This window comes from Bradyrhizobium sp. WSM3983, assembly GCF_000473045.1.
Taxonomy (GTDB): Bacteria; Pseudomonadota; Alphaproteobacteria; order Rhizobiales; family Xanthobacteraceae; genus Bradyrhizobium.
In genome coordinates this window covers 57,672-104,541 of record NZ_AXAY01000033.1, presented here as the reverse complement: position 1 = coordinate 104,541, position 46,870 = coordinate 57,672, and the positions used below count along the sequence as shown (strand labels likewise).

Annotated in this window: 42 protein-coding genes, 1 tRNA gene and 2 pseudogenes (1 of these 45 running past the window's edge); 25 read left to right on the top strand and 20 right to left on the bottom strand. The window is 62.5% G+C overall.

Going from position 1 to position 46,870, the window contains the following annotated elements; all coding sequences use genetic code 11:
• From YUA_RS0134215 to YUA_RS0134200, 3 genes are all read left to right on the top strand, one after another.
• Nucleotides 1–1,014: biotin/lipoyl-containing protein (locus YUA_RS0134215; protein WP_027534714.1), on the top strand; the 1,014-nt coding region annotated here is incomplete at its 5' end.
• A gap of 146 nt (nt 1,015–1,160) precedes the next feature.
• The gene (locus YUA_RS0134205; protein WP_027534713.1) at nt 1,161–2,027 is read left to right on the top strand and encodes an oxaloacetate decarboxylase; all 867 of its coding nucleotides are present in this window, start codon (nt 1,161–1,163) and stop codon (nt 2,025–2,027) included.
• Nucleotides 2,024–2,323 (top strand): acylphosphatase, encoded by a 300-nt coding sequence (locus YUA_RS0134200; protein WP_027534712.1) that lies wholly within the window; start codon nt 2,024–2,026, stop codon nt 2,321–2,323. Before YUA_RS0134205 ends, YUA_RS0134200 begins: the two co-directional genes overlap by 4 nt.
• 6 nt (nt 2,324–2,329) lie before the next feature.
• Here the strand turns inward: YUA_RS0134200 and YUA_RS0134195 are convergent, their stop codons facing one another.
• Complete coding sequence (locus YUA_RS0134195) at nt 2,330–3,850, bottom strand: PAS domain-containing sensor histidine kinase (RefSeq protein ID WP_027534711.1); 1,521 nt, start codon at nt 3,848–3,850, stop codon at nt 2,330–2,332.
• A 151-nt stretch (nt 3,851–4,001) separates the two neighbouring features.
• Here YUA_RS0134195 and YUA_RS0134190 point away from each other — a divergent pair, with 151 nt between their 5' ends.
• Genes YUA_RS0134190 through YUA_RS0134180 form a run of 3 tightly spaced genes read left to right on the top strand, consistent with a single transcriptional unit; the run spans nt 4,002 to nt 6,695 of the window.
• Nucleotides 4,002–4,562: a GbsR/MarR family transcriptional regulator gene (locus YUA_RS0134190; RefSeq protein ID WP_027534710.1), complete on the top strand. Its 561-nt coding sequence runs from the start codon at nt 4,002–4,004 to the stop codon at nt 4,560–4,562.
• Nucleotides 4,563–4,578: 16 nt separating this feature from the next.
• Nucleotides 4,579–5,262, top strand: coding sequence for a DUF4166 domain-containing protein (locus YUA_RS0134185; protein ID WP_027534709.1), 684 nt, complete (start codon nt 4,579–4,581; stop codon nt 5,260–5,262).
• A complete protein-coding gene (locus tag YUA_RS0134180) occupies nt 5,259–6,695 on the top strand; it encodes a TIGR01777 family oxidoreductase (RefSeq protein ID WP_027534708.1) in 1,437 nt (478 codons plus the stop codon). Before YUA_RS0134185 ends, YUA_RS0134180 begins: the two co-directional genes overlap by 4 nt.
• A 4-nt stretch (nt 6,696–6,699) precedes the next feature.
• Here the strand turns inward: YUA_RS0134180 and YUA_RS0134175 are convergent, their stop codons facing one another.
• The gene (locus YUA_RS0134175) at nt 6,700–7,554 is read right to left on the bottom strand and encodes a LysR family transcriptional regulator (RefSeq protein WP_027534707.1); all 855 of its coding nucleotides are present in this window, start codon (nt 7,552–7,554) and stop codon (nt 6,700–6,702) included.
• A 111-nt stretch (nt 7,555–7,665) separates the two neighbouring features.
• Here YUA_RS0134175 and YUA_RS0134170 point away from each other — a divergent pair, with 111 nt between their 5' ends.
• Nucleotides 7,666–8,088: a 4-oxalocrotonate tautomerase family protein gene (locus YUA_RS0134170; RefSeq protein ID WP_027534706.1), complete on the top strand. Its 423-nt coding sequence runs from the start codon at nt 7,666–7,668 to the stop codon at nt 8,086–8,088.
• Nucleotides 8,089–8,132: 44 nt separating this feature from the next.
• Here the strand turns inward: YUA_RS0134170 and YUA_RS0134165 are convergent, their stop codons facing one another.
• Together YUA_RS0134165 and lipB are read right to left on the bottom strand one after the other, a co-directional pair.
• Nucleotides 8,133–8,846, bottom strand: coding sequence for a DNA helicase (locus YUA_RS0134165; RefSeq protein ID WP_027534705.1), 714 nt, complete (start codon nt 8,844–8,846; stop codon nt 8,133–8,135).
• A gap of 198 nt (nt 8,847–9,044) precedes the next feature.
• On the bottom strand, nt 9,045–9,794 hold the full coding sequence (gene lipB, locus YUA_RS0134160) for a lipoyl(octanoyl) transferase LipB (protein WP_027534704.1): 750 nt from the start codon (nt 9,792–9,794) through the stop codon (nt 9,045–9,047).
• 83 nt (nt 9,795–9,877) lie between these two features.
• Here lipB and YUA_RS0134155 point away from each other — a divergent pair, with 83 nt between their 5' ends.
• The 5 genes from YUA_RS0134155 to YUA_RS45945 all read left to right on the top strand — a co-directional run bounded on the left by YUA_RS0134155 (nt 9,878) and on the right by YUA_RS45945 (nt 14,498).
• Nucleotides 9,878–10,120, top strand: a complete 243-nt coding sequence (locus tag YUA_RS0134155; protein WP_011088012.1) for a FliM/FliN family flagellar motor switch protein — start codon at nt 9,878–9,880, stop codon at nt 10,118–10,120.
• Between the two features lie 141 nt (nt 10,121–10,261).
• Nucleotides 10,262–10,346: transfer RNA gene (locus YUA_RS0134150), tRNA-Leu, on the top strand.
• 500 nt (nt 10,347–10,846) lie between these two features.
• Complete coding sequence (locus YUA_RS0134145; protein ID WP_198029559.1) at nt 10,847–11,827, top strand: helix-turn-helix domain-containing protein; 981 nt, start codon at nt 10,847–10,849, stop codon at nt 11,825–11,827.
• A 346-nt stretch (nt 11,828–12,173) separates the two neighbouring features.
• Nucleotides 12,174–13,637, top strand: a complete 1,464-nt coding sequence (locus tag YUA_RS0134140; RefSeq protein ID WP_027534702.1) for a catalase — start codon at nt 12,174–12,176, stop codon at nt 13,635–13,637.
• A gap of 120 nt (nt 13,638–13,757) precedes the next feature.
• Nucleotides 13,758–14,498: an MIP/aquaporin family protein gene (locus YUA_RS45945; RefSeq protein WP_051383528.1), complete on the top strand. Its 741-nt coding sequence runs from the start codon at nt 13,758–13,760 to the stop codon at nt 14,496–14,498.
• Between the two features lie 430 nt (nt 14,499–14,928).
• Here the strand turns inward: YUA_RS45945 and YUA_RS52075 are convergent, their stop codons facing one another.
• Genes YUA_RS52075 through YUA_RS0134115 form a run of 4 tightly spaced genes read right to left on the bottom strand, consistent with a single transcriptional unit; the run spans nt 14,929 to nt 20,525 of the window.
• The gene (locus tag YUA_RS52075) at nt 14,929–15,603 is read right to left on the bottom strand and encodes a hypothetical protein (RefSeq protein WP_245285330.1); all 675 of its coding nucleotides are present in this window, start codon (nt 15,601–15,603) and stop codon (nt 14,929–14,931) included.
• Nucleotides 15,600–18,719 (bottom strand): efflux RND transporter permease subunit, encoded by a 3,120-nt coding sequence (locus YUA_RS0134125; protein ID WP_027534700.1) that lies wholly within the window; start codon nt 18,717–18,719, stop codon nt 15,600–15,602. The genes YUA_RS52075 and YUA_RS0134125 overlap by 4 nt, the downstream gene beginning before the upstream one ends.
• Nucleotides 18,716–19,918 (bottom strand): efflux RND transporter periplasmic adaptor subunit, encoded by a 1,203-nt coding sequence (locus YUA_RS45940; RefSeq protein WP_245285329.1) that lies wholly within the window; start codon nt 19,916–19,918, stop codon nt 18,716–18,718. Before YUA_RS45940 ends, YUA_RS0134125 begins: the two co-directional genes overlap by 4 nt.
• Nucleotides 19,919–19,922: 4 nt before the next feature.
• Nucleotides 19,923–20,525: a hypothetical protein gene (locus YUA_RS0134115; RefSeq protein WP_245285328.1), complete on the bottom strand. Its 603-nt coding sequence runs from the start codon at nt 20,523–20,525 to the stop codon at nt 19,923–19,925.
• Nucleotides 20,526–20,604: 79 nt separating this feature from the next.
• Between YUA_RS0134115 and YUA_RS0134110 the strand changes: the two genes are divergently transcribed.
• The gene (locus YUA_RS0134110; protein ID WP_027534698.1) at nt 20,605–21,504 is read left to right on the top strand and encodes a LysR family transcriptional regulator; all 900 of its coding nucleotides are present in this window, start codon (nt 20,605–20,607) and stop codon (nt 21,502–21,504) included.
• 249 nt (nt 21,505–21,753) lie between these two features.
• On the opposite strand, the gene YUA_RS50485 is transcribed toward YUA_RS0134110, so the two are convergent.
• The 6 genes and pseudogenes from YUA_RS50485 to YUA_RS0134080 all read right to left on the bottom strand — a co-directional run bounded on the left by YUA_RS50485 (nt 21,754) and on the right by YUA_RS0134080 (nt 25,735).
• A complete protein-coding gene (locus YUA_RS50485; RefSeq protein WP_156947450.1) occupies nt 21,754–21,915 on the bottom strand; it encodes a hypothetical protein in 162 nt (53 codons plus the stop codon).
• Between the two features lie 83 nt (nt 21,916–21,998).
• A pseudogene (locus YUA_RS52830) lies at nt 21,999–22,103 on the bottom strand (PEPxxWA-CTERM sorting domain-containing protein); the annotation flags it as partial.
• Between the two features lie 640 nt (nt 22,104–22,743).
• On the bottom strand, nt 22,744–23,376 hold the full coding sequence (locus tag YUA_RS0134095) for a HupE/UreJ family protein (RefSeq protein ID WP_027534696.1): 633 nt from the start codon (nt 23,374–23,376) through the stop codon (nt 22,744–22,746).
• Entirely contained in the window at nt 23,376–23,999 is a 624-nt protein-coding gene (locus YUA_RS0134090; RefSeq protein ID WP_051383527.1) for a HupE/UreJ family protein, read from the bottom strand. Before YUA_RS0134090 ends, YUA_RS0134095 begins: the two co-directional genes overlap by 1 nt.
• 4 nt (nt 24,000–24,003) lie before the next feature.
• Nucleotides 24,004–24,990 (bottom strand): HupE/UreJ family protein, encoded by a 987-nt coding sequence (locus YUA_RS0134085; RefSeq protein WP_027534694.1) that lies wholly within the window; start codon nt 24,988–24,990, stop codon nt 24,004–24,006.
• Nucleotide 24,991: 1 nt separating this feature from the next.
• Nucleotides 24,992–25,735: a peptidyl-prolyl cis-trans isomerase gene (locus tag YUA_RS0134080; protein WP_245285327.1), complete on the bottom strand. Its 744-nt coding sequence runs from the start codon at nt 25,733–25,735 to the stop codon at nt 24,992–24,994.
• A 393-nt stretch (nt 25,736–26,128) separates the two neighbouring features.
• Here YUA_RS0134080 and YUA_RS45930 point away from each other — a divergent pair, with 393 nt between their 5' ends.
• The 3 genes from YUA_RS45930 to YUA_RS0134065 all read left to right on the top strand — a co-directional run bounded on the left by YUA_RS45930 (nt 26,129) and on the right by YUA_RS0134065 (nt 29,306).
• Entirely contained in the window at nt 26,129–28,087 is a 1,959-nt protein-coding gene (locus YUA_RS45930) for a hypothetical protein (protein WP_035972474.1), read from the top strand.
• 96 nt (nt 28,088–28,183) lie between these two features.
• Entirely contained in the window at nt 28,184–28,549 is a 366-nt protein-coding gene (locus YUA_RS45925) for a hypothetical protein (protein WP_156947446.1), read from the top strand.
• A 103-nt stretch (nt 28,550–28,652) separates the two neighbouring features.
• Nucleotides 28,653–29,306 carry a 2OG-Fe(II) oxygenase family protein gene (locus YUA_RS0134065; RefSeq protein ID WP_027534692.1) on the top strand — a complete coding sequence of 218 codons (654 nt, stop codon included), beginning with the start codon at nt 28,653–28,655 and terminating at the stop codon, nt 29,304–29,306.
• A 6-nt stretch (nt 29,307–29,312) separates the two neighbouring features.
• On the opposite strand, the gene YUA_RS45920 is transcribed toward YUA_RS0134065, so the two are convergent.
• Complete coding sequence (locus tag YUA_RS45920; protein WP_084293052.1) at nt 29,313–31,928, bottom strand: spermidine synthase; 2,616 nt, start codon at nt 31,926–31,928, stop codon at nt 29,313–29,315.
• A 353-nt stretch (nt 31,929–32,281) separates the two neighbouring features.
• Here YUA_RS45920 and exbB point away from each other — a divergent pair, with 353 nt between their 5' ends.
• The 7 genes from exbB (at nt 32,282) to YUA_RS0134025 (ending at nt 39,051) form a co-directional block, all read left to right on the top strand.
• Nucleotides 32,282–33,160: a tonB-system energizer ExbB gene (exbB, locus tag YUA_RS0134055; RefSeq protein ID WP_035972472.1), complete on the top strand. Its 879-nt coding sequence runs from the start codon at nt 32,282–32,284 to the stop codon at nt 33,158–33,160.
• A gap of 5 nt (nt 33,161–33,165) precedes the next feature.
• On the top strand, nt 33,166–33,606 hold the full coding sequence (locus tag YUA_RS0134050) for a biopolymer transporter ExbD (RefSeq protein ID WP_027534690.1): 441 nt from the start codon (nt 33,166–33,168) through the stop codon (nt 33,604–33,606).
• Between the two features lie 8 nt (nt 33,607–33,614).
• Entirely contained in the window at nt 33,615–34,385 is a 771-nt protein-coding gene (locus tag YUA_RS0134045) for an energy transducer TonB (RefSeq protein WP_027534689.1), read from the top strand.
• Nucleotides 34,386–34,490: 105 nt separating this feature from the next.
• Nucleotides 34,491–36,779 carry a TonB-dependent receptor domain-containing protein gene (locus tag YUA_RS0134040; protein WP_084293049.1) on the top strand — a complete coding sequence of 763 codons (2,289 nt, stop codon included), beginning with the start codon at nt 34,491–34,493 and terminating at the stop codon, nt 36,777–36,779.
• Between the two features lie 216 nt (nt 36,780–36,995).
• Nucleotides 36,996–37,412 (top strand): type II secretion system GspH family protein, encoded by a 417-nt coding sequence (locus YUA_RS0134035; protein ID WP_051383533.1) that lies wholly within the window; start codon nt 36,996–36,998, stop codon nt 37,410–37,412.
• Nucleotides 37,413–37,498: 86 nt separating this feature from the next.
• A complete protein-coding gene (locus YUA_RS45915) occupies nt 37,499–38,131 on the top strand; it encodes a general secretion pathway protein GspJ (RefSeq protein ID WP_156947442.1) in 633 nt (210 codons plus the stop codon).
• 83 nt (nt 38,132–38,214) lie between these two features.
• Nucleotides 38,215–39,051, top strand: a complete 837-nt coding sequence (locus YUA_RS0134025) for a general secretion pathway protein GspK (RefSeq protein ID WP_198029558.1) — start codon at nt 38,215–38,217, stop codon at nt 39,049–39,051.
• An 80-nt stretch (nt 39,052–39,131) separates the two neighbouring features.
• Here the strand turns inward: YUA_RS0134025 and YUA_RS0134020 are convergent, their stop codons facing one another.
• The 5 genes and pseudogenes from YUA_RS0134020 to gspD form a co-directional block, all read right to left on the bottom strand.
• The gene (locus tag YUA_RS0134020; protein WP_027534685.1) at nt 39,132–39,680 is read right to left on the bottom strand and encodes a PEP-CTERM domain protein; all 549 of its coding nucleotides are present in this window, start codon (nt 39,678–39,680) and stop codon (nt 39,132–39,134) included.
• Nucleotides 39,681–39,964: 284 nt separating this feature from the next.
• Nucleotides 39,965–40,522 (bottom strand): annotated as a pseudogene (locus YUA_RS52070) (transglutaminase-like cysteine peptidase).
• Nucleotides 40,523–40,829: 307 nt separating this feature from the next.
• Nucleotides 40,830–41,573: a Hint domain-containing protein gene (locus YUA_RS47275; protein ID WP_198029556.1), complete on the bottom strand. Its 744-nt coding sequence runs from the start codon at nt 41,571–41,573 to the stop codon at nt 40,830–40,832.
• Between the two features lie 210 nt (nt 41,574–41,783).
• Complete coding sequence (locus YUA_RS0134005) at nt 41,784–42,272, bottom strand: tetratricopeptide repeat protein (RefSeq protein ID WP_027534684.1); 489 nt, start codon at nt 42,270–42,272, stop codon at nt 41,784–41,786.
• Between the two features lie 51 nt (nt 42,273–42,323).
• Entirely contained in the window at nt 42,324–44,609 is a 2,286-nt protein-coding gene (gene gspD / locus YUA_RS0134000) for a type II secretion system secretin GspD (protein ID WP_084293054.1), read from the bottom strand.
• A gap of 386 nt (nt 44,610–44,995) precedes the next feature.
• Here gspD and YUA_RS0133995 point away from each other — a divergent pair, with 386 nt between their 5' ends.
• The gene (locus tag YUA_RS0133995; protein ID WP_027534682.1) at nt 44,996–46,678 is read left to right on the top strand and encodes a GspE/PulE family protein; all 1,683 of its coding nucleotides are present in this window, start codon (nt 44,996–44,998) and stop codon (nt 46,676–46,678) included.
• A gap of 4 nt (nt 46,679–46,682) precedes the next feature.
• Nucleotides 46,683–46,870 carry the 5' portion of a type II secretion system F family protein gene (locus YUA_RS0133990; RefSeq protein ID WP_027534681.1) on the top strand. 1,015 nt of this gene lie beyond the right edge of the window, so only the first 188 of its 1,203 coding nucleotides appear in the window; its start codon is at nt 46,683–46,685; the stop codon falls past the right edge of the window.

Genomic DNA, 46,870 nt, shown 5'->3' with positions numbered 1-46,870 from the left:
GTGGAATCGCGTCTCTACGCGGAAGATCCATTCCGCAACTTCCTGCCTTCGATCGGGCGGCTGGTGAAGTATCGCCCGCCGGCGGAAGTGAGCAAGGACGGCATCACCGTGCGCAACGACACCGGCGTGCAGGAGGGCGGCGAGATCTCGATTTATTACGATCCGATGATCGCCAAGCTCGTCACGCACGCGCCGTCGCGTGCGGCCGCGATCGAGGCACAGGCGACCGCGCTGGATTCGTTCTATGTCGACGGTATCAGGCACAACATCCCGTTCCTGTCGGCGCTGATGCACCATCCGCGCTGGCGTGAGGGCAATCTGTCGACCGGTTTCATCGCCGAGGAATTCCCCAAGGGCTTTGCAGTGCGCGTGCCCGACGGCGAAGTCGCGCGGCGGATCGCCTCGGTCGGCGCCGCCATCGATCACGTGCTCGGCGAGCGCAAGCGCCAGATCTCCGGCCAGATGGGCGGACGCATCGTGCAGCGCGAGCGCCGCCGTGCTGTCTGGCTCGACCGCCAGGAGATTTTGCTCGAGGTTGCTCGCGAGGGTGAGGCGATCGCGGTGCGCTTCCTCGACGCCGAGGGCAAGGCCGGCAATGCGCATTTGCTGCAGTCGCCGTGGAAGCCGGGTGATCCGGTCTGGCAGGGCACCATCGACGGCCATTTCGTCGCGCTGCAGGCGCGCCCGATCGCCAACGGCATCCGCCTCGCGCATCAGGGAGTCGAAGTGCCGGTCTATGTCTGGACCGAAGCGGAAGCTGCCTCGGCGCGCCTGATGCCGGTGACGACGGCCTCCGACGCCGGCAAGAAGCTGCTGTGCCCGATGCCCGGCCTCGTGGTCTCGATCGCGGTGACCGAAGGGCAGGAGGTCAAGGCCGGCGAGACGCTGGCCGTGGTCGAAGCCATGAAGATGCAGAACGTGCTCCGCGCCGACCAGGACGGCACCGTGAAGAAGGTCCACGCCAGCGCAGGCGCGACGCTAGCGGTGGACGCGCTGATTTTGGAGTTTGCGTAAGCGCTCCGGAGTACAAAAGACCCTCACCCTGAGGAGCCGCGCAAGCGCGGCGTCTCGAAGGGCGAGGCCACCAGCCGGGCCTTCATCCTTCGAGACGCGCGCAAGAGCGCGCTCCTCAGGATGAGGAATTTGAGAGTGAGGCAAGCATGGCCTTTCGTTCCCGCCGCGAGAAACTGCGCCTCATCCTGTCGGGCGGGACCTGCGTCCATCCCGGCTCGGTCTATGACGCGATTTCGATCCGCATTGCCGAGGATCTCGGCTTTCCGCTCGGCATGTTCGGCGGCTCGGTCGCCTCGCTTGCTGTGCTCGGCGATCCCGATGTCACCCTGATCACGCTGACTGAGTTGGCCGAGCAGATGCGGCGGATGTCGCGCGCCGCCGCGCTGCCGGTGCTGGTCGATGCCGACCATGGCTATGGCAATGCGCTCAACGTGCGCCGCACGGTGCAGGAGCTGGAGACGGCGGGTGCGGCCGGCCTCACCATCGAGGACACGCTGCTGCCGGCCGCCTTTGGCGAAGCCAAGGCGCAACTGATCTCGCTGGAGGAGGGCGTCGGCAAGATGAAGGCGGCGCTCGACGGACGCGGCGATCCCACGCTCGTCATCATGGGCCGCACGGGGGCTGCCTCGATCACCTCGATCGAGGATGCGATCCGCCGCGCCAAGGCCTATGAAGCCACCGGCGTCGATGCACTGTTCTTCACCGGCATCAAGTCGCGCGCTGAGCTCGAGGCCATCGTGGCCGCGACGCGTCTGCCGATCGTGCTCGGTGGTGCGCCGGACGAATTGAACGCGGTCGACTATCTCGCCAGCCAGCGCGTCCGCATCGCGCTTCAGGGCCATGCGCCGATCGCGGCGGCGACGCAGGCCGTCTACGACGTCCAGAAAGCGTTGCGCGAGGGCACGGCGCCGAAAGCGCTGAGGGGATTGCCGTCGGCGGAGCTGACCCATCGCGTCTTGCGCGAGGCCGAGGTAAAAGCACGCAGCGCCGATGTTCTCGGATTGAAAAGATGAGCCGGGCGATCCTCCAGGTGATGATCCGCGGGCGCGTGCAGGGCGTCGGCTATCGGGCCTGGGTCGAGGCCCAGGCGGTCACCTGCGGACTCGAAGGCTGGGTCCGTAACCGCCGCGACGGCAGCGTGGAAGCACTGTTCGCGGGTGCGCCCAAGCATGTCGCCGACATGGTCGCGCTGTGCCGCCACGGCCCGCCGTCCTCGCGGGTGGACAGCGTGACGAGCGAGACCGCGAGCATCGATGAGCTGAACCTGCGCGGGGCAGGAGAAGCGTTCTCGGTGTTGCCGACGGTTTAGTCGCGCTCACCTCGGCAGCTTCGAAATCGCTTCGCTCAGCTCGTGGATTTCATACGGCTTGCGCAGGATCGGGAAATCGCCGCGGACGTCGGCGGCGGCTTCGCTGTAGCCGGTGGCGAGCAGGATCGGCAGGCCGGGGTGGATCTGGCGCAGGCGATGGGCGAGGCCGAGCCCGTCCATCTTGCCGGGCATGACGATGTCGGAGAAGACGAAGTCGACGCCGTTGCTCTCGAGCTCGCGCAGCGCGGATTCGGCATCCGCAACCCGGTGCACACGGTAGCCGAGCTGCTCCAGCAAGCCAGTGCTGACAATTGCGACATCGGGATTGTCTTCGACCAGCAGCACCGTGCCGCTGCCGCGAACCGGCGCCGTCTCGAGGGCCTCGCTCGGTGCGGTCGCGGTTGCGCGCGGCAGCAGGATGGTGAAGGTCGTGCCCTTGCCGAGCTCGCTTGCGACCTTGACCGTTCCGCCAGCCTGATGCGCAAAGCCGTGCACCTGCGACAGGCCGAGGCCGGTGCCTTTTCCGACCGGCTTGGTCGTGAAGAACGGCTCAAAAATCTTGTCGACGACGTCGGAGGGGATGCCGAGCCCGGTATCGGCCACGGTGATGGCGACGAATTCGCCGCTGTGGAGCGGATCGTCCAGGACGATGTTGTGCGCGCCGATTGTCACCGTGCCGCCGTCGGGCATGGCGTCGCGCGCGTTGATGACGAGATTGAGCAGTCCCGTCTCGAACTCGGAGACGTCGGCCTTGACCGGCCAGACCGCGCGCTCGATGTCGAAGGCGAGGCGAACCGCGCTGCCGGCACCAGCGTGAAGCACTTCGCGGATCGCCTCGATGCGGTCGCCGAAATGGATCGCCTGGGGATTGACGCTCTGCCGCCGCGCGAAGGTCAGGAGCTGGCCTGTCAGCGCCCCGCCGCGCTTGGTGGCGGTCTCGATCGCCGAGATGGCGCGTTGGAACTTGGAGTCGTCCGGGTCGCCCTTCTTCAGGATGTGAAGGCTGCCGCTGATGATCATCAGGAGGTTGTTGAAGTCGTGCGCGACGCCGCCGGTGAGCTGGCCCAGCGCATCGAACTTCTGCGACTCGGCTAGCTGCGTCTGCATCGCCTCGAGTTTGATCTGCGTGTTGCGCCGCTCGGTGATGTCGCGGGTGATCTTGGCGAAGCCGATGAGGGCGCCGTCTTCGTAGATCGGGTCGATCACGACGCTGGCCCAGAAGAAGGTGCCGTCCTTGCGGACGCGCCAGCCTTCCTCCTCGTAGCGGCCCTGGTCCCGCGCGATGCCAAGCGCACGGGCAGGCTTGCCGTTGGCGCGGTCTGTCTCGGTATAGAAACGCGAGAAATGCTGGCCGAGAATCTCTTCGGGCGAATAGCCCTTGATGCGCTCGCCGCCGATGTTCCAGCTAGTGATGATCCCGGTGGGGTCGAGCAAATAGAGCGCGTAGTCCGCAACTCCCTCAACCAACAACCGGAAACTTCGCTCACTTTCGAACAAGTCTCTCTGCTGACTGAACTTTTTGACCATTCCGAACCCCGCCTCGACCGGAGCAAACGCTACAGATGGCGCTTGGTTCCCGTTCTCTGGGACGTTTTTAGGCAAATAGAGCGGACGGTATGCAGGGCGCAAGGCGATTGCGGCACTTGACACGCAATCTCATCCATCAGATATTTCTGTTATGACAGAAATAACCGGAAAGAAGAAGAAACTCCCTGCCGCCGTCGAGCGCTTCATCCTGCATTGGGGCGACATGGGGGATCAGTGGGGCGTCAATCGCTCGGTCAGCCAGATCCACGGGCTGCTCTATCTCGCCGAGGAGCCGATGACGGCCGAGGACATCGCCGATACGCTCGGCATGGCGCGCTCGAACGTCTCCAACTCGCTGAAGGAGCTGCTCGCCTGGAACCTGATCCGCCGGGTGCCGATCCTCGGCGACCGCCGCGACCATTACGAAGCCGAGACCGACATCTGGGAGGTGGCGGCCCGGATCGCGGCGCGTCGCAAGGAGCGGGAGCTCGATCCCGCGATCACGGCGCTACGGGCCTGCGTGTCCGATGCCGCTGAGGATCCGACCGTCAATCCGGTCGCGAGCAAACGGCTGAAGGAGATGCTCGCCTTCACCGAGCTCGCCGACCACTGGTTCATGCAGATGCTGAAGGTGCCGCGGCCGCGGCTGGTCGCCTTGATGCGGCTTGGCGAGAAGATCGCCAACCTGCTGCCGTTGGGCAAGGCCAAATAGTGGTGAGGAGGTTGCGATGACGTCGGCGAGATTATCAGGCTCCAACGCACCAACCTCCGCTCACATCAAGCTGCTCGACGACCGCCGCTTCCGCGCGCTGCTGTCGGACGAGGATTGGGGCCGGCTGCCGCTCGCGACCTGGCGGCGCTTCTCCAAGCGCGTCGCTGACGGTGACAGTGTTGTCTATGTCGGCGTGGTCGAGGAGGTCGGCTTCAGCGACATCGGCTGGTGGTTCGCGCAGGCCGCTCGCCTGATCGGCGGCCCGCTGCCGACCGGACGCGACACCGGCGTGCCCATGATCGTGACTGTTACCGAGGACGGCGCGACCGGCGGCCAGACTTGGACCCGCATCAGCGCGCGCAAGCGCGGCTTTCCGCAAGTGATCCATTCCGCCAAACGCTTCGCCTCCGCCAAACGCTTCGCCGGTCCAACCGGACTCGAAGAGTATGTCGGCTTCGGCGTCTCCATGGCGCTCCGGATCGCCGTCGAGGGCGAGACGCTGACCTTCCGCAGCGCTGGTTACGGCCTCCAGTTGGGACGGCTCTGGATCCCGCTGCCGCAGTGGCTCGCGCCGGGCGATCTCACGGTGACGCATTCCGATCTCGGCGAGGGCGCGTTCCGCTTCACCCTCGATGTCATTCATCCGCGTTACGGCGCGCTGATCCGCCAGTCCGCCGTGTTCAGGGAGGCCGTGTCATGACGCCGCTCTTGTGGACGCTCATCGCCATCCAGATTGTGATGGGCGTGTTCGACACCTTTTATCACCATGAGTTCACCGAGCGCCTGGCCTGGCGCCCGTCGCAGCGTTTCGAGCTGAAGCTGCACGGCATCCGCAACATGCTCTATGCGCTGCTGTTCCTGCTGCTCGGCTGGCTGGAGGTCTATGGCATGCTGGCGCTGCTGATCGTCGCTGTCCTGGTCGCCGAGATCGTCATCACGCTGATGGATTTCGTCGAGGAGGATCTCAGCCGAAAGCTGCCGCCGAGCGAGCGGATCAACCACACGCTGCTGGCGATCAACTACGGCGCCATCCTGGTACTGCTGTTGCCGGTGCTGATCAATTGGGCTATGCAGCCCTTTGGCGTGACGGTCGTGTATCAGGGCCTGCGCAGCCTCGCCGCGAGCGCCTGCGCGGTTGGAGCTGCGCTCTGCGGCGTCAGGGATTTTGCCGCGATGCGCCGGCTCGGCCGCATGAAGAGCGTTCCCGCAGACGGGCTTGTCGAGAAGATCTCCGGCCGTAAGACTGTGCTGATCACAGGTGCGACCGGATTCATCGGCAGCCGCCTTGCGGCGAGCCTCAGCGGCGCAGGGCATCACGTCATCGCGCTCATTCGCAACCCCGTGAAGGCGGAGATGCTGCCGCCACCGGTCACGCTGATCACCAGCCTCGATCAGCTTGCCGCGGACACGCCAATCGACGCCATCGTCAATCTCGCCGGCGAGCCGATCGGCAACGCCCTCTGGACCGAGGCGAAGCGCGCGAAGATTCTTGGCTCGCGCATCGACATGACCAGCGAGGTCGTCAAGCTGATCGCGCGGCGCGAGCGCAAGCCCGAGGTGCTCATCAGCGGCTCGGCGATCGGTTGGTATGGCCTGTGGGCCGACCAGGTGCTGACGGAATCGGCCAAGTCGCACGCCTGCTTCAGCCATGAGCTCTGCGCAGCCTGGGAGAAGGCGGCTCGGCCGGCGGAGGAGCTTGGCGTCCGCGTGGTCAATTTGCGCATCGGCCTCGTGCTCGGCACGGAAGGCGGCTTCATCACGCGCATGCTGACGCCGTTCGAGTTCGGCCTCGGCGGTCCCATCGGCACTGGCCGGCAGTGGATGTCCTGGATCGAGCGCGACGATCTCATTCGGCTGATCGCCTATGTGATGGCGACGCCCGATCTCAGCGGGCCCGTCAACGCCACCGCGCCGATCCCTGTCACCAACGCAAAGTTCACCGAAGAGCTCGGCCGCCGTCTGCATCGGCCCGCGGTGTTCCGCATTCCCGGCGGTTTGTTGCGCCGGATCGGCGGCGGCTTCGCCGACGAGCTCCTGCTCGGCGGTCAGCGCGTATTGCCGAACAAGGCGCTGAGCCGCGGTTTTGTCTTTCGGCACGAGACGCTGCGCAGTGCGTTCGAGGCGATCCTGTGAGGCTTCAGGTGGCGGCTACGTTCCGGAACGTCGCTACCACCGCACGCAACGCCGCCAGCTTGGCGGGATCGCTGACCTTCGAATGCAGCATCACCTTCGAGCTGCCGAGTTTCGGCAGCTTGTGCGCGGGTCCGATATCGACCAACCCGGGAGGCGCGATCCGTCGCGCCAGCGGCGTGATCGCAAGTCCGGCAAGTGCGGCTGCGACCACCGCGGTGACACCGCCGCCAACGAAGCGCTCGCTCCAGGTGAGGCCGGCCTTGTCGAGCGCGCGCACGGCAATCGCCCGGACGCCGCAGGGAGGGGCGAGCGTCGCAAGCGGCAGTGCTTCGCCCTTCGGCAGAGCTAGGCGTCGCGACGCGAACCAGCCGAATTCGTCCTCCGTCAGCTTCTCGCCGCCGCGGCGGCTGCCTTCCTGACGGACGATCACTGCGTCCAACTGGCCTGCGTCATAAGTATCCTGCAATTCGCGCGAGAAGCCGATGGTAACGGCAAGTGTAAGGTTCGACGACATCGCGTGCAGGCGTTCCAGCAGCGGGACCAGTTCAGGGCCTGCGGCGTGATCGGAGATGCCGAGCGAGAGCGACTGTGCGGCCGGTGCCTCGCCCGACAGCGCGCGGTCATGCGCCGCCATCAGCGCGCGGGCACGATCGAGGAAGCTGGCGCCGTCGGCGGTGAGCCGGACCGCGCGCGGCGAGCGCTCGACGAGGCGTTTGCCCAGCAATGTCTCCAGCCGCTGCAGCTTGAGGCTGACCGCGGCTTGCGTCGTGCCCAGCGCCTCGGCGGCGCGTGTAAAGCTCTGCAGGTCGGCGACCAGCAGGAAGGCCTGGACGGTGGCGATGTCGAGTGTGGCTGTCATTATGAATCGTTATCACTGGTATCAACAGACATAAGATACCAAAATGAGGAGGGGAGGTCTAGCTTCTCGCCAACGCCGCGCAAGCAGCGCGACATCCTGAGGAGAACGACAATGCCCCTGATCACCGTATCCTACACCTCGTCGCGCCAGTCGCCGTCACTGAAGGCCGACATCGCCAATGCCGTATCCGAGCTCACCGCAAAAATCTTGCACAAGGATCCCAAGGTCACCGCGATCATCGTGAAGCCGGTCGATGCGGGTGACTGGTTCGCCGGCGGCAAGTCGCTCGCCGAGCAAAAGCTTGCCAGCTACTGGATCGACATCCACGTCACCGAGGGCACCAACACCAAGGACGAGAAGGCGGCTTATCTCGCCGCCATGTTCAAGCGCATGGCCGAGATCTTGGGCCCGCTGCATCCCGAGACCTATCTGCATGTCGACGAGGTCAAGGGCGACGCTTATGGCTTTGGCGGCCTGACCCAGGAGCGGCGCTACATCGCCGGCAAGCTCGAAGTGTCGCTAGCTGCGGCGTGAGGCTGCAAGCCGCGGGTGAGGCATCTCACCCGCGGCTCTTGTCGTCAGCTCGCCGCGCGGAGCTGAACCTCGGAATTGTTCATGAAGCACGTCTTGTCGAACAGTTTCAGGTCCAGCGGGTTCGGCAGCCTGACATCGCTGAGATCGGGGCAGGGCTTGACGGAGGAGTCATAGGATCGATCGATCTGCGAGATGAAGACGACGATCAGCCCCTTGTCGCGCGCGAAGGATTTTAGCGCGCGCACCTGAACGGTCAGGTCGGGGTTTTCCCGCCTCTGGTCAAGCAGTTGCAGATAGTCGATCACCACGACCGTGCCGCGGGGGGCCGCGGCCATTTGCTTGACGATGTAGTCGGCGCTGATGGCGTCGGAGCAATCAACCTCGAAGAGTTTGTCGAACTCCGCCGGCTCCACGCCAATCGCACGCAAGCGGTCCAGCACGTCTTTCTCGGTGTATTCGAGTGAGAAGAATGCCGCACGATCGCCGGACTTCATGGCCTCCACGGCAAGCTCGAGGCTCATCAACGTTTTGCCCTGACCGGGGCGTGCGCCGACCAGCACGAGGTCGCCCGGCCTGAATTGCGGAAACAGCCTGTTGGCCGGCGTCAGTGCGGCAGCTTTCGCCGCCAGCAAGCTCCAGGCGGAAAACCCTTCCGTCGTGGCGATGCGGTCAAGCGCGTCGTGGAGCGGGATGCCTTCGTCGCGGGACAGGCGCTTCGCTTTTCGCTTCAGATGATAGATCGGGGCGGACAATCTCATCGTCAAAACCTCCCATTGCGAGCTGAAACGCAATCCCTCCTTATGCCTGGCGCTCGAACAGTCGGTCCGATGGTTTAGTCGCCCGGCATGAGGTCTGCTTTCCCGGCGGAGGGGGGAGGCGTGGGCGGCACCTGAAACAAGTGTAACCGATTCCGCGCCGATGGAGAACGCGCGCAGCGCGTCTCCAGCAGGAATGCGTCAGGTGGCTGCTTCCGGCAGCAGGGCGCGGGTCGGCCCGAACAGCTCTTCAAAAGCCTGCCGAAGCGCGACGTCGACGTCGGCCAGGGTCACCAACTGGCCGAGATCGACCAGCGAGGTCACGCCGTAGCGGGGATCGGCAACGCCGCAGGGGACGATGCCGGCGAAATGCGAAAGCTCCGGCTCGACATTGATGGCGATGCCGTGGAACGAGACCCAGCGCTTCAGCCGCACGCCGATCGCCGCGATCTTGTCCTCGTGCTCAGGCCCCTTGTCGGGGCGCTTCACCCAGACGCCGACCCGGTCCTCGCGCCGCTCGCCGCGGACATTGAAGGCGGCGAGCGTCTTCAGGATCAGTTCCTCCAGGCTTGCGACATAGGCCCGCACGTCCGGCCGGCGGCGCTTGAGGTCGAGCATGATGTAGGCCACCCGCTGGCCCGGACCGTGATAGGTGAGCTGGCCGCCGCGCCCGGAGGCAAAGGTCGGGAATCGGGGATCGAGCAGGTCGGAGTCCTTGCCCGAGGTTCCGGAGGTGTAGAGCGGGGGGTGTTCGAGCAGCCAGACCAGCTCGGGTGCCTCGCCCGCCGCAATGGCGGCGACGCGGGCCTCCATGGCGGCCACCGCCACCGGATAGGGCACCGGAGCGTCCGAGATTCGCCACGCGACGGGCTCGCCGCCTGAGGCGGAAAACGGCGTCAAATCGAGCTCTTGGCGCTTGTTTTGGCGGGGGCTTTGAGGCGAATTAACCATTGCCTAACTATAACGTGGTGATGATCGCAGGCGCAAATGCCAAGTCCTTTGGCGTTGAGTCCCAGGTTGCGGCGGTTCTGACAGTGCCCACACTCGACAAAGTCACCGTGGATCTCATGGTCGTCCTCGGGACGACCACCATGCCGATCCATCAAGTATTGCGTCTTTCCCGCGGCGCCATCATCGAGCTGGACGCAACTGAGGCCGATGAGGTCAAGGTTCTGGCCAACAATCTGCCGGTGGCCTCCGGCGTCGTGCTGGTCGACCGCAACCGGATCGCGGTCGAGGTCAAGCAGATGCTGCCGCGCACGCCCGGGACCCGGTAGGGTCGGTCGGGCAGGGGCGGAACATTTTCTTCCCAAGCTTGTGGAATTCAGGGCTTCGGCAGGCTTGTACCCCACTGATGGATTTGTTAGATCGGCGCCGTTGATCCGGCAGGCCTCAAGCCCTTAGCCGGCATCCCCAAAGCGCTCGTGGCGGAATTGGTAGACGCGCTGCCTTGAGGTGGCAGTGAGTAAAATCGTGGGGGTTCGAGTCCCTCCGAGCGCACCATGGGCGCAAGCCATTGATACGAAGAACGTTTTCGCGATTTTCTACCCCACATTGTTACTCGCTGAACATTGCTAACTCTGTTCCTTGCAAATCCTCACTATTTGATCGCGCGTCTGGCGCAGCGCTTGTTCCCGTGGTCGTCGCATCCTTATTTGAACCAAGGCCGGGCGAAGCTAAAGCGCGATTTCCTTACGAGAGGACGGCAGCGTAGCCCAGCGTAGAAATCGGCGGGGTTCGTTCTCTTGTCCGGCGCGCAGGACTGGCGAGATCGGAGCTGCGGCCCCACGGCCGAACGAGCGGTCAATCCGCCTCGCTTTGCGGTTCAAGTCATCGTGACGGTCGAGCCTCAACTCGGCGTGAGAGTGGCAGGCCGTGCGTCTTGTCCGTTGTCGCGATCGCCATATGTCGTGAACTTAGCTCAGCTCGTAGACGGCGCAGGCTCAAAGCAGAAACGTCCAGGGAGGAAAGCGAGCATACATAACAACGAACGAGATTGAATGATGGCCCGTTCTGCCGAAGCGACCTTCAATCAAACCGCTCCGCTTTTTCGAACTCCTGCGCCTCCGATCAGCGAATATCATCCGCCGGCACGGGTGCATCCGAATTTTGAAAATCGCTCGATGGTGAACTACTCGCCATCAGAGATTGTGAGGCGCCGTTCCGCAGCATGGTCAGGCTTGATCGTGGAAACGGTAGAGATCATGCGGCACAATCCGTTTGAGTATCGATTCCGGGCTCCCTGCCATCTGCTTATTGCCGCGGAACTCGCGGAGCGCCACGACGGTGAGACGTTTGTTGAAGGCCTGCCGCGGTCGAGCTTGCGCAATTTCACGGGCAAGCTGACCTTCGTTCCCGCTGGTCGTGACTTTCGCGGGTCGCAGAAACCGCGGACGCTAAACCGCACAACTTATTTCTACATCGATCCGCGCGGACCTCTTGCCGATCCCGTGCTGCGGTTTGGCGAGATCGAATTCAGGCCGCGGCTGTTCTTTTGCGATCACGATCTCTGGCAGACTGCTCTCAAGCTCAAATCGCAGGTCGAAAACCCGGGCGCGATGCTTCGGCAATACGCCGAAGCCCTCGGAACTTTGCTGACGCATGAACTCGTACGCATTAACGGCGACGCCGCACTCCGCGAAACAGTCACTCGTGGCGGCCTTGCGAGCTGGCAGCGCAAGCAAGTGGCCGCCTATATCGAGGAGCATGTTGCTGATGACATCCCGCTTGGAACCCTGGCCGAACTGGCGCGGCTAAGCCCTTGGCATTTCTCCAGGTCGTTCAAGCAGTCCTTCGGTGTGCCGCCACACAAATATCATGCCTGTCGCCGAATTGAACGAGCCAAACAGCTATTGGCGAATCGCGAGCTGTCCATCACCGCGATCGCTTTTGAGGTGGGCTTCAGCGAAACCAGCACATTCACCGCCGCATTTCACAGACTGACCGGCCAGAGCCCGAGCAACTATCGCCGTAACTTGGACTGAAGTGCGGCGTCCGCGCCAGTTCTTCCAAAAGCGATGAGTCGGAAATCCACGGTGCTGGAGGTTCCGGGCGGCTGAACAAGACAGCTTCAAGTTAGGTGCCATCCGGCTCGACATTGGGGAGATGTGCGACGCTGTCGCCCAGCGACCGCCGCTGAATAGCTTCCAGACAGTCGTGATTTGCGCAAAACCGGTGCAAATTCCGCAAACGAACCAAAGTCATTGCGAAGCGAATGGATACATTTCCAATTCGTGCCCCCTTATTCCGCAAACGCCAACCGATGGCGTTCGCGAGCAGCCGCAAAGCAGTCGGTTGTGGGGTGATCGTTTCGCAATAGAGGAGCAACCCGTGGCCAAACGCCCAACACTCACCACTACCAGCGGCATGCCGGTGCCCGACAATCAGAACAGCATTACAGCAGGCCCGCGCGGCCCGGTTCTGATGCAGGACTTTCATCTCCTGGAGAAACTGGCGCACCAGAACCGCGAGCGCATTCCCGAGCGCACAGTTCACGCCAAGGGCTCGGCTGCCTATGGCACGCTGACCATCACGCACGACCTCACAAGGTACACGAAAGCCAAGGCATTACAGAAGGGCAAGAAGACCGAAGCGTTCCTGCGCTTCTCGACGGTGGCGGGCGAACGCGGCGCAGCCGACGCCGAGCGCGATGTGCGGGGCTTCGCGCTGCGATTCTATACCGAGGAGGGCAACTGGGACCTCGTCGGCAACAATACGCCGGTGTTCTTCGTGCGCGATCCGCTGAAGTTCCCCGACTTCATCCATACGCAGAAGCGGCACCCGATGACCAACATGCGCTCGCCGACCGCGATGTGGGACTTCTGGTCGCTGTCGCCGGAAAGCCTGCACCAGGTGACTATCCTCATGTCCGATCGCGGCCTGCCGCAAAGCTATCGGAACGTCGACGGCTTCGGCTCGCATACCTATTCGTTCATCAACGCCAAGAATGAACGGCACTGGGTCAAGTTTCATTTCAAGACCATGCAAGGCATCAAGAACTGGACCAACGCCGAAGCCGCTCAGAAGGTGGCTTACGACCGCGAGACCCATCAGCGCGACCTGTTCGAGTCGATCGAGAAGGGCGATTTCCCGAAGTGGAAATTCTCCGTGCAGATCATGCCGGAGAGCGATGTCGACAAGCACCGGTACAACCCATTCGACTTGACCAAGGTGTGGCCGCACAAGGACTACCCATTGATCGAGGTCGGCGTTCTCGAACTCAACCGCAATCCGAAGAACTATTTTGCCGAGGTCGAGCAGGCGGCGCTCGCGCCCTCGAACATCATACCGGGTATCGGCCATTCGCCAGACAAGATGTTGCAGGCCCGGATTTTTTCCTATGCAGACGCGCATCGCTACAGGGTCGGTGTCAATGCGCACCAACTCCCGGTGAACCGGCCGCGAGCAGAGATGAACGACTATCACGCTGACGGCTCAATGCGGCTCGAGGGCAAGCCGTACCCCGACGCTTATTACGAGCCGAACTCGTTCAACGGCCCGCTTGAGGACCACAGTTACCGAGAGCCGCAGCTCAGAATTACGGGAGATGCGGCCCGTTACGATCATCGAGACGAGAACGATGACTATCGGCAGCCGGGAGAGCTGTTCCGCCTGATGACGGCCGATCAGAAGCAGCAGCTATTCAATAATATCAAGGAAGCGATGGACGGCGTACCCGGCAACATCGTCCAGCGGCAGCTTGTTCACTTCTATCGCGCCGATCCCGCCTATGGCGCAGGTGTCGCCAAGGCACTGGGCATCGATTTCAAGCCCGACGTAGTCGCCGCCGAGTAGGTCTGCGCATAGCGGGCCGGCGGCGTTTCCCGAGCGCCGTCGGCCACCCCGACCTGCAATTCGTTTCGTGGCGCGATCTGCTCGCGCTCGACCCCCTTCGTCTCATCTTTGGAGTCAACGATGTCTAACCACCTTGCACCCAAGCTCCTTGCAGAGTTCATCGGCACCTTCGCGTTCGTCTTCATCGGCGCGGGCGCTGCGGCCGTAGTCGGCGAAGGTGTCGGACTGCCCGGTATCGCTGCGGTTGCCTTCGCGCACGGCCTGGCCATCATGGCCTTCGCCTTCGCCTTCGGCTCAATATCGGGCGGGCATATGAATCCCGCCGTCACTGTCGGCGTTCTCGCCGCGGGCGCGATGCGCGTCGGCGAAGCAATTGGCTACATCATCAGCCAGCTCATCGGAGGTGTCGCGGGCGCGCTCTTGCTGCGAACCGTTCTCGGCGGTGCTGCCACCGGCCTCGGCGTGCCCGTGCTTGCGCACAATCTCGCTTTGGGCGCCACATCGGTTACGATCACGCCCGCCGCCGGCTTCATGATCGAGGCGTTGCTGGCTTTTTTTCTGGTCACGGTCGCACTCAGCACGGCGGTTGCGGGCCGCGCCGGCAACCTCGCGCCGCTGGCAATTGGAATGACGTTGACCTTCAACATCGTCATGGGCGGGGCGCTCACGGGCGCGCCCTTCAACCCGGCGCGGGCTCTTGGCCCGATGGTCGCGACCGGCAAATTCGATGATGCCTGGCTGTACCTCTTGGCCCCGATCGTTGGCGCCATCGTCGCTGCCATTGTCCACACCGGCCTCGGCCGGCTCGCCCAGGAGGAACTGGCGGCCGGTCCGGGCAGGGCGTCGCAGACGCCCGCCTAGCGATACGCGGAAATCAGGACATACCAAGGTCAATCTTTGCGACGCTCAAGCGCCAACTCGGGGTGAGGGCGTCGCATACTCGAGCGACGTTAAGCCCGGAGCTCAGCTCTGGCGCACTGGGTCGAAAAGCACCTACACGCGCGAAATGCACCTTATGCTTCGAACGATCCTGATAACCCATTGAAATCGCAACAAATGCGACCGCCCTCCGAGCGCACCAAACCAATAAGTCGTTGATACCAAGCATGTTTTAGCGATCCCACGCCGGATTCTGAATGCTGGTTCGTGAATCCGCGTCCGAGCGTTGCTCTCGTATGGTGGTAGCCGCTTTGAACCATACTCCGCCAAGGAATCGGTGCGACGCGATGCGATGAAAGCAGCGCTTGGCCGGCGACTTGCCTACTCCTGCATTTTGCGTGCATCGTTCAGTTCATTTCAGAACGACGTGTCCTGCGAGCGCGGCCACGGTCCCCAACAGGACGAAAGCCGGCCAAAACACCGTCGAACGCGGCATGCGCGTACATGAATGGAGCCCGACGGTCGCTGCGATGCCAAGCGCAATCACGGCGAGCGCCAGGCGCTCCGACGGCCCGCCGGGATCGATGATCCAGTCCGCGCATGCGCTGGCGACGGTTTGGGCCAGCATTGCGGTGGTCCAGAAGAAGCCGCGGACATCGGTACCATCCGCCGGACTTGGAAGGTTTCCCGTGAGGCGATAGCTGATCACGAACGAGAAGGCGAGCAAGATGGCGATGAGCAGAATCGCGCCGCTGTCGCCGATTCCCATCGAGACGTCGGTTGTCCTTGCGAGCACCGCTCCCAAGAGACTCAGCAAGAATGCGGCGGACCAAAACATCATCCGCGGAAGCCGCCGGGTCGCTCCCTGCAACATCGACATCGCAAGGAAGCACAGCATAAGCGCGACGATCACTCTTCCCGAGCGATGAAGGTAGATATGATTGAGTGCATGGCCCGCGATTTCGCCAGCCATGGCCGCGAGAAGCCAGTTCATCCAAAAAATGGCCGAGAACTCCGGAACGATGCTCATGCGGACCGACGGCGTGCCATTCCGAGCCCTCGTGCCATCCTTTGTCCTGGTGTTCATCCTGCAAGCCCAGATTTGACAGCGGGAAGGGGAGAGCGATGTGTCGTGCGTTTACGTGCGAACCAGTCGCTGACGTTCTGGAGGTAGATGTAGACCACTGGCGTTGTGAACAGCGTCAATAGCTGCGAAACGATCAGGCCGCCGACGATCGCGAAGCCGAGCGGTTGCCTCAATTCCGATCCGGTCCCCGTGCCGATCATCAGCGGCACGCCTCCGAGCATCGCGCACATGGTCGTCATCAGGATCGGACGGAATCTGACCTTGCAGGCCTCCAACGCGGACTGTTCGGCCGAAAGTCCCCTATGGCGCTCGGCCTCGAGCGCGAAATCGATCAGCATGATGCCGTTCTTTTGCACGAGGCCGATCAGGAGAATGATCCCGATCAGCCCGATGACGTCGAGCCCGAAGCCGAAAGTCCAGAGCGTCATGAGCGCACCGAGCCCGGCGGACGGTAGCGTCGACAGGATCGTGACAGGATGGATCGTGCTTTCATAGAGCATGCCGAGGATCAGATAGACCGCGACAATCGCAGCCAGGATCAGGACGGGCGTGGAGGCGAGCGCGGACTGGAAAGCCTGGGCGTTGCCCTGGAAGCTCGTCGCGATGGTCGACGGCATATGCAATGCGGCCGTTTCCTGCTGCACGGCGGCGACCGCCGTGCCGACAGCGGTGCCGGGCGACAGATTGAAGCTCAGCGTGACCGACGGAAACTGGTTCTGATGGTTCACCGCCAGTGCCGCCGAGCCATATTCGATGGTCGTGAACTGACCGAGCGGCACCATCGATCCGTTCGACGAGTGAACGTAAATGCGGTTCAGCGCATAGGGGCCGGACTGGAACGACGGATCGACCTCGAGGATCACGTAGTAGGTGTTCAATGTGGTGAAGAGCTGGGCGACGTGACGCTGGCCGAACGCATCGTACAGCGTATTGTCCACCGCCGCCGGATCGATACCGAGGCGGGAGGCGGCATCGCGGTCGATCTTGAGCTTGAGTTGACGCGCGGCATCGGCCTGGTCGCTGGCGACGTCGGCGAGCTCCGGCCGCTTTTTCAGGTTCTCGAACAGCTTGCCGGCCCAGCTGTTCAGCTCGTCCTGGTTTACATCCGTGAGCGTGAACTGGTACTGGGTCTTGGACAGGCGGCTGGCAAGATTGATGTCTTGCGTCGCCTGCATGAACACGGCGATCCCCTGGAGCTTCGCAAGTTTGCTATCGAGCTGCCGGATCACCTCGTCGGCGCTGAACTGACGCTCGTTCCGCGGCTTCAACAGCACGAACAGGCGGCCGTTATTTTCGGTTACGGTAGGGCCGCCCGGGCCGATATAACCGGTGGCGTTGGCGACCGAAGGGTCCTTCGCAATCACGTCGATCACGCTCCGCTGCAGCTCCGCCATCTCTGTCGGTGAGACGTCAGCCGACGATTCCGTGATCCCGGTGATCATGCCAGTGTCCTGCTGGGGAAAGAACCCTTTCGGAATGCCCGCGAACAGCGCGCCGGTTGCGACAACGCTTGCAAGCATGACCGCCAGCGTCGCGAGCTTGAAGCGCAATGCGACGGACAGGAGAGCCTCATAATAGCGCTGGATCGCCACGAATCCGCGCTCCAGCGTCTGCGATACCACGCCCGCACCTGCGCCGTGGTCGGAAAGCAGGTAGGCGCACATCGTCGGCGTCAACGTCACAGACACGATGACGGAGACTGCGATCGCAACGCACACGGTGACCGCGAACTCCTGGAACATCCGTCCGATCACGCCACCCATCAGCAGCAGCGGAATGAACACCGCAACCAGCGACACCGAAATCGATATGATGGTGAACGCAATCTCGCCGGCGCCCTTCAGCGCGGCCTGCAGCGGCGACAGTCCCTCTTCGATATGCCGCGAGATGTTCTCGATCATGACGATCGCATCGTCGACGACGAAGCCGACCGCGATGGAAAGACCCATGAGCGACAGATTGTCGAGGCTGTAGTTCAAGAGATACATCACGCCGAACGTGCCGATCAGCGAGATCGGCACCGAAATCGCGGGAATGACGGTCGCCCAGAAATTGCGAAGGAACAGGAAGATGACGCCGACCACGAGGGCGATGGTGAGAAGCAGCGTGAACTGCACGTCGGAAACACTGGCGCGGATCGTCTGCGTCCGGTCCGATGCGATCGTGACCTTGACATCCGAGGGCAGGCCCGCGACCAGTTGGGGCAGCAGCTTCTTGATGCCGTCCACCGTGCTGATCACGTTGGCGCCCGGCTGGCGCTGAATGGCGAGGACCACCGCCGGCTTGTCGTTGTACCAGCCGTGCAGCGTCACGTCCTCCGCCGCGACTTCGGCATGGCCGATGTCACGCAGCCGCACCGCTGCGCCGTTCCGGTAGGCGATGATCAGATCTTCATAGCTATTGGCGGTCAGCACCTGGTCATTGGTCGCAAGCGTGTAGGCCTGTTGATTGCCGTAGAGTACGCCCTTGGGCTGGTTGACGGTGATGTTGCCGAGTGTCGAGCGCAATTGCTCCAGATCGATGCCGGCCGCGGCAAGCTTTGCCGGATTGACCTGGACGCGGATCGAGGGTTTTTGCATGCCGCCGATCGTGACCAATGACACGCCCGGCACCTGCGACAGTTTTTGCGCCAGGATGCTGTCGGCATAGTCGTCGACCTTGGTAAGCGGTTCGGTGTCCGACGTCAGTGCGATCAGGAGCACCGGCACGTCGGCCGGATTGATCTTCCGGAAGATCGGCGGCGACGGCATGGTTTTCGGCAATTGGCCGGCCGCCGCATTGATCGCGGCCTGCACGTCCTGCGCGGCAGCGTCAGTGCTGCGGCTCAGCGCGAATTGCAGGGTGATCTCGGTGTTGCCGAAGCCGCTCGACGAGGTCATGGCGGTCAGGCCCGCGATCTGCCCGAACTGGCGCTCCAATGGCGTGGCGACCGACGAGCCCATGGTTTGCGGATCGGCGCCGGGCAGTTGCGCGGTGACCTGGATCGTCGGCGTGTCCACCGTCGGCAGGGCCGAAACGGGCAAGCGGAAGAAGGCCACCAGGCCGATCAACGTGATGCCGATCGCGAGGAAGGCCGTGGCGACGGGTTTGCGAATGAAGCCTTGGGAGATACTCATGGCAGCATACCTGCGCTTGCGGTGGTGGCGTTCTGAACCATGTCCTTGCGATGATCGGGTACGACTTCGACCGATGTCCCGGGCTTCAGCCGGTACTGACCGGCGGTGACAACGGTTTCGTCTCCGGACAGGCCCTGGTCGATCAGCACCTTGTCTTCGCGCGACTGGCCGGGCTTGATCTCACGCGCGCTCACGACATGGTTCGCATCGACGACGTAGACGAAGGTGCCGCTTGGTCCCTGCTGAACAGCCGTCAGCGGCACGGTGACCGCATCATGGCGGATCGCGATGGTGAGATGGATGTTGACGAACGATCCCGGCCAAAGGCTTTTCCTTTCGTTCGGAAAGGACGCCTTCAGCCGCACCGTGCCGGTGGATGCGTCCACCTGATTGTCGATCAGCATCAGGCTGCCATGGTCGAGCTTGTGCGTGTTGGCCGCGTCATAGGCGTCGACTGACGCATCGCCGGATGCGATCGCGCTCTGCACGTCGGGAATGTCGGTCGAGGGCAGGGTGAAGATGATCGAGATCGGCTGGAGTTGCGTGAGAGTCACAAGGCCGGTGGCGTCGGTTGGATGCACGATATTGCCGGGATCGATGTGACGGATGCCAGTGATCCCGTCGAAGGGCGCGGTGATCGTGGTGTAGCTCAACTGGGTTTGCGCAGCCTCCAGCGCCGCCTTGTCGAGTGCGACCGTGCCTTGGCTCTGCGCGACCTGGGAGTTCTGGGTATCCAGCAACTGCTGGGTCGCAAATCCGCGCGCGGCAAGTGGTTGCGTCCGCGCCAGGTTGACTTGCGAGTTCTTCAAGCCCGCCTGATCGCGAGCGAGGGCGGCTTCCGCCTGGTCGACCTGCGCCTCGAACACGCGCGGATCGATTTTCGCCAGCACATCGCCGCGTTTCACGTCCTGCCCCTCGACGAAATCGACGCTGTCGAGCGTCCCCTGGACCTGGGTGTGGATGGTCGCTGTGTTGATGGGCGTCACGGTGCCGAGCCCTTCGAGTACGATGGGCACGTCGCCCTTGTGCGCATGCGCAGCCGTCACCGGAACGGGCGGTGCGGCCTTGGATGTTGCCTTGGATGTCGCCTTGGGCTCAGCTGCATTGCTTGGTGCGGGGGCGTGCAGGAAATACCCGCCGATTCCGAGCCCGATCAGGAGGACCGTGCCGGCGAGGAGAAGAGTCTTTCTGGACGGCATCGCTTCACACTCCATGATGACGGCTTTGGCGGCTGGCATTGGCGACCAGCTCCAGCACGAAGGTTTCGGCTGCGCTCGCCGCGGCTCGTGCGCCGTTCGCTGCGGCCGAATCGAACCCGATGATCCGTGCGTCGATATCGGCGGCGTGGAGCGCGGTGATGAGATCAGCCGGTGAGTCCTCGCGATCCTGACGCCGCACCACGAGCCGGATAGCAGCTGCGGCGCGGACGATGCGAAACGACAGCGCCGTACAGGGAACGGCAATCGCGAGGAGGCCAGCACAGTCGATGGCTCCCCGCAGCACGAGCTCGAGCGCGGAGCGCGCCGTCTTGCCCTCTGCAAGCAGGATCAACTGGTGTGCCTCCAGGTCTTGCCGCGCCAGCTCAGCGGCAACGCCGTGCAAAATCTCATCGGGCAAGTTTTTACCGGGAAGGGCACCGCGGACGGAAACGGTGGACCACGAAGCGAGTGGCGTCAGACGGCGCCAGCGGCGTAGCTCCTCAGGCGTCGCGACCAGCGGGTCCGGCCCGGCAATGACTGCGACGGTGACCTTTACGGTGGTGCGTGCCGGTCGCGCGGCGATCCCGTAGGGCAAGCGTATTGACATGGCTTGAGATTGGGCGCGGCGGGTCTATTATTCAAATGAATTGACCTAATTCCCAAATTCACGTTGTGCATCGAAGCCCATGAGACTCCGCAACCTCGATCTCAATCTGCTCCTGGTGTTCGACGCGGTGCTGCGGGAGCGCAGCGTGGTTCGCGCCGCAGACAGCCTCGCCATCAGCCAGCCGGCCGTCAGTCACGCGCTCAACCGGCTGCGCCATGCGTTGAAGGACAAGCTGTTCATCCGCACACCCGCAGGAATGAGCCCGACCCCCAGAGCCGAGCAGCTGGCGCTTCCCGTTCGCAAGGCACTCAACGAGCTGCAGCTCGCGGTCGAGGGTGACACCTTCGACCCCTCCACGGCGGACCGGCGGTTCACGATCGCGGTGAACAACTATGCAGCCGTGGTCGCGGTGGGGCCGATCTTGGCCGCGGTGCGCGCGCAAGCACCGAGCGTGCGACTGTCACTCGTGCCCAGCGGGACCCTGAATCTCGCGGATCGATTGGACCGCGGCGAGCTCGATCTTGCATTGTCGGGGCGGGTTATCGATGGTGAACGGTTCGCCTCGCAACAGCTCATCGAAGATCGCTTCGTGGCCGTGCTCCGGAGCGGCCATCCGACGCTTCGAAAGCGGTTGACGGCGGGGGTGCTTGCCGAACTGGGGCATCTGGGAATCAGCTCAAGCGGGGAGAATTTGGAGTTTATGGATGCGTTCTTCAAAGCAAGGAAGAACGCCCGCTTTGTCGCCTCTGACGTGCCCTATCTCTCCGCAGGGGCGGTTCTGGTGCAATCGAACCTGGTCGCCATCCTCGGACGCAAGCTGGCGCTGGAGTTCCGCCGCGCCTATCCCATCGAGATCAGGGAGCTGCCGTTCGAAGCCCCAGTTCTGCACAGCGTGATGAATTGGCATCGGCGCTTTGACGATGTCCCTGCCCACCGATGGTTGCGTAGTACAATTATCGGAGCCGCCACCACCTTATGAGCGGTGGACGCATCTGACGGGAAGCAGGTCCGGTCTCGTGCCGGTTTGGGTCCTCCGCCTTGAACGGCTCTCATGGTCCTGAAATGCACCCAATCGTTTCACCCATATCGCTAAGCCATTGAAACCGCAGCAAATGCGACCGCCCTCCGAGCGCACCATAAACCCACCTTTGGCAATTTGAAATTGCTGAGCGTTTTCCGGATGTTACCCGGGAGTATTACCCCTCCGTTCCCGTGCGGTGTCCGTACGTTACGTCGTTCGCTTCGGGTGCCAGAGAAGGTCGTCAAATGACTGGCTCTGGTCGAACGCGACGATCTTTTCCATGCCACTGACGCCGAGCTTCTCTCGATTCGCCTGAGCGATGTCGTGCGCGGGCATTTTCGGATCAGTCCTGCCGAACATGGCCATCATCAAAATAAAAACATCCCCGCGGGGAAGCGGGGATGTGCAGTGCCGTGAGCCGCGCGCTTGCGCAGCCTTGCTTCTCGTTGGCGTCAGGCCGTGGCGACGAGGCCGCGACGACGATAAGCGAAGAAGCCGAGCGCGCCGAAGCCGAGGATCATCATCGCCCAGGTCGAGGGCTCCGGAACCGCGGTCACGACGCCCGCGCCGTGGATTTCAGCACCCGTTGCGCCGAAGCCGAGGAGGTCGACGGCCCACTGGCCGGTTACCAGATTGCCGTTCGACCCGATGTCAGTCGCGGGTGCGCCAAGCTTGTTGAAGAAGCTGACGACGTCGCCGGACGACAGTGTCAGATTGAACATGCCGCCATCGGCTGCCGAGTAAAACTGGATCGACGACGCGTCGAGGCTCGTCGCGAGGCCACCGAGGGAATAGTGGAAGTCGACGATCGAGCTTGTCGGATTGCTGGCGGGGCTGTCGATCTCGAACGAGAACGACCAGCTCTTGTTGGCACCGCTGAAGGCGGTGGTCGACGCAAAGGAATCCCATGTGCCGGAACCGGTGTAGAGAACGCCTGCGCTGGCGTTGCTAATCGCGCCCACGAACATCGCGGCCGCAACCAAGATCGAAGAGAAGAACTTATTTCGCATTTACTGCCCCTGTAGTGTCAAAGGTTAACCCTTGCTCAAGCAGCTATTACATTGCTTCATGATAGTGGAGTGACGTTTGCAAGTTGGTGTTATGTTAATTTATGAGATAAAGGGACCCAGACTCGGGAGCGTCGCAATAAATGTGATTGCTGATTTATTTGCGACGCTGAATGCGATTTCCCGCGCCTCAGCTGGCGCCTGGTCCGGCCAGCGTAAAGCCGACCATCATGAGGCCGATTGCGGCAATCCAGCCGCCGAGCGCGCGAAGTGCGATGCCGCGCCACGCCGATGTCGCTCCGGCTTCTGCACGACGAAAAGCGATTACGATCGCCATCGTCAGTGTGATCGTCGCGTATCCTGCGCAGGCCAGTCCGGCGCCGAACAGCACAAGATTGGTGGCAGGCTCGACCGCGGCTGCATTGGCAATTCCGCGCATGACTGCCAGCGCGAAGCCAACGAGACCGAGCAGCGGCGCGGGAAGGCGCAGGCCCGCGGCCAGAGCCAGACCAAGCCCGGCGATCAGGGTTGCGTTGGCGACGTCGCCTGAAAAGTTCGTGCCATCCGCTATGGCGAGCGCAAAGCCAGCGGCGAGCCCGAACGGAAAGAGCACGACGAGCCAGCGGCTGCGCGGAGCTCCGAGCGAGCCGGCCAGCAAGCCAAGCGCAATCCACAGCACGACGTCGTTGAGATCTGTCAAAGGGTGGAATGCGCCTGCGTAGAAGTCGCCAAAGCGTGTCCCGATCAAGTGGGCATGCGCCGAGCCGACCGGGACGATCAGTGCGGCGAGACCTGCGATCAGGAGCTTGATCAGGTTCCTCATCACGCCATTCCTCCAAGACTACGAGCCAGAAAATAACAGCCGAGCAGGGCGATGGCCGCACCCATGCCACGTATCAGGCGATCTCCGATCGGCCAGCGCAGCAGCAGCCCGATGGAGATGCCGCAAAGATGCAGCAGGCCGGTCGCGACGACGAAACCGATTCCGTAAGCGAACGGATTGGCAGCGTGGGGCAGCTCGGCGCCATGCGCATAGCCATGGAAGATCGCGAACACCGCGACGATGGCCGCGGCGACGGTAAACGGCGTTTTGAGGCGAACCGCCACGGCGATCCCTAGAACGAGAGCTGAAAGCGCGATAACCGGCTCCTGGAACGGCAGCGGTAATTTGAGGATGCCGAGCACGCCTCCCATCGCCATGACGATAGGAAATGTGATCGGAAGGACCCAAATTGCGGGCATGCCGAGCTGTGCACCCCAGATGCCGACGGCCACCATCGCGATCATGTGGTCCAGGCCGGTCAATGGATGCAGGAAGCCGCTGGCAAACCCTCCGGCTATCCCGGCCTGCTCATGTGCGAAGGCTGGTTGGCTGAGCGATATGAAGACGGCGAGCGCCAATCCGCCGCGCAGTGCAGTACCAAGCGGGAAAGCAAACTGTCGCATTTGGTCAGCTCAGGGTCGAGGTCATGAACATGCGGGCCACGCGCCCAATGAACCAGAACATGGCGACCGAACCGATAGCGTAGGCTGGAATCGCATCTCCCCAGCGCGGCAGTTCCGCTCGGAGCCGGCGATGTGCCCAGATCAGCGCCAGCACCAACAGCACAAAGGCGAGTTGGCCGATCTCGACGCCTATATTGAAGAATAGGAGCGCCGCCGGAAGCAGCCGTAGTTCGATGCCGAGGCCGGCCAACGCACCGGCAAAGCCAATTCCATGCACGAGCCCGAATACAAAGGCGACAGCCCAGGGGTGACGCGCGGTGAATGTGGTTTCGCCGCGCTGCAACCGCACGATCTCGACAGCGACGAACACGATGCTGAGTGCGATTGTTGCGTTCAGGGGGCGCTCCGGGATGCCAAACAGTCCGAACGCGGCGGCAGCCAGCGACAGACTGTGGCCAATCGTGAACGCCGTGATCGTCTTCACGAGCTTCCAGCCGCCTTTGACGATCCAGATCAGGCCGAGCACGAAGAGAAGATGGTCGGCTCCGAGCAGGATATGATCAATGCCGTAGTTCACGTAGGTGCGGGCAAGCTCGATCCAGGTCTCGGCGGTCGGCGCACCGGCACCCAGGACGGTGACGGTGGGATTTCCGGATGAAAGCGTGTAGCTGTGATAGTCGCCGTCGAGCGAAAATACCTTGATCAACAGGGCCGACAAACCGGCCCCCATATTCGCGACCGTGATTGAGCCGACCAGGCCACGGCTGCCGCAGGAAAGCTCGGGCATTTGCAAGTGGCAGTGCTGCGGCATGCGCAGCTGCACTTTGGCCGCGCCGATGTCCGGCTCGCTGGTCCATTTGCCGATATAGGTCCCCGCGCGCATCTCGCGGAATTCGATCACGCCCATCGTGGCCTCATGGGCGCGCACGCTGGTCGCGGCGGGGATCGTCGCCAGTAACAGTATCACGATGCGGAGTAACAGGGTTCGCATGTTACTGCTCGATCTTGACGGCGTAAGCCGACTTGAGCTTGGTCACGGCGGCCCAGGCGCGTTTCCTCGTTTCGTCGGTTGTCCACATGAGCCTCAGCTGGTCGCGAACGGACTCGAAGATGGCGGGCTGGAACGCCTGCCGCGCATCCAGTCGCGCAATACGCCAGCCGTCGCTGGCCTGAATTACGTGCCATTCACCGATTGGCAGGCTAAGCAGGGCGGTACGAAAATTCTCGCCGAATGACTGCGCAAGGCTGTTGACGGGGCGATTGGGAAACACGCGAGTCCGATCCCGGAGATCGGCGTTTTCACGTTCGGCCTTCATATCCTCGAACTGGCGGCGGACCGTGGCTTCGTCGGTCGCGGGGGTCAGCAGAAAGCTGACCTGTTCCGGCTGGTCGAAGCGGCTGCGGTTCTTTTCGAAATAGGCGTGCAGCTGTTCCTCGGATGGCTTCTCCAGCTGGACCTGGTCGAACACGAGGACCTGCAATTTGAACGCGATGCGATCGCGAATCATTTCGTCGCCCTTGTCGACGCCGAGAGCCTTGCCCTCGCGGTACAGGATTTCGCTCGCGACCCAGCTGTCGATCATGTTCTTGAGCTGCTCGTCGGTCGGTAGCTGGTCGCCGTCTTCCGAGAAGTTTCTGATGAAGGACTCCCGCATGGCTTTGGTCACGACGATCGTCTTGTCGTCCAGAGCCGGTGGATGCACGACGTGATCAATCGCGAAGATCAGGCCGCCCAAAAGGCAGAAGTGAACCAGGGGTTCGCGCCACAACGCAGAGAGAACGGTACCGATCGTGCCGCCGCCGCCGCGGCTTGCGGCTTGCGGAGGTGACTGATCGTGAGCTTGCGATGCAGGCATAGATCTTCTCGATTTTTCGATTTGCTCCCGGCGGGAGGTGCCGGGCGGGCGGCGTTATGCAACGCGAAAAATCGTCTGTCACGTGACAATATTGATACAGATCGTTCTCGACCGCGAATGAATGTTATCTTTGTCTGCAAATGTTATCTCGCATAAAAAAGTCATGTTAATGTCGCCAAAGCCTGATCTGGATGAATTAACGCTTCGGCGTTCCTGGCGCTTTCGCTTGGCACCGTGTTCTCAAACAAAAGCTACTCTAGGGGCCTCATCCTCATGTTTCCAAAATCCAAAATCATCGCGCTGACCGCGGCTTCGGCGTCGTTGGCGATGGCGGGCGCGTCGGTCGCCGGCACCGTCAACAACGGCAATCCGTATGTAGCTGGCGACATGCACAACCACAACACCTGCACTGACGGCAGTGTGTCGGTCGGCTACGCTCTCGATCGCGTCCTCGCGACGGGCACGGCGGCAGCCGGTGGTCAGAACTTCAACATCGACTGGTTCACGCTGGGCAACCATGGCGGCTCGGGCGCCAAGGACTGCCGCTTCTCGGACACCGGCGCCGGTATTCCGGGCGACACCACCAAGAACTGGAACGACACGCTCGGCCAGGAAATTCAGGGCATCACGATCACGAGCCTGAAGGGCACGCCGAACGGCACCGGCTCCGGCCGCCAGATGTGGCGCTGGCAGAACATCCAGGAAATCGAGTGGCCCCTCATCGTCCGCCGTTCGCAGCAATATAACAAGGTTGTGATCGAAGGCCTGGAGTGGGTTGTTCCGGGTCATGAACACACCGATGTCGCCGTCATCACGGGCCAGACCCCGCTCAATGCCGCCGCGCCGGGCGTGGCGGACAACATGGCGCAGTTCGAATATCTGTTCGACCGCCAGGACAATGACCTCATCGGTCAGGTCGACGCCAGCAACAATCCGCTCTGGCCCGGCAAGATCTCGAACGCCGGTCTGGTCGGCAACGCCGCGCACCAGAAGTCGGTGACCGCGACTGCATGGTTGCAGTCCCGCTTTCCGCTGACCTCATACGTCGTTCCGACCCACACGGAACGTGCGGGCCCGTTCAGCACTGCCGGCAGCGCAGGTTATAACATCGAGCACTTCCGCGATCTGAACAATGCAGGTCCGACGGTTGCGTTCGGTATCGAGTCTCCCGGCCACATGGCCCAGGGCACCGATGCTGGTGGTTCTGGCTCCTACGGCAGCGGCGCCGTCGGTGGTGGCACTTACGGCTTCCAGGGCGTTTACACCGCCAAAGTGGGCGGCCTCTGGGACGGCATGCTCGGCGAAGGCCGCAACTACTTCGTCTATGTGAGCTCGGACTGGCACACCCGTGGCGCGTTCGGTGCTCGCGACGCCGCCACGACCTCCGATTTCTGGCCGGGCGAGTACACCAAGCTCTTCGTGCCCAACACGTCGAACTTCGTCTCGCAGAACGTGGTCGACGGCATGCGCTCGGGCAATTCCTACTCGGTCAACGCCGACATCATCGGCCCCGACATGGTGTTCCGCGCGCACGGTGCTGACGGCGTCTGGAAGACCATGGGCGAAACGATCGTAGCAAACCCGGGTGAGACCATCACCCTGGAAATGGCCATGACCGTTCCGGCCTCGAACCACAGCCCGTACAGCTTCAACAATCCGCTGTTGAAGCCGATCAACAAGCAGCAGCCGCTCAACAAGCCGTCGGTTGACCACGTCGACTTGATTACCGGCGACATCACCGGCGTGATCGCGCCGGGCGCGCCCGGCTATGCCGTGCCGAACGCTGCCGGTGTGGCGGGTGCGAACATTGTCTACAACGCGTCGGCGAAGATCGCGAAGCAGATCCCTGCGTCGTCGATGACCAGGATCGACAATGCCGATGGTTCGGCACGGTTGACGTTCACGACCTCGTTCACGGCGGGATCGACCCCGTTCTACATCCGCAGCCGCGGCACCAACATCCCGCCGGCGACGCCGAACGTCACCGACAACGACGGCAATCCGCTGCTCGACCTCAACAACGCCAAGATCCCTTGCCTCGATGCGGCCTGCCCGAGTCATCTGGTGAAGGTGAACGGCACGCCTGTCGTGACCTACGACGTTCAGGCTTGGTCCAATACCTGGTTCTACGCCAACCCGATCTTCGTCCGCCCGGCGAGCTATCCGCAGCTCCTCGTCGAGACGAATGCCGCTCTGGCGAAAACGCTCGCAGCGCGCGCCTCGCGTCGCTGATAGCACCAAGAGCACTCGCCACGAAAAAGCGAGGCAGCCTCAGGGCTGCCTCGTTCTTGCTTTGAGAGAATTATCGTGCATGACGGAGACAGGATCGTGAGCTTTTTTGCAGCAAGGCGTGCGTTGGCTCTCGGGGCGTTCGTAGCTCTGGCGCTTGCCAATGGAACGCGTGCCGAGGAAGCGGCAGAAGAGCCGACATCCGAGGATTGCGCGAAGGTACTCGCAAAGGCGCGGGAGATGACAAATTCTCTGTCTCCAAAGAGCCTTTCGCGTCATTTCGCGAACGGCCTTCTGACGGATGCGCAAACCGAGGCGGACAACGGCGAGTTTGACGGTTGTGTCGAATATGCCGAAAAGGCCGTCGACGAGGTTGCCAACCGCAAGCATTGGCTTGCCCCCGGAGAAATTTTCCGCGTCAGCACGGTCAACGGCTACGTGGAATTGAGCGGAGACGACCCGTAGGGCTACGCCCCGTGACGGTTCGTCATTGTAACTTCACGATACTGCCAGAGTGTCGCCGCCGGCGCCTGCCGCTCCGGTGAAGCGCAAGAGTTGAGTGGACACGATGGACCAAGCGCTAGAGCCCGTAGCTGAGGATCAGATCGAACTGCTATTTCCGATCCCGCTGATGCGGTCGCCCAAGCTGCTGAATCAGGAGCTGCGGGACGCGGCCATCGCGGCGATCCGTGCGGACAAAACCGAGACCAACTTGCGGTCTGAACAGCTTTTTCATACGACTATCGCCAATCCGCTCGACAGCAATCTTTTCCGTGAGATCGCGATGCTCGCCACGCCCAAGTTGGTCGATTTCGGCTACATGCTGTTCGGCGAGCGCCTGAACTGGACGGTCAAGGAGATGTGGACCAATATGCTCGAGTCGGGCGGAAGCCAGGCGATGCATAGCCACGCAAACAGCTTCATATCGGGTATACTCTATCTGACGCCGTCGCATCCCGGCTCGCGAACCGTCTTCATCCGTCCGCCCGGCGGGTTCGAATACAGCTTCCGGCATCATACGAGAAGTGCCGCAATGGGACCTTTCAATGCTGGCAAATACATGTTGCCGGAGGCGGATCCTGGTGACCTCGTGCTCTTCCCGAGCTACCTGTATCACGAGGTGCCGCGGAACCAGGGCGATCAGCGCATTACCATCGCCTTCAATGCGATTCCCGATCGGCTGGATTGTTGGGGCTACGAGATCAAGTTCTTCGCTTCATAATCTGCATCAAGGGGCTGCGGAGATCTGCTTGAGCATCTGCCCAGCCTCTTCGCGACCGGGAGCGGCAGACGTGATCGCTTTCAGCAAGCGGCGGGCTGCCGGCCGATCGGAAGCCGCCAGCGCCTGGGCCATGCCGAGGAGTGGACGATAGGCCGGATCGAATTCCGGACTCAATCGCAACGTCTCGATCAATTCGGGGGCGGCGGCATCGATCAGGGCGCGGCCACGAGGCTCGCCGCGCAGCGCAGCGCCGGCTTCGATGAACCGGTTGCGAGCCGCCCAGTAGGACGCGAGCCGTCGCGGAAAATCACCCGAACGGCTCGCCTCAAGCAGCTCTTCGGGATCCGTCCGGATCGATCGGATCGTGTCGAGGAGGAGCGACCAGGGGGGTGCACTCAGGGCGCGCACGTTCCGTTCGGCGTCGAATGTAACGAACGGAAAGTCGTCGGTGTTCATTGGCCCGGCGCCGGAGAAGTGCGACAGCGCGCGCGGGCCGGCCAGATACTGGCCCAGCAGATCGAGCGCGCTCTCGAAGCCGAGCGGCCGTATGGCTGCCGCCACTGCCGGTGTATCGAGACGTGTCCGGAGTGCGGCGAGGTCGAGCGATCCTGCGTCGCGCGGGCCGATCAGAGCCAGCATCGGCGTACGGACGCTATAGTGGTTGAGCCACGCCGAGCCCTCAGGATAGACCGACAGGAAGCTTCTGATGATGGCGTGAAGTGAGGGGGCATCGAGTTGATAGAGTGGCAGCCATTGGCAAAAAATGCCCTGCGGCGCGAGCCGTCTCCTGATCGCCTCGAAATGCTCGCGTGTGTAGAGGGCGCCGCTGCCATCGAGCGCTGGGTGAAAAAGATCGGCGATGATGACGTCGTGCAGGGCGGTGTCGGCGACGATATAACGTCGGGCGTCCGCGACCGTTATTCGAGTACGCTGGAGGTCCTGGGGATCGACGAACCGGGGCATGAGATCTACCACTTCCTGGGATAGCTCAACGCCGTGAACCGAAACCGAAGGCAGTTTCGTCCCGCCGACCAGCGTAGCGCCCGTGCCCAGTCCCAGAAACAAGGCCTGCCGTGGGGCCGGATGCAGCAGTAGCGGCAACAACGCCTGACGGTAGTCCGAACGCATCGAACTCGTGCCGCCCATGCGGAAGCGACCATTGACCTCGAGGTATTTCGCGCCTGAGGCATCGTCCACGACGCTTGCGGTGGCCATCGGTCCTTCGCGCACTGCGAGGAGAGAGCCGCCGGCGGGGATCCGGATCATCGAAGGCATCGGTCTGAGCAGAAGCACGGCTGCTGCCAGCGCGGGCGCTGCCCCCCACACAATTGTTGCGCGGCGCAACGGCAGCAGCACGAGATAGGCAAGAGCCACGACGACGATCGCCAGCCAGGTCCCTAACCAGGGTATGAGGATTTGCGCAGTAAGCAGCGGCGCAACGCATGCCCCGGCCGCGTTTATGCCGACGGCGTAGCCCAGCGTTCCGCGGCGATCGTGTCCGCGCTGAAGCAGCAGGCCGAAGGTCGCTCCCATCAGGGCCGAGGGAACGAGGAACAGGGCGAGCGCTACAGCGATCTCACTTGCAAGCCCCTGGTCGGCCGCGGCTTCGGCGATGCCTGTGATCGCCGGGGCGAGCGCGGCAGTCGCAAGGATCGACAATGCCACGCCGGCGAGTAGCCAGCCCAAACTTGTATCCGACGTCCTGCTTCCCGCTCGCTGCCAGGCGAGGCCGCCGAGCGCAACGCCGAGCAGGTAGGCAGCTAGCAGTCCTGCGAACGTATAAATCGTGTCTTGCAGCACCTGTACGGCCAGGCGCACCACCAACATTTCGAAGGCGATGCCAAGCAGGCCGGTAGCGAACAACGTCACCGCAAGTCGGGTCGGCACGGCGCCGCTGCGCGCACTCTCTCTGTTCACAGTCGGGCCTGCGTCCAGCAGCCATGCAGCGAGGGCGCAGGCTGCATTCACCGCCGCCAGTACGATCTGCGTGCCGGCCAAGCCGATAGCCGGAAGGATCACGAAGGCGGAGACAAGGGCTCCCGCCACGGCCCCCGCCGTATTGGCACCATACACGCCCGCACTGACCCGCTCGTTGCTCCGGGCACCGCTGACGATCCGTTCGATCGCTGTGAGCGTGCCACCCATCGCGATGGTTGCGGGTGCAAGGATCAGCGTCGGCAGGGCAAAGCTCGCGCCCCAGAGAACGGGCAGGGCTGGTTCCGCTCCGATTAGAGGAGCCAATATGCGGCCTGCTACAGGCAATAGCCAAATGCAAAGAATTCCCCAGACCCCAATGATCGCCTCGAGCGCGGCATAAACGCGCCAGGGAGAACTTGCCCGGCGGATCGGCCCGTCAAGCAGGAATGCGCCGAGCGCAAGTCCGGCAAAGAATCCGGACACGGCACCCAGCACGGCCATCATTTCCGTTCCAAGGGCGAGAGCGAACTGACGGGTCCAGACGATTTCGTAACCGAGACCGGCAAAGCCCGACGCTGCCATGATCGGGAGCAGGAACAAGCGCTGTCGGCGGGATGCCGGACGTATCGCGACCGCGGCGCTTGCGGGCGGAATAGTGCAGTCATTCAGGTCCGTCGCAGCCGTGGAAGCCCGGTCAGCATTCATGTGAAAGTCCTCGTGCTACCGGTCGGCAGACCACGCTCGAATGGAGTCATTCATCGAGGTGCCCCGATGAATTGGGATCGAGGGCCCGATCAATGGCCCTCGGTGAAGCGATGTCATATTTGACGAACTATGACGCTAGTTTGACGTTGCCTAACAATGAAAGCGAAGGCGATATCATAACAATTGTGATGTGTGGAGCGTTGTCACAATTCGTTCTTCGTGCCGCTTTATGCCGTAGGAGCATTTTTGGTAGTCGTCATACTTGAATGCACTTAGATTTCGAGGGAATAGTGCCGATAGTCGGTGACGGATACGTCAAGCATCGTCATTCAGCTTGCCATCTCGTGGCTCCGATGGTGCTGTTGGTCGCGGTGACGACTGTGGCGAGCGCTGGCTGGGCGCATCCGGCCGGGATCGATCAGGGCGATCGGCTGCAGGTCAGCGACCCGATAGCGCCTGAGACGCCTGCGTCGCCAAATGTAGTCGACGAATGGCCTACCAGAACGAATTCGCCATCCTCATCGCCCGCAAGCGAGCTCTCGATTTCCGCCTTGTTGGGACGGGCCGATCTTGTCGTCCAGCTCGTGATGGGCCTACTCGCCCTGGCCTCCATCGCTTGCTGGACTGTATTCCTGACCAAGCTTTTCGAGTTGTCGCGCGTGAGGCGACGTTTGGCGGCCGCACTCGAGGGGCTGGCACATCTTCGTTTGCTCGGAGACTGCCGCGCGCCTCAGATTGCGGCAGGCGCAATCGTCAGATCACGCGTTATCGCCCGCCTGATCGACGCCGCCAACGCCGAGCGAGAGCTGTCCGAGGGCCTGATCATGGATGGAAGCGTCATCGATCGCTACGCGCTGCGAGCAGGCGAGATCGTACGTGACGATGCCCGGCGTGTTGCGGCCGGCGCAGCTCTTCTCGCGACGATCGGCGCAACCGCTCCCTTCATCGGCTTGTTTGGGACCGTGTGGGGCATTATGAACAGCTTTGTCGGCATCGCTCGTGCCCAGACCACCAACCTTGCGGTCGTTGCACCGGGCATTGCCGAGGCCCTGCTGGCTACGGCCATGGGGCTCGTCGCGGCCATCCCCGCAGTCATCTTCTACAACCTCATCGCTCGATCGACCAAGGCCTATATCGAGTTGGCGAGCGAGGGATCGGGAGCGGTCGTGCGCATGCTCTCGCGCGAGCTATCGCAGCCTATGCAGCGCTTTCCCGCTCGCGCTGCCGAGTAAGCATCATGGCCATCCAGATCGGACAGAGCGGGCCGGGCGACCTGCCGGAGATCAGCGAAATCAACGTCACGCCGTTCATCGACGTGATGCTGGTTCTGCTCATCATCTTCATGGTGGCCGCTCCGCTCTCGACGATTGATCTGCCCGTCGATCTGCCCAATTTGTCGGGGGTCGCGCAGCGCAAACCGGACAAGCCGACTTACGTTTCGATCAAGTCCGGGGTCGGGATTGCCATCGGGGAGCAGATCGTCCCGCGTGACAAACTTGTCCAGAAGCTCGACGTCGCTGACGCCAACAAGGGTCGCCCGATTTTCGTGCGGGCCGATCGTACCGTCCACTACGGCGATCTCATGCAGGTGCTCGAACTGCTGCGTAACGGCGGCTATACGAAAGTGAGACTGGTTGCACTCGAGGGAGGCTCCGGTCCCGACGGGGCCAGGCCATGAATTCGAGGATGCCACAAGCCTCTGCGCTGAGCCGGCGCGGTCCGGCAGGGCCGCGCGAATGGCTCGTCGCTTGCTGTGCTGCGCTCGCGCTGCACGCGATTGTAGCGGCCATGCTGCTGAGGCAAAGCGACAGCGCTGCTGGCGAGGAGAATCGCGGCGTGATGGCGCTGGAGATCGGTATCGAGAGCGCTGCACCAAGCTACGACGGCGCCGAGGCTGCGGCGGCTTCCGGCGCGTCAGCCGCAACCGTCGCTTCCGAGGACGTCGTCCCGGCACGTGAAGAGACGGCGCCCGTATCCACGATGCAAGTCGCGGATGCCGACCAGCGGACCGATGCGATGCAAACCCCGGCCGAAGAGCCGCACGAGAAGCAGGAAATCGTTGCGCCTGCGACGGCTGCCGCTTCGCAAAGTGTGGCGGCCCCGAGCCGCGAGGCGGAGCGCGAGAGCAGGCAGTCGGTCGCGACCTCGATCGGCAGCAGCGCCAGCGCCCAGCGCGCGCAGTTGGCTTGGCGCCGCGGGTTGGTAGCGCATATCGAGCGTCAGAAGCGCGCGATGGCCAACGCGACACGCTCCGCTGATATCGTCGTGCGATTCACGATCGACCACCGGGGGCGCCTGCTCGCGCTCGATATTGCCAAGGGCTCGGGCGATGCCCGCTACGATCAGGCGGCGCTGGACATAGTTCGACGAGCGGATCCCATGCCGCCACCGCCGCCTGATCTGCCTGAGCAAAATCTCAATTTCCGCATCCCGATCAGCTTCCGCGCCGGCGGCTGACGAGATGGATCATGAGAGGTGACGACGGTGTCTCGATCGCCACCGTCGGACTGCGTTGTGCGTTGTGCGTTGGAGAGTCGAATGGCATGGGGTTGTGTGAGACTTATGGCGGGTGCGGTCTTCGCGTCCTGCACGGTTTGGCCCGTCGGTGCCTTGGCTGCTCCTGCTGACGCAGACGACCTTCCGACAATCACGGTTGTCTCCAAGAAGAAAAAGCGTGCGCAGACACCTCAGGTCCGTCTGCCGGTGCAGGCCGCGCCAGCGGCTCCCGCTCGACCGTCCACGGACTCCGCTTCATCGAGCGCAGCTGTCGCTAACGGCAGCGGCGCCGCGGAAGTGGGATCCGGCGCCAGGCCACCATCCGGAATGGCGAGCGAGATGCAAGTCAGCGGTGAGAAGCTCAATCAGCGCCCTGCGACCCGCCCCGGCGAAGTGCTCGAAGGCGTGCCCGGCCTTATTGTCACGCAGCACAGCGGCGAGGGCAAGGCCAACCAGTATTTTCTCAGGGGCTACAATCTCGACCACGGCACCGATATGGCGATCTATGTCGACGGCGTGCCGGCCAACATGCGGACCCATGGGCACGGACAGGGCTATTCCGATCTCAACTGGTTGATGCCCGAAACGATCAACTCCCTCGACATCCGCAAGGGACCGTACTTCGCCGACGAAGGCGACTTCGCCTCCGTCGGCAATCTGCATATCGGCCTGATTGACCTTACCGAGCGCAACACGGCATCGGTCACCCTCGGCAGCTTCGGCTATCGTCGCCTGTTCGGCATGGGATCGAGCAAAGTCGGTGACGGCACGCTCCTGGTGGCAGGCGAGGGCGGCACCTACAACGGACCCTGGGACAATCCGGACGACGTACGCAAACTGAACACCCTTGCGCGCTATACGCAAGGCACCGCGACCGACGGCCTCTCCATCACCGGCATGGCCTACGCCAACAAATGGAATTCGACCGACCAGGTTCCGACACGCGCCTTTGACACTGACGTTCTCTCGCGGTGGGGCGCTATCGACCCGTCTGACGGCGGAAACACCAATCGTTTCGCGCTTTCGAGCCGTATCGCCGGGACCGACGGGATCGGAGCCTGGAAGGCCAACGCCTACGTGGTCAAGAGTTCGCTCGATCTCTACAACGATTTCACTTACTACCTGAGTGATCCTGTTCTCGGCGACCAGTTCCATCAGCATGATGGGCGCCTGATGCTGGGTGGAGCAGCCTCTCGCAGCTTCGTCGGCAGCGTCGGCGGCCTTCCCACCGAAACGGTAGTCGGGGTTCAGACGCGCTACGACGATATCGATCTGGCCCTGACCAACACCTACCGGCGGAACTTCGTGTCGGCCGTCCGCAGCGACAAGGTCAGGGAATCGAGTGTCAGCATCTATGCCGAGAACACGGTGCATTGGACCAGCTGGCTGCGAACGACGCTGGGGTGGCGCGGCGACTACTACGACGCCACGGTCAATTCGTTGTTCAATGCCAACAATTCCGGGCGCGCCAACGAGGCGATCGGCAGTCCGAAGTTTCGCGCGGTGATTGGACCGTTCCATCAGACCGAGTTCTTCGTTGGCGCCGGCATGGGAATGCACAGCAACGACGCTCGTGGTGCGACCACAACGGAATCGCCGACCGACTCGTCGACCCGCCTCGATCCATCGCCGTTCCTGGTCCGCACCAAGGGTGCCGAGGTCGGCGTGCGCACCAAGATCGTCCCGGGCCTCACGTCGACCGTCAGCCTGTTCATGCTCAACCAGGCCTCGGAGATTCTCTTCAGTGGTGATGCCGGCGACACCGAGGCGAGCCGGGCCAGCCGGCGTTATGGCGTCGAGTTCACCAACGACTATCGCCTATTCAGCTGGCTTGCCTTCGATGCCGATCTGGCTGTCACGCATGCTCGCTTCGTGGGCTACGACGGCGACCAGGCGGCTCTTTATGCGTCCCTTGCCGGATACCCGGAAGCGCAGATGGGCAACGCACCGGGCAATTTCATCCCCAATGCACCCGCAGTCGTCGCGTCGGTCGGCATGGATCTCGGCGAAAAGGCGGGGTGGTTCGGCGGATTGCGCTGGCGCTACCTCGGTTCGGTTCCGCTGACCAACGACAATACATGGCGCTCGTTACCGGTTAGCGTGGTCAATGGGCGCATTGGCTATCGCACAGCCGAAGGCTGGCGCATTCAGCTTGACGCCTTGAATTTGTTCAACGCGAAGACCAATCAGATCTCCTACGGTTACGGGTCGCTCCTCAAGACCGACGCGCTCTACGCTCTCTGCCAATCCGGAAGCCCACCGCCGACGGCAGTGTGCCAGAACGGTGTCATGGATGCCGTCGTGCATCCGGCGGAGCCGCTGGCCGTCCGGTTGACGATTGCGGGAAGCTTCTGAGACCTGCCGCATGGCCGGGGCGGCTCGGCCGCGGTACAGCCGCCAATCTCTTCGTGCGGTTGCCCGCGGCAGCATGCTGTTTCGCACGGATGTCATGATTCCGGTCAATAAAGCCGCTACAAATGGCAGCCGCCAGCGGACTTGGAGCTCGGAGGTCGGCGGGCCATCCGCGCGAACCTGCAATCGGCGCCGGCAGCGCCTTTCGGAGATAGGCAAGTGCGGCGGATTTATCAGCGCACGACGTTGCGGCGTGGCGCAGGTTTTATCCTTGTCGAGCAATTGGTCGCCATCACCGTCATCGCTGTCACACTCGCCGCTATCGGAGCTCTCGTCAGCACCACGACGCGCGGTGCGAGTCAGATCGAGCGGCGCGTTGCGCTGCTTCAGGCGTCCAATAACCTGCTGTCGACCATGATGCCGCCGCGTGACGGCTCGGTCGCTCCTAATCTCGGCGGAGAGTCCTGGGGGCACCGCTGGCGCATGATCCTCAGTCCGGCGCAGGCCGACCCTGGTTTGGTGCTACGCCAGAACAGCCGCTGGGTCCCATTGCGAGTCGAGCTTCTCGTTCAGGCCCCGTCGGGCCCGGCGTTACGGCTTCAGACGATGCGGCTGCAAAGGATCCGCAGCCAATGAAGGTGGGCAATACAACTGCGCGTGGCGGGAATGCCGGGTTTGCGCTCATCGAGGCAATCGCTGCGGTCGTCCTGCTGGGAGTAATCTTGTCATCTCTGGCGATCATTACCTCGCAGTGGCTGCCTGCCTGGAGAAAGACCTACGACCGGGCCCAACGCAGCGAAGCTCTCGCAATCGCACTCGATCGCGTCGCCGATGACATCGCCGCCGCCCAATTCGTCCGCGCTGGTGGAGACTCGCGATCCGTGATGTTCGAGGGCTCCGAGCGCGCGGTCGTGCTCGTTCGCAGCGCGATCGGACCAAACGCGGAACGTGGCCTCGAAACGGTGCGTATCGGCGAAGCGACCGATCGGCGGGGCGCGATCGTCGCAAGATCCCGCGTGGCATTCGTTCCTGGCGCCATGGAGGTGGATCCGGACGCAGGTGGTGTCGCATTGGTGCGCCACCCGTATTGGCTGAGTTTCAGCTTTGCCGGTGACGATCTCGTCTGGCGGCCGGTGTGGCAGAACGAGGAGAATTTGCCGGCCGCAGTGCAGGTCGTGGTACGGGACCGGAGTGGTCGTCAAAGCCTGGTGCGGGTCGTTTCGGTTCATGCGCAAAGGCCGCCGCCTGAGAATTGCGGTGAAAATGGATGCCGGCCCGACCAGATATCGGACGCCAGCCAAGCGGACGGCGAGCCGCTGACGCGTGAGCAAATCACCGCGGGGCTATCACGATGAGGTGCGGCGGTCCCGTAGGGTGTCGTCGTGGGAGATCCAACCAGGGTTTTGCGACGGTGCCGGCATTGGTGCTATTGGCAATCTTGGCGACGCTCGCCGGCGTTACGGCGGCCTATGTGTCATCCTCAGCAACATCCGTCAGGTTCGATAACGACCGCGTTCGCTCGCGCCTACTGATCCTCGCCGGTGTCGAGCTTGCAGCTTACGACCTGCTGTCGAGCGCGAAAGGGGAGCGGGCGCCGCGAAATTCGATTTCGTTCAGGCTGGACAATGCCTCCGTGACCGTCACTTCTGCTGCGGAAGCGACGCGGGTCGACCTCAATTTCGCTCCTCCAGTGGTCTTCGCAAATTTGTTTCAGGAACTGGGCTCGAGTTCTGAAGACGCCACGGCCTACGCCGACCGATTGGTGGGATGGCGATCCGCGCTCAAGGAGCAAGCACGGGATCGCGAAATGGCGGTCTACCGCGATGCGGGGTTGTCCTACGGGCCCAAGGGGAGTTCATTTTCGAGTGAAGATGAACTCTGGTCCATTCCCGGGCTTCCAGCCGCGCTGGTCGAAAAAGCGCTCCAATTCGTGACAGTGTACAGCGGGCGGCGTCAGGTGGACGTTTTCGGTGCAGCACCCGAGGTCATCGCCGCGTTGCCAGGCGTGGAGCCGGTCCAAACGGCCGCTTTCGTTGCCCGCCGGGAAAGTCTGCCGCACACGCCTTCTGCCGTCATCAATCTTCTGGGATCTGCAGGTGGAATGATCTCTATCTATTCGGACGATAACGTTCGGCTCAACTGTCAGGTGGTGCTGGACAATGGCTGGCGCACGTCCGCCGAGATCGTGATCCAGCTGGAGGACGGCGATGAACCTTACAGGGTACTGAGCTGGCGCGAGATCGAACCGAATGCGGCTCCCGCCGAGACACGATGAAGGATCACAGCTTCCGATGAAGCGAAGCCGGGGAGTTGCAAGATCGTCCCCGGACTTTGGTTTCTACAGGCGGGTTGCGATCAGGCGGCGACCCGGGATCCCTGCTGGGTGAAGCGCCTTCTGCTGAGAACGGTCAGTCCGGCAAATCCGACGATCAACATCGCCCAAGTCGAAATCTCGGGCACAGCCGTAATGGTTCCGCCTAGGATCAGATCACCGGGAGCGAACAGGGGGGAAGAGGTCGGATCAGAATAATAGTTACCGAGGAACTGACTGTTCGCGATATAATAGTCGTAACCGCCGCCGCTCGCGACGGAGTAGATGTTGATCGAATATCCTCCCGCGCCGAACAGGAGTCCTTGGTTCGATACGAACGGGGAGGTTGAATTGAACAGGTTATCGCTGGTGAAATAAACGTTGGGCTGATCGAGCAGGCCCGTGATCGTCGCGTTCAGCAGACCGGTGAACTGCCCCACGATCGATGTGATCTGGTTGCCACTGGTGGTAATTTCACCGGCGACATCATAATTCTGGCTATGAATTGTGAAGTCATAGATTGCTGCGTCCGCCGACGTGGTTGAGGCAAACGCCAGAACAGCACCGGCGGCAAGCATGTAGATTGGTTTCATGGAATTGGCCTTTCGAATGCAATCTGTTATCTTCTCGATAGGATACCGAGTCTTATTATATAATAGCATATTGGTGTTGTATGTTAAATGATATGTTTCTGAAAATTGTGTGAGGAATTGCCTTGCAACCAGGAGGCGCTGCCCGTCAGCTGAAACTCTGAGGGTCCCGGGTGGGGATCTCGATCGCCAGTTCGGTGCGGTCTGCTAGAGGATACGTCAGCACGACGCCAACACGATTTCGTGGCGGCAATGACGCGCGAGCTACCTGATGATCGGAAGCTGCGTTACCGGACAACGGTGGGGCGGTCGGGGCTGAACGCCACCCACACATTGGGGTCGGCCGTGCTTTGACGGGTCAGGTAACGGTAGTTCGTCTCACCAGCGAACAAAATTTCCGGGGTCTGGTTATCGAGAATAAACTCGCCGCGGTCGGTCCGGACAGTCAAGACAGCATGACGGTCTTTTGCGGCTGTCTTTTCCTCGACCGATGTGATCAGGAGGGCGCTCAGCGGTCAGCCCGACTTGGATAACATTCGCCGCTTCAGCAGGACGATATCTTCGCAGTCGCCGCGATCGAGGGGATAGGCCCAGCGCTCGGGCTTTCCGTAGAGCTCGTCGTCGCTGGTCCATTTGGCCCGAGTATTGACCCACCCGTTGATCGCATAGAGCTGTTGGAGCAATTCCGGGCTCGGCATGACGTCCTGGGGAGGCGCGCCGTCGGAGCCGCAATCTTCAGGATTTTCGGTGCAGAATTGCTGCCATCCGCTAGGGGCCTTGACGACCGAACCGAGCGCGGCAAAGATGGCCGGCCGGGCCAGGAATGCATGCGCTGGCCACGACATCAGTAGCAGGAACGCGCAAGCGATATAGCGCGACGCTCGGGCGATCTCGGCATTCCGACAAGGTTTGCGATCTCTTATGTCGGCGGCCAAGGCGCCCACTCCCCAGTTTCGTAGCAACTGAGGAGCATTGGCACGGAAGATTCGAGATTCCCCAAGCCATCGGGTCAATTTGATCGAATTGCATTTACCTTTGCAGCCCGGACCCGCGGAGCTGGAGGGTCGAAAGGGGCGCGCTCGAGCCCTCCGCTTTGCCATCGCCGGGCCATGAACAGGTCCGGCGAAGCCGTCGTCGCGCGGGCCCCAAATCTCAGGAGGGTTGGCGCACCAGCCGCTCGCGAATAACATCGAGTTTCTGAGGTCCGAACAGCGGCGTCACAATGCGGCGCGATCGCGACCACAGCACCCCGGGAAGGCCCTTGCAAACGACTGGAGCGCAATACGGTCCGGCCTGCATCCGGCGGCCCTCGAGATCCGTGGCGGCGGGGTGGTGGAGCAGCGTTTCAACCGGAGCGCCGGCGGCGAGAACCATATCATGGCTTGCCAGCTTGACGTGGAAATACTCCAGCGTGTCGCTCTCGTCCGCGGTCTCCAGCAGGACGGTGGTGCCGTTCACGAGCTCGCCAGCCGGAACGAGGAGACCGTCGATGAAGATCGCATGTCCCTGCGAGATCAGGAGGTCTTCGTAAGGCACGTTCGGAGCGAGCGCCGATTGCTTGATGCGCACCGGCCGCATCTGCTTGCTCCAGGACTCGCCAGCGCGCTTTTGACCCAGCCAGCTGCCCACCCAGACAACGGGACGGAAAGCTCCGCTCACCGTCATGAGCTGGTCGCCGACCGCGATGGTCTCGACGCTTAGCTCGCCGTCGGTCGAACGAAGCTTCGTTCCCCGCACGAAGCAAGGCGGACGCGGAGCAGCTTTCGCCGTGGTGGCCATGAGAACCGTCGCGCCCATCGCGAGAAGCGCTTTCGCCTGACCGGCCAGCATCTGCCGCCGGGTGGTCGTCGATTTCCGTTCAGTCGGCGTGGCTTGTGGTCCGGACTCATCAATCATTTTCATATCCTCTCTAAAAAGGAGCGGCCAATGCCAAATTTAACCTGGCGGCATACTGTCGGTCGAGCGTGGCACTATCATGAAGTTACTATATCTATAACATTAAACGTTAGCAACTCCGCCTCGACGCATGTCGCCGGTGTGCAAAGTTCGCTGGATTCCGTTCGAAAAGGAGACTGATCCCGTGGCGATCTCGACTTATGCGGTGGTTCAGAACGGAGAATCGGCCGGCCAGCGCAGAGCATACCACTGACCCGCCTCGATCTGACCGCGACTCATCTTCGAGGCGACCGCGTTTCGCAGCTTGGCGTAGTTCTCGCGCAGCGGTTTCGGCGCGTGAGCGGTCGCAAGGTTGAGCCATTTATACGCGGCGACGTCATCGGCCGGAACGCCCTGACCCTTGTCGTAGGCAAGGCCGAGGAGATATTGCGCCGTCGTGTTGCCCTGTTCGGCCGAGAGCCGGTACCAGTAGGCCGCGGCGTCATAGGACTGTGGAAGGCCCTGGCCGGTCGCATACATGAACCCGATCATGCCTTGCGCTCGCGAGTTGCCGCGTTCGGCCGCCGGGAGCAGAAGCTGCGCGGCCCGATTGTAGTCACCACGGCTGAACGCTGCACCGCCAGGCGCAAGCGGCTCCGCGTGTGCCGCATCCATAAGGAGCATCGCGACGAGAAGAGCGCAACTGATGAACCTGCTCATACGATCAACTCGCGCCCCTCTCTATGACATCCCCGCCGGGCACGCCGGTGATCAGCGAACGTGGGGAGTCGGCCCCAGGGTCGATCCGGAGGCCTCGATCGTGCCACGAAGCTTTGTCCGCAGCTCTTCCGCCACGAAGTGCGCGTCTGCACCATCTCGGATGATTTGCGGGCGAATGAAAATGATCAATTCGGTACGTTTGATGGTCTTTTCCGTTTGCGACAGGACATCGCCAAGTCCCGGAATCTGGTCGAGGCCCGGAATGCCGGATCGTGTCCGGTTCTGGGTGTCGCTGATCAGGCCGGCGAGCAGGACGGTTTGTCCGCTTGCAACCGCAATCGAGCTTCGCACTTTGCGCGTCGAAACAGTGGGCGTCAGCGAGTTTGTCGAAGTCGAGGAGGACGTCGATGACGTCGAGTTGTTGACGGGGTTGCTGATTTCTTGCTCGACGTCCAGGCGGACATTGCCGTTGGCATTCACGCGCGGCACGACGCGCAGAATGATGCCGGTGCTGCGGTAGTCGGTCGTATTGGCGATCGTGTTGCTGCCGGTAAGTACCGTTGCACTGCCAGTCTGGATCGGAATCTCGTCGCCGACCTGCAATGTCGCGACCTGGTTGTCGATCACGACCAACGAAGGATTCGAGAGTACCTTGACGTCCGTGACGGCATGCAGCGCATTCAGGATTCCCCTCGGGGTGGTGGCTGAGCCGACGAGGAAGTTGAAGCCGGGGATGGCGCGATTGAGCAGGACGTTGCCCGCGGCGTTGACGGCGGCCGTGGCGCCAGCATAGCCAAAGGAGCCTACGTCAGACTTCAGCCCGACGTCCTTGCTCATGATGTAGGACTGGACACCGTATTGCAGATCGTCCGTCAGCGTGACCTCGGCAATCGTCGCGTCGATCGCGACTTGCAGCTGAGGTTGGTCGATCTGGCGGATGGTCTGTTCGATGATCGCGTACTGTTCCTGGCTGGCATAGATCAGCAGCGAGTTGTTGACGGAGTCAGCCGTGATCCGCACGCCGTCGAGAACGCCGGCCGGGCCGCCGCCGGTCGTGCCTGCCTTTCCGCCAGTGCTGGCGTTGTCGAACAAGCTGCTACCCTGGTTGCCAGCCGTCGCGCCGTAACCGGCCTCTCCGCGCGAGAGGCCGCCGGCGCCGCTGTTCGCCGATGTGCCGCCCGCAGACTGCGCTCCGGCGCTTGACGATCCTAGTGACGTATTGGTTGGAGAGGCCGAGAGCCGGCTCAGTGGAGAGCCGCTAGAACTCGATGACAGTCCGGATCCTGGCGCAATCTGGCCGGCAGCGCTGTCGAGACCGGACGCGGATGATCCGCCGCTGCCGCTTCCTGCAAAGATGTCATTGAGGACGCGGGCAATCTGCTTGGCCTCGCCAAATTTCACGCGGTAGACGTGAACCGCCGAGCGCCCGTTGTTCGTTGTGTCGAGGCGGCGTACCCACGTCTCGACACGCTTCAGGAGCTCCGCTTTGCGGGTTACCGCAAGAATGGCGTTCAGCCTGGCGATCGCTTGAAACTTGACCACGTTCTGCGACACGCCACCGTCGCCAGAGTCGACAATCTTCTCGAGCTCGGCAATGATTGGCCCCGGATTGCTGTTCTGGATTGGGAATATGCCGACGGACTGCCCCTTCATCCAGTCAGCGTCGAAGCTGAGCACCAGATCGACTGCGCTGCGACGTTCGCTGCTGGAGCCCTGGACCAGAACAAGATTCCGAGCCGGGTCTGCGCGCACCATGCCGGGCTTCGTGGTGAAACCGTCCACCAGTTTGACGACGGTCTGCGCGGAGACGAACTCTAGCGGGACGACCGAAATGCCGTAGCCCGGCTCCATGCGATCGGGGCTGTCGATGCCCCCGGCGCCGATAGCCTCGGCCTGCGGGACCAGTCGGTATCCGGTGTCGTCCCGCAGCAGTGCGACGCCGCCGATACGCAACGCGTTCTCGAGCGCGAAGATAACATCGGACTTCGGTATGGGACGACCGGAAGACAGGCTGATCGTACCCTGTACGCGCTGGTCGATCACGTAGCCGACACCGAGGATATCGCCGAGCACCACCTTGGAAACCGAGGCTACCGGGGAATTATCGAAATTGAGCTCGAAGCGTTCGCCGCTCGCGGAGGGCTGTGCCGCGGCGCGCGAGCTTGCGACGGGCGTATCGTCGACCCGAACGCTCTCGTAAATTGCGGGCTTCGCGCGGGCGCCGGTATTGACCTGCCGTTCCTGGACCTGCGCGGGATCGCGCGGCAGCAAATCGAGTGAGCGTACCTTGTCGAAAGTGTCGGGATCGCGCGTCTCGTAGGGAGCAAGCCCGGACATCGTGTTGCACGCCGTCAAAAGCGTGTAGACCAACGCGCATTGGACAAACAAGCCGATCCGGCGTGCTGTTCGGCCCACTGTTTGCCTCACTCAAAAGATGCCCTGTACTTCGCCCTGATACTGCAGGCGAGGAGGCCGAATGACGGACGTCTTAGTCCTCGTATGTGACAGCAATGTGTGGTGATGTTCGTTGCGCGACGGGCCTCACATGATGATCTTGTCGTATCTATCGTCCAGCTCTTTTTGACTGCTTCGTAATTAACATGAGGGGGGAGCGGCGATCACCTTGTCCTGTGACCAACGATACCGTCACATTTTCATTATCAAACGGCGGGTAAATGCCGCGATTGCCGCGCAGCGGTTTCCGGTGACTTTGGTATACGTCGATGGCCGCTCCGACTGCGCTTGATTTTGCTGCCTATTTCAGTCAACGCGCGGGCCTGAAGAAAGCGGACGTCGACAAGCTCGGCGACAGCGCCCGGGCGGGTGAAGGCAACCTGCGCAAATTATGGGAGCTGAGCGATCTTTCGTCCGCGGAATTCGCGGAGGAGGTGGCGCGCTTCGCCGAATTCCCGCGCATCTCGCTTCAGGAATTGATGGCGGCGGAATCGAAAGCTCAGCAATTTTCGCGGCGCTTCCTGCGCGAGATGGCGGTTTTCCCTTGCCAGCCGGCCGAAGGTTCCGCGATCCTGGTCGTCGCCGATCCGTTTGACGCTGCTTCGATCCAGGCGTCTGCAATCGTTCTCGGCGCTCAGCCTGTAGTCAAGATCGCTTCGTTCGAGGATATTGCGATCGCGCTCGATCAGCGCCTCGGACAGGATCAGGTTACCGACGAGGCCGGTTCTGCGGGCGCGCCGGTTCAGGACGACGATATCGATAATCTGCGCGACCTGGCGAGCGGCGCTCCTGTCGTCCGAGCCGTCAATGATCTGTTCGAAACCGCCGTCGAAACACGCGCGAGCGATATTCATATCGAGCCGGCGCGATCCTCGTTGGTGGTGCGGATGCGCGTCGATGGCTTGTTGCGCAGCGTTGCGACGCCGAGCGGGGTACCACCTCAGGCCGTCATTTCGAGGATCAAGATACTTGCCGGCCTCAACATTGCGGAGCGTCGCTTGCCGCAGGACGGAGCGGCGAGAGTCCGGGTCGCTCGTTCGGAGATCGACATGCGCGTCGCGATCATGCCGACGCAGCATGGCGAGTCCGCCGTGATCCGTCTGCTGCCGAGGGATCGGGCGCTGCTGTCCGTCGACAAGCTGGGCTTTCTCGCCGGCGACCAGACCAAGCTGCGCCGCACGCTTGCCCTGCCGCACGGCATGATCATCGTCACTGGACCAACCGGCAGCGGCAAGACGACGACGCTCGCCACCGTCCTGTCGCTCCTCAACGAGCCGACCCGCAAAATCCTGACGATCGAGGATCCCGTCGAATACGAGATCCCGGGAATTTGTCAGTCCCAGACCAAGTCGTCGATCGGATTGACGTTTGCGACTGCATTGCGCTCATTTGTACGTCAGGACCCCGACGTGATCATGGTCGGAGAGGTCCGCGACTCCGAGACGGCGCACGTCGCCGTTCACGCGGCATTGACTGGTCACCTTGTGCTGACGACCTTGCACACGGAAACGGCCGCCGCCGCGGTGCCGCGCCTTCTGGATCTCGGGGTCGAAGCGTTCCTGCTGCGCTCCACCTTGCGGGCGGTCGTCGCCCAACGCCTGGTCCGGCAGCTGTGCGAGCGCTGCAAGTCTAGCCGTCCCCTCGGACAGGCGGATCTCGATGCCGACCCTCGCTACGCTGCGATCGGCCTGCGGCTGGGCAACGTCATTTTCGAACCGACGGGATGCGAGCGCTGTGGCGGCGTCGGCTATCGCGGACGCTGTGGCGTTTTCGAAGTGCTGGAGATGGACGAGGAGGTTCGCGGGTTGATCGAGTCCCAGTCTGACTGGGCCTCGATCGACAAGGTCGCGGTTCGCAACGGCATGACAACGATGATCGAGGACGGGCTTGCAAAATGCCTGGCCGGAACCACCTCGGCCGCCGAGATCCTTCGCGTGACGACGGTGAGATAGCGCGATGCCGCTTTTCCGATACCGTGCCCTGACGAAGAGTGGCGAGATCGTGTCGGGATCGATCGCAGCCACCAATCTAGCCGAGGTTGCGCAACGTATCGAGTATCTCGGTCTGTTGGCGATCGAGACGTTGCCCGAGGTGGAGCGGGGGCAATGGTCAATCTCGCTGACGCGGCCTCGCCCAGAGGACGT

Coding starts and splice junctions, on each gene's coding strand:
- YUA_RS0134205 (WP_027534713.1), top strand. CDS start 1,161: ATGGCCTTTCGTTCCCGCCGCGAGAAACTGCGCCTCATCCTGTCGGGC.
- YUA_RS0134200 (WP_027534712.1), top strand. CDS start 2,024: ATGAGCCGGGCGATCCTCCAGGTGATGATCCGCGGGCGCGTGCAGGGC.
- YUA_RS0134195 (WP_027534711.1), bottom strand. CDS start 3,850: ATGGTCAAAAAGTTCAGTCAGCAGAGAGACTTGTTCGAAAGTGAGCGA.
- YUA_RS0134190 (WP_027534710.1), top strand. CDS start 4,002: ATGACAGAAATAACCGGAAAGAAGAAGAAACTCCCTGCCGCCGTCGAG.
- YUA_RS0134185 (WP_027534709.1), top strand. CDS start 4,579: ATGACGTCGGCGAGATTATCAGGCTCCAACGCACCAACCTCCGCTCAC.
- YUA_RS0134180 (WP_027534708.1), top strand. CDS start 5,259: ATGACGCCGCTCTTGTGGACGCTCATCGCCATCCAGATTGTGATGGGC.
- YUA_RS0134175 (WP_027534707.1), bottom strand. CDS start 7,554: ATGACAGCCACACTCGACATCGCCACCGTCCAGGCCTTCCTGCTGGTC.
- YUA_RS0134170 (WP_027534706.1), top strand. CDS start 7,666: ATGCCCCTGATCACCGTATCCTACACCTCGTCGCGCCAGTCGCCGTCA.
- YUA_RS0134165 (WP_027534705.1), bottom strand. CDS start 8,846: ATGAGATTGTCCGCCCCGATCTATCATCTGAAGCGAAAAGCGAAGCGC.
- lipB (WP_027534704.1), bottom strand. CDS start 9,794: ATGGTTAATTCGCCTCAAAGCCCCCGCCAAAACAAGCGCCAAGAGCTC.
- YUA_RS0134145 (WP_198029559.1), top strand. CDS start 10,847: ATGGCCCGTTCTGCCGAAGCGACCTTCAATCAAACCGCTCCGCTTTTT.
- YUA_RS45945 (WP_051383528.1), top strand. CDS start 13,758: ATGTCTAACCACCTTGCACCCAAGCTCCTTGCAGAGTTCATCGGCACC.
- YUA_RS52075 (WP_245285330.1), bottom strand. CDS start 15,603: ATGAACACCAGGACAAAGGATGGCACGAGGGCTCGGAATGGCACGCCG.
- YUA_RS0134125 (WP_027534700.1), bottom strand. CDS start 18,719: ATGAGTATCTCCCAAGGCTTCATTCGCAAACCCGTCGCCACGGCCTTC.
- YUA_RS45940 (WP_245285329.1), bottom strand. CDS start 19,918: ATGCCGTCCAGAAAGACTCTTCTCCTCGCCGGCACGGTCCTCCTGATC.
- YUA_RS0134115 (WP_245285328.1), bottom strand. CDS start 20,525: ATGTCAATACGCTTGCCCTACGGGATCGCCGCGCGACCGGCACGCACC.
- YUA_RS0134110 (WP_027534698.1), top strand. CDS start 20,605: ATGAGACTCCGCAACCTCGATCTCAATCTGCTCCTGGTGTTCGACGCG.
- YUA_RS50485 (WP_156947450.1), bottom strand. CDS start 21,915: ATGATGGCCATGTTCGGCAGGACTGATCCGAAAATGCCCGCGCACGAC.
- YUA_RS0134095 (WP_027534696.1), bottom strand. CDS start 23,376: ATGAGGAACCTGATCAAGCTCCTGATCGCAGGTCTCGCCGCACTGATC.
- YUA_RS0134090 (WP_051383527.1), bottom strand. CDS start 23,999: ATGCGACAGTTTGCTTTCCCGCTTGGTACTGCACTGCGCGGCGGATTG.
- YUA_RS0134085 (WP_027534694.1), bottom strand. CDS start 24,990: ATGCGAACCCTGTTACTCCGCATCGTGATACTGTTACTGGCGACGATC.
- YUA_RS45930 (WP_035972474.1), top strand. CDS start 26,129: ATGTTTCCAAAATCCAAAATCATCGCGCTGACCGCGGCTTCGGCGTCG.
- YUA_RS0134065 (WP_027534692.1), top strand. CDS start 28,653: ATGGACCAAGCGCTAGAGCCCGTAGCTGAGGATCAGATCGAACTGCTA.
- YUA_RS45920 (WP_084293052.1), bottom strand. CDS start 31,928: ATGAATGCTGACCGGGCTTCCACGGCTGCGACGGACCTGAATGACTGC.
- exbB (WP_035972472.1), top strand. CDS start 32,282: ATGGTGCTGTTGGTCGCGGTGACGACTGTGGCGAGCGCTGGCTGGGCG.
- YUA_RS0134050 (WP_027534690.1), top strand. CDS start 33,166: ATGGCCATCCAGATCGGACAGAGCGGGCCGGGCGACCTGCCGGAGATC.
- YUA_RS0134045 (WP_027534689.1), top strand. CDS start 33,615: ATGCCACAAGCCTCTGCGCTGAGCCGGCGCGGTCCGGCAGGGCCGCGC.
- YUA_RS0134040 (WP_084293049.1), top strand. CDS start 34,491: ATGGCGGGTGCGGTCTTCGCGTCCTGCACGGTTTGGCCCGTCGGTGCC.
- YUA_RS0134020 (WP_027534685.1), bottom strand. CDS start 39,680: ATGAAACCAATCTACATGCTTGCCGCCGGTGCTGTTCTGGCGTTTGCC.
- YUA_RS47275 (WP_198029556.1), bottom strand. CDS start 41,573: ATGATTGATGAGTCCGGACCACAAGCCACGCCGACTGAACGGAAATCG.
- YUA_RS0134005 (WP_027534684.1), bottom strand. CDS start 42,272: ATGAGCAGGTTCATCAGTTGCGCTCTTCTCGTCGCGATGCTCCTTATG.
- gspD (WP_084293054.1), bottom strand. CDS start 44,609: ATGTCCGGGCTTGCTCCCTACGAGACGCGCGATCCCGACACTTTCGAC.
- YUA_RS0133995 (WP_027534682.1), top strand. CDS start 44,996: ATGGCCGCTCCGACTGCGCTTGATTTTGCTGCCTATTTCAGTCAACGC.